We start from the raw sequence: 55,809 nt of genomic DNA, 5'->3' as shown, positions 1-55,809 counted from the left end.
CAACGCGGTTTGGCACCTTCGATCCCGCAGTCGTTTCGACAGCAAATCGACTCTGCGGCCCCGAAATCCGGATCACTGCCATGCCGGCCGGCAGGCGCCCGCTCGACAGCGCCACGATGGAGTCTTTTGAAATCATTTGCCCGCTCTGCCGAAGCGCCCTAGCTATGCTTGTTCAATCCGCCATCGAGTAGCGCCGTGACATTGCCTGCACAAAACCTGCTTGCCGAAGAGGCCAGCCCCTATCTGCAGCAGCACAGCGGCAATCCAGTGCACTGGCGGCCATGGTCGCGCGCCGCTCTGGCCGAAGCAAAGGTGCTGCAGCGTCCGATCCTGCTCTCTGTCGGCTACGCCGCGTGCCATTGGTGCCACGTCATGGCGCATGAGAGCTTCGAGAACGACGACGTCGCCGCCGTCATGAACCGTCTCTTCGTCAATATCAAGGTCGACCGCGAGGAGCGCCCCGACATCGACCAGATATACATGGCGGCGCTGTCGTCGATGGGCGAGCAAGGCGGCTGGCCGCTGACCATGTTCCTGACCCCGGACGGCAAGCCGTTCTGGGGCGGCACTTACTTTCCGCGCGAAGCCCGCTACGGCCGGCCGGGCTTCGTCCAGGTGCTGGAGGCGGTTGACAAGGCTTGGCGGGAGAAGAAAGAAAGCCTCAACCAGAGTGCCGACGGCCTGACCACGCATGTCGAGACGCGGCTGGCGGGCAGCCATGGCAAGGCCGTGCTCGACCGCGGCATGCTGGCGAACCTCGCCAATGGCATTGACGGCATGATCGACCGCGATTTGGGCGGTCTGCGCGGCGCGCCGAAATTCCCCAACGCGCCGTTCATGCAGAGCCTCTGGCTGTCCTGGCTGCGCGACGGCACCGCATCCCACCGCGACACTGTTCTCCTAAGCCTCGAAAAGATGGTGGCCGGCGGCATCTATGACCATATTGGCGGCGGACTCAGCCGCTACTCGACCGACGCCGAATGGCTGGTCCCGCATTTCGAAAAAATGCTCTACGACAATGCCCAGCTCATCCGCTTGTGCAATTGGGCCTGTGCGTCAACCGGCAAGGAATTGTTCCGGCTGCGAATCGAAGAGACGATTGCCTGGCTGTTGCGCGAAATGCGAGTCGAGGGCGATGCCTTTGCCGCCAGCCTTGATGCCGATAGCGAGGGCGAGGAGGGGTTGTTCTACACCTGGAGCAGGGATGAGCTCGAAGCAGCCCTTGGCGACGATTCAGCATTGTTTTTCAAATACTTCACGCTTGCCGGTACGCATGGTTGGGAAGGCAAGCCGATCATTTGCCAGACTGATGCTCAACAGGCGCAGAGCGTCGTCGATCGTGACCTTCTCGTTCCGCTCAAGCAAAGGCTGCTGGCAGCGAGGGAACAGCGCGTGCGGCCCGGGCGTGACGGCAAGGCCCTGACCGACTGGAACGGCTTTATGATCGCAGCCCTTGCCGAGGCCGGACGGTCGCTTGGCCGATCCGACTGGATCGAAGCGGCGGCAGCGGCCTTTGCCGCAATTGCGGCTGCCGGACGTGACGGCCGCCTGCCGCATTCGATGCTCGGCGCAAAGAAGCTGTTTCCGGCTCTGTCGAGCGACTATGCCGCCATGGCCAACGCCGCCATCTCACTGTTCGAGGCGACCGGCAATCCCGACTATATCGATCGCGCCGGGAACTTCATTGAGCAACTCGATCTTTGGCACTGGGACAGCGACAAGACCGGCTACTATCTGACCGCGTCCGACAGCGCGGATGTGCCGATCCGCATCCGCGGCGATGTCGACGAAGCCATTCCTTCCGCTACCGGCCAGATCATCGAAGCCCTGGTCCGATTGTCGTCGCTTTCGGGCGATCTCGATCTCTGGGAAAAAGCCTGGACAGTCGCAGAGCACGCGGGCGGGCGGGCGGAGCACCAGGGCTATGGCCAGGCGGGTATAGTCAATGCCTGTGCCTTGTCGCTTGAACCGCTGAAGCTGGTGATCGTGGATAGACCGGAGAATCCAAGGCTTGTTCCGGTTGCGAATCGAAATCCAGACCCGCGCCGGGTGGACATCGTCGTGCCTGTTGGCTCGGCGACAAATCTGCCGGCCTTGCCAGGCGGCGTCATGCCGCCAACGGCCGAGCCCGGCGCCTGGCTCTGCACGGGGCAGGTCTGCCTGCCGGTGGTGACTAGTGCCGAGGAGCTTGAGCGGCTGTTGCACCGGCAATGAGTCCAACGCGGCTCCACCTTCTCCCCTTGTGGGAGAAGGTGGCCGAGCGAAGCTCGGTCGGATGAGGGGTGTTCCAGCTTGGCGCCGACGGAGTTCCGTCCGGCACCCCTCAACCGGCTTGGCGCTGCGCGCCAATCCACCTTCTCCCACAAGGGAGAAGGGAAGGCCCGCAACCCTTACGTATTCATCGAATCGAAGAAATCCGCGTTGGTCTTGGTCTGCTTGAGCTTGTCGATAAGGAACTCGATGGCGTCGGTCGTTCCCATCGGCGCCAGGATGCGGCGCAGCACGAAGATCTTCTGCAGGTCCTGGCGTGGGACCAGCAGGTCCTCCTTGCGGGTGCCGGATTTGAGGATGTCCATGGCCGGGTAGATGCGCTTGTCCGCCACCTTGCGGTCGAGCACGATTTCCGAATTGCCGGTGCCCTTGAACTCTTCGAAGATGACCTCGTCCATGCGGCTGCCGGTATCGATCAGCGCTGTCGCGATGATGGTCAGCGAGCCGCCTTCCTCGATATTGCGGGCAGCACCGAAGAAGCGCTTCGGCCGTTGCAGCGCATTGGCGTCGACACCGCCGGTCAGCACCTTGCCGGACGACGGCACCACGGTGTTGTAGGCGCGGCCGAGGCGGGTGATCGAGTCCAGCAGGATGACCACGTCACGGCCGTGCTCCACCAGGCGCTTGGCCTTTTCGATGACCATTTCGGCGACCTGGACGTGGCGCACCGCCGGCTCGTCGAAGGTCGAGGACACCACCTCGCCCTTCACCGAGCGCTGCATGTCGGTGACTTCCTCCGGCCGCTCGTCGATCAGAAGCACGATCAAATAGCATTCCGGATGGTTGGTGGTGATCGAATGGGCGATGTTCTGCAGCAGCACCGTCTTGCCGGTGCGCGGCTGCGCCACGATCAACGCGCGCTGGCCCTTGCCGAGCGGCGCCACCAGGTCGATGACGCGCGCCGAAATATCCTTGGAGGTCGGAACCTCCATCTCCATCTTCAGCCGCGAGGTCGGATAAAGCGGCGTCAGATTGTCGAAATGGATCTTGTGGCGGATTTTTTCCGGGTCGTCGAAATTGATCGTGTTGACCTTGAGCAGCGCGAAATAGCGCTCGCCCTCTTTCGGGCTGCGGATCGGCCCTTCGACCGTATCGCCGGTCTTCAGCGAGAACCGCCGGATCTGCGACGGTGAAATATAGATGTCGTCGGGACCTGGCAGATAGTTGGCATTGGCGGAGCGCAGGAAGCCAAAGCCGTCCTGCAGCACTTCGACGACGCCGTCGCCGATGATCTCGATATCCTGGGTCGCCAGCCTCTTCAGGATCGCGAACATCAGCTCCTGCTTGCGCATGACGCTGGCATTCTCGACTTCGAGCGATTCCGCATAAGCGATCAGCTCTGGCGGTTTCTTGTTCTTGAACTCTGTGAGTTTCATTTCTTGCATCATTAGACGGACTCTGAGTAAGCTTTGGGAAAAATATCGGCGGGATGCGACAAATGCCGGGCGCGGCCGAAGCGATAAATGGGCGGCGCATGACGGGAAGGAAGACCCGTCTTTTATCGTCGGTCGGTTGAAAGAGCAAGCCGCCTTTTGCGGGCAACCGAAGACGTCAGAACGGTTTCACGATAACCAGGACGACGATGACGATCATCAGCAATGTAGGGATCTCATTGACGATCCGCCAGTGCCTTGCCGATTTTTCATTGCGGTCTTCGGCAAATTTCCGGACGGCGCCGGCGAGATAGCCATGCACGGCCGACAGGCCAACCACCGCGGCGATCTTGGCATGCAGCCAGCCGCCTTGAAAACCAAAGCCTTTCCAGGCAAGCCACAGGCCGAATGCCCAGGTGATCACCATTGCCGGATTGATGATGCCGCGCAGCAGGCGGCGCTCCATCACCTTGAAAGTCTCCGACTGGACGGAGCCTTTTTCGGCATCGGCATGATAGACCAGCAAGCGCGGCAAATAGAGCATGCCAGCCATCCAGGAGATGACGGCAATCACATGGATCGCCTTTGCCCAGGGATAGAAATCATCGGGCCCGAACAGCAACAGCAGGCCGGCCAGCACCAGGAAAATGGCGATCGCGATTGCCGCGCGGCGCATCGCGCCCTTACCGGTGTTGGTGCCGTTCGCATTGTCCGCGCCCATCATCGTCACGATGCGCTCCGCACCAGCTTGACCATCCGCTCGACATGAGCGAGCGGCGTCTCCGGCGTGATGCCATGGCCGAGATTGAAGATCAGCGGCCCGTCGCCCAGCGCCTTCAGGATCGCCCCCACGCCGTCGTCAAGCGCCTTGCCGCCGGCTACAAGCCTCAGCGGATCGAGATTGCCCTGCACGGCGCCGTCACGCTGCAATTCCTTCGCCGTCGACAATGGCACGGTCCAGTCGAGGCCCAGCCCGGTCACGCCGGTCTTCTGGCGATAGCTTCGATAGTGATCTCCCGCGCCCTTGGGAAAGCCGATGATCGGAACATTGGGATGGGCAGCCTTCACTTGCCGGACGATCGAGGCCACCGGCTCGACGCAGAACAACTCGAAAGACGCTTCGTCGAGTACGCCTGACCACGAATCGAAGATCTGCACCACGTCGGCGCCGGCCTCGATCTGGCGGATCAGATAGGCAGCCGAATGATCGGCGAGCACCTTCAGCAGCCTAAGAAAGGCCGCCGGCTCGCGATAGGCGAACAGCCTGGCCGGCGCCTGGTCGGGCGTACCGTGGCCGGCAATCATGTAGGTCGCCACCGTCCAGGGCGCACCGCAGAAGCCGATCAGCGTCGTTTCATCAGGCAGTCTGGCGCGCAACCGCCGCACCGTCTCGTAGACCGGCTCGAGATTCACGTGAAACGTTTCGCCGTCGAGAGCCGCAATTTCCGCAGCCGTGATCGGCGTCAGCAGCGGGCCGCGTCCTTCCTCGAAGCGCACGTCGCGGCCAAGCGCATGCGGCACGACAAGAATATCGGAAAACAGGATCGATGCATCGAAGCCGAAGCGTTCGATCGGCTGCAGCGTCACTTCGACGGCGAGATCCGGGTCGTAGCAAAGATCGAGGAAGGATCCGGCCCGTCTCCTCGTCTCCCGGTATTCCGGCAGATAGCGGCCGGCCTGGCGCATCATCCAGAGCGGCGGCGGAAACGCCGCTTTGCCTCTCAACACGTCCAGCACGATCCGGTCTTGAGGCATTGAGCGCTCGCCTTTCCAGGCTTCCCTATAATTAAATATTCTATTTTTAGGAATCTTATGATTCTAAGAGTCTGTTGGTTGTGGTGGTTGTCTCCTGTCCCGCTTTGCCCTCGAAAAGACCAGCCAGCATATTGTCGCGCGCTTCTCCAACGGGATTGCAGGACTTTGTGGAAAACCGCGAATTTACGACTGAAGTCAATGCGTTGCCGCCAGGCCAGGGAAATTGCCCCTGTGGATGAAGCGAAGGCAAAAAGCTCCGTCCCCGGACTTGTCCCCAACCGCCCGGAGAAGCCGACAGCACATCGAATTGTGGACAAACCGGCATCTGATACAGTCGCTTTGCGGTGGCCGAGTTTTCCGCCCGGCTTATCCACATCGGCCCACAGCCTGGAATGTATCCTGTGAACAAACCGCAGAGCTTCTTTCATCTTCACCTGATTTCCGACGCCACCGGCGAAACGCTGCTGGCCGCCGGCCGCGCGGCTTCCGCGCAATACAAGGATGCGCGCGCCATCGAACATATCTACCCGCTCATCCGCACCGAAAAGCAGGTGACGAAGGTGTTCGAGGACATCGAGGAGGAGCCGGGCATCATCCTCTACACGGTGGTCGACCAGAAGCTTGCCCGCGGCATCGACGAACGCTGTGCGGCCATGGGCCTGCCTTGCGTCTCGGTGCTGGAGCCGGTGCTGACGGTGTTCCAGTCCTATCTCGGCACGCCTGCCGGCCGACGCGTCGGCGCCCAGCATGTGCTGAACGCCGAATATTTCCGCCGCATCGACGCGCTCAACTTCACCATGGAGCATGACGATGGTCAGCTGCCGGCCAATATGGACGATGCCGACATCGTGCTCGTCGGCATCTCCCGCACCTCGAAGACGCCGACCAGCATCTATCTCGCCAATCGCGGCATCAAGACCGCCAACATCCCGATCGTGCTCGGCGTGCCGGTGCCCGAAATCCTGGTCAATGCCAGGAGGCCGCTGATCGTCGGCCTGGTCGCCACCGCCGAACGCATATCGCAAGTCCGGCAGAACCGCATTCTCGGCACCAGCGCCTATGAGCCGACCGACTATGTCGACCGTGCCGCGATCGCCGAAGAGCTCACCTATGCCCGCCAGATATGCACGCGGCACGGCTGGCCGATGATCGACGTCAGCCGCCGTTCGATCGAGGAGACGGCGGCGGCCATCGTTGCCCTGCGCGGCAAGACGCGCTAGGGTTTGGGCGCTTGTGCTGTGGGTGGTCCTTACCTTCTCCCCTTGTGGGAGAAGGTGGCCGAGCGAAGCTTGGTCGGATGAGGGGTGTTCCAGCTTGGCATCACCTGCACTCCGTCCAGCACCCCTCAACCATCTTGGCGCTGCGCGCCAATCCACCTTCTCCCACAAGGGGAGAAGGAAAGATCAGGCGAAAAAAATGGCTGAAAAAATCATCCTTGCCTCGGGCAGCCCGTTCCGCAAGGCGCTGCTCGTCAATGCCGGCGTCACTGTCGAAGCGGTTCCGGCTTCTGTCGATGAGCGCGCGCTCGAGGCGCCGCTGCAGAATAGTGGCGTGTCGCCGGAGGACGTCGCCCTGGTGCTCGCCGAAGCCAAGGCCACCGACGTCAGCGAGCGCAAGCCCGGCGCCCTAGTGCTCGGCTGCGACCAGACGCTGTCGCTCGGCGACGAGCTGTTCCATAAGCCGGCCGACATGGAAGGAGCGCGCCGTCATCTGCTGGCGCTGTCGGACAAGACGCATCATCTCAACAGCGCCGTCGTGCTCGGCCGTGACGGCCAGGTTCTGTGGCGGCATGTCGGCATCGCCAGCCTGACCATGCGCAAGCTCGATCCGGCCTTCATCGGCCGCCATCTTGCGCGCGTCGGCGCCAAGGCGTTGTCCAGCGTCGGCGCTTACCAGATCGAAGGCGAAGGCATCCAGCTGTTCGAAAAAATCGAAGGCGACTATTTTACTATTGTCGGCCTGCCACTTTTGCCGGTGCTGGCCAAGCTGCGTGAGTTCGGGGCGATCGATGGCTGAGGCCACGAAAAAGGCGTTTGTCACGGGCCACCCGATCGCGCATTCCAGGTCTCCGAAGATCCACGGCTACTGGCTGGCGAAATACGGCATCGGCGGCGTCTACGAGGCCATCGACGTTGCACCAGAGGCGTTTGCCGAATTCCTGCAGACGCTGCAGGCACAAGGCTATCGCGGCGGCAACGTCACCATCCCGCACAAGGAAGCCGCCTTCGCTTTGGCCAAGCGGCGTGACGCCGACGCCGAACAGATCGGTGCGGTCAACACGCTGTGGTTCGAGGATGGCGAATTGTGCGGCGGCAACACCGACGCCCATGGCTTTGCCGCCAATCTGGACGAATATGCACCGGGCTGGGCGGCCAACGGCCGCGCCGTGGTGCTCGGCGCCGGTGGCGCCGCTCGCGCGGTTATTCATGCGCTGAAGCAGCGCGGCATCAGCGACATCCGCATCGTCAATCGGACGCTTGCGAGGGCGCAGGAGCTGCGCGACCGCTTCGGTGCCGGCGTCTCCGCCCATGGCATGGCGGCGACCGGCGAATTGCTCGAAGATGCCGGCCTGCTGGTCAACACGTCAGCGCTCGGCATGCATGGCAATGAAGGCCTGTCCGCCGATCCCCGCAGACTGCCGGACGGCGCCATCGTCACCGACATCGTCTACGTGCCGCTGGAGACGCCGCTGCTTGCCGCGGCCAAAGCGCGCGGCCTGAGAACCGTCGATGGGCTCGGCATGCTGCTGCACCAGGCGGTGCCCGGCTTCGAGCGCTGGTTCGGCATCAGGCCAGAAGTCACCGCCGAACTGCGGCAAATGATCATCGCCGATATCGGCGCGATAAAATGATCGTGCTCGGCCTCACCGGATCGATCGGCATGGGCAAATCGACCACGGCCAAGATGTTTGCCGAAGCCGGCGTGCCGGTCCATGATTCCGACGAGGCTGTGCATCGCCTTTATGCCGGCAAGGCCGCGCCCTTGGTCGAGGCGGCCTTTCCCGGCACCACCAGATCCGGTGCGGTCGACCGCGCGGCACTGGCGGAGCGGGTGCTCGGCGACGCCCCCGCGCTGAAACGGCTGGAAGCGATCATCCACCCGCTGGTCCGTGCCGATGCCGATGCGTTCCTGGCTGAACATCGTGCCGCCGGCGCGCCGCTTGCCGTGCTCGATATACCGCTGCTGTTCGAGACCGGCGGCCGCGATCGCGTCGACAAGGTCGTGGTCGTCACCGCGCCGCCTGAAGTCCAGCGCGCCCGCGTGCTGGCGCGGCCGGGCATGAATGAGGAGAAACTGGCGTCGATCCTGGCCAGGCAGGTTCCCGACGCCGAAAAGCGCCGGCGCGCCGACTTCGTCATCGACACCGGTCAGGGTTTTGACGCCGCTCGCGCGGCCGTCAAGGCCATCATCGCCGAACTAGTCGTGGATAAGGCAGCCAGGCCTGGTTAAGAGGCTTGCAGACTCACATTACTTGTTGCCATTTTGTTCCTGGTGTGATTCGGCTAGAATGATGCCGGAACCAGTGGACTGATTCGATGCGTGAGATCATCTTCGATACGGAAACCACCGGCCTCGACGCGCGCGAGGACCGCGTCATCGAGCTTGGCGGCGTCGAGTTGGTCAACCGCTTCCCGACCGGCCGAACCTTCCACAAATATATCAACCCGCAAGGCCGCCAGATCCATCACGAGGCGCAGGCCGTGCACGGCATCAGCGCCGCCGATCTTCAGGGCAAGCCGACTTTCATGGAGATCGCCGAGGAGTTTCTGGCCTTCATCGACGGCGCCAAGCTGGTCGCGCACAATGCCGGCTTCGACATCGGCTTCCTCAATCTCGAATTCGGCCGGCTTGGTCATCCGGCCATCGATCCGGGACGGATCGTCGACACGCTGGCGCTGGCGCGCCGCAAGCATCCGATGGGCCCCAATTCGCTCGACGCGCTCTGCCGCCGCTACGGCATCGACAACGGCCGCCGCACCAAGCACGGCGCGCTGCTCGATTCGGAATTGCTGGCCGAGGTCTATATCGAGCTCATCGGCGGCAAGCAGGCAAGCCTCATCCTCGACAGCATCCTGACTCCGGCGGGCGGCAGGCAGAATGTCGACGACATCGATATTTCGATCGGCGTGCGGCCGATCGCCTTGCCCGCGCGCCTGACCGACGCCGAGCGCACAGCACACGCAGGCATGGTTGGCACATTGGGCGAAAAGGCGCTGTGGCTGCGGGTCGTCCCGGAAGCGAGTTCCGCGGCATAGTGATTTTGACCGGAGTGATCCTTCGCGCCCCCCTCTGTCCTGCCGGACATCTCCCCCTCAAGGGGGGAGATTGGCAGACCCAGCGCCTCGCTCATTCCTGCGGCGATGAAGGATGGCGAAGGCTGACGTGAAGTCCGATCTCCCCACTTGAGGGGGAGATGGCCGGCAGGCCAGAGGGGGGTACTTGTCCCGCCGGCGTCTCAAACAAAAAACCCGGCGCAAGGCCGGGTTTTCCACACTCAAGCGAGACAACCGCTTTAGCTCACCTTGACCTTGGCGGCAGCCTGGTCCTCGGCCAACTTCTGCTGGAACATCTGCGCGAAATCGATCGGGTCTAGCATCAGCGGCGGGAAGCCGCCATTGCGTGTTGCCTCGGCGATGATCTGCCGGGCGAACGGGAACAGCAGCCGCGGGCATTCGATGAACAGGATCGGCAGCATGTGCTCCTGCGGGAAGCCGCTGATGGAGAAGACGCCGCCATAGACCAGTTCGACATTGAACAGCACTTCCTGGTCGAACGACGCTTTGGCGTTCAGCGTCAAATTGACGTCGAACTGCTTGTCGGAAAGCGGATTGGCGTTGACGTTGACATTGATGGCGATGCCCGGAGCCTTGTCGCGGCCGCGCAGCGAGTTCGGTGCGCCCGGGCTTTCGAAGGACAGGTCCTTCACATATTGCGCAAGCACGTTGAGCGAAGGCTGCGCCGCATTTCCATTACCGTTGGCTGCGCCGGTCGGCGCGTCGTCGTTGCTGGCCATAAGCTGTGGTCCTTTTGCCTGGGCAGCGTTGCTGACCGGATTGAAATTCGGGCGTTCGCTATCATGGCCGGCCCGACAAGACAAGTTTGCAAAAGACGCCGGTTGCCTTGCAGCTACTCGTCCTTGAGGCGGCGCCAGGGAGAACCCGGTCCGCGCGTATGGTCGTCGGCCCGCGAATAGTCGCCGTCGTCGAGATCGATGGTCTTGCCGCGTTGCCTTGCCCGCAAACCACTGCTGAAATCGGTTGCCAGCACGATGCGGCCTTTCAGCATCCGCCAGGCAAGATCGCGCACCGGCGGCAGGAACAGCAGAAGGCCGAAAATATCCGAGATGAAGCCGGGGATGATCAAAAGGATCGCTGCCAGCACGATCATGGCGCCATGCGCAAGCTGGCCGCTCGGATCACGCCCGGCATCCATTTCGGCACGGACCCTGGCCATGACGCCAAAACCCTGGTGTCGAAGGAGCAAGGCGCCGGCGACACTCGAGGCCAGCACCAAGCCGACTGTCGCCAGCGCGCCGACCTGGCGGCCGACAATAACGAAACCGGCTATCTCCAGCAGCGGAAGCGCCAGAATGAACAGGGGAAGCAGCGAGATACGCAAATCTTGACCGATCGTTTTCGATGTTTTGCCGGCCGGCGAGCAATCGCCGCTGGCACCAGAGCTGTTAGATAGGTATGGCTGCCTTTGATTTGAATGATTGCGCCATGCGTTCTATATGCTTTGGATACTGAACGCTATGTGATCGCGGCCCTTGCTTGGCCGCTGGTCCGGCCAAAGCAGGGATTGATCGGCGCAAGATATGGGCTTCTTCGACTTCGGCACGATTTTCTTTCTGATTGCGGCGGTGGTGATCTTCTTCCAGCTGCGCAACGTGCTTGGCCGACGCACGGGCAACGAGCGCCCACCCTTCGATCCATATACGGCAGCGCGCAAAAACGACAAGGATGCCGCCCAGAAACCCGAGAACGTGGTTTCGCTGCCGCGCAAGCGGCTGGCGGGAGAGCCGGCGGCCGACACCTATGCGGCGATCGACGCCTTTGCCAAGCCCGACACCGATCTCAACCGGGGCCTGCGGGCGATCAAGGACAATGATCCGACCTTCGACCCGAAGACCTTCGTCGACGGCGCCAAGATGGCCTACTAGATGATCGTCATGGCCTACGCCGATGGCGACCGTAAAACGCTGAAGAACCTTTTGTCGCGCGAGGTCTATGACGGCTTCGTCGCGGCCATCGGCGACCGTGAGGCGAAAGCCGAAAAGATCCAGTCCTCCTTCGTCGGCATCGACAAGGCCGACATCGTTTCGGCCGAGATGAAGGGCAGCGAGGCGCACATCACGCTGCGCATCGTCAGCGAACTGATTTCGGCGACCCGCGACAAGGCCGGCGCCGTCATCGACGGCGATCCCGAAACCGTCGCCGAGGTCAAGGATGTCTGGACCTTCGCTCGTGACGCGCGCTCGCGCGATCCGAACTGGAAGCTCGTCGCCACCGAAGAAGAAGACTGAACTGGACGGCGGCGGAGGCTGTCGTGTCGCTTTCTCGAGCCTTCAGCGAAAAATCCTTTGGCGAATTGCCGGGCTGGGGCGAGGACGACCATCTCCCTGCCTTTGAGGCCTTTCGCCGCTCGGCCTTTCATGTCCTGACCAAACCCTACCGCTCCGGCGCGCTCGGCGTCGATTACAATGGCTTTGCCGATGCCTATGCCGAAGCGCGCACCGTTTCGCCGGCGAATCGGTTGCAGGCCCGAAGCTTTTTCGAGCGCCATTTCGTGCCGGCCCGTATCGATGCCGAAGATGGTGCTCCCGGCCTGGTCACCGGCTTTTATGAGCCGGAGGTCGAAGCCTCGCCGGTACGCACGCAACGGTTTTCGGTGCCGTTGCTGTCGCGCCCGGCCGATCTTGTCGACGTCGACGACGGCAATCGTCCTTCAGGCTTGGATCCTTATCTCGCCTTTGCTCGTGCGACGCCGAACGGCCCGGTCGAATATTTCGACCGCGGCGAGATCGAGTGCGGCGTGCTTGCCGGAAAAAGGCTGGAAATTGCCTGGCTCGCCGACAAGGTCGACGCCTTCTTCATTCACGTGCAGGGCGCGGCGCGGCTCAAGATGACCGACGGCAGGCTTCGCCGCATCACCTATGCCGCCAAATCCGGCCAGCGCTTTACCGGACCGGGCCAGATCCTGAGCGAGGAAGGCGAGATCCCGCTGGAGAAAGTGACGATGCAGTCGATCCGTGCCTGGTTCAAGGCGCATCCGGAACGCGTCGACGAGATCCTTTGGCGCAACCGCTCCTACATCTTCTTCCGCGAGATGGGCGTCGACGACCCAGAGCTCGGCCCGATCGCTGCCGCCAAGGTGGCGCTGACACCCGGCCGCTCGATCGCCGTCGACCGGCTGCTGCACACGTTCGGCACGCCCTTCCATATCGATGCGCCGTCGCTGACCGCTTTCGACGGAAAACCGTTCCGGCGGCTGATGATCGCGCAGGACACCGGCTCGGCGATCACCGGGCCGGCCCGCGGCGATCTGTTTGCCGGGTCGGGCGATGCGGCCGGCGAGATCGCCGGCGTTATCCGCAACGCCGCCGATTTTTATGCGCTGATCCCCCGGGCGCTGGTTTCAGGAGCAGGCCGATGACCCGGCGCATCGACAGGCTGAGCGAGGACGACCGGGTGCTGTGGAACCTGGTGGCGCGCACGGCAAAGCCGCTGAAGGGCAAAACCGCCGTCGAAATTCCAGACGTCGGGCCGGAGATCGACGAGACCAGGCAGGCGCCGCCGCCGGCACAGGTCGCGGGCAATGCTGCCACGGCCGCAAAGCCGAAGGCGCAGCATGTCTCCCACGCACTCGACGAACCGACGCTGGACAAGCTGTCGAAGGGCCGGCTGCCGATCGAGGGCCGCGTCGACCTGCATGGCCTGACCCAGGACGAAGCCTATTCGCTGCTGTTTTCCTTCCTGTGCCGGGCGCATGCCGGCGGCATCCGCTACGTCCTTGTGATCACCGGCAAGGGTTCCTCGTCGGGCGGTGATGGCGTCTTGCGGCGCGCCGTACCGTCATGGCTGTCGACACCCGCCTTCCGGCCCCTCGTCTCCAGCCACGACCATGCCGCCCGCAAACATGGCGGCTCGGGTGCGCTCTATATCCGCTTGCGGCGGGCGCGCTCATGAGGACACGCCCATGAGGGACGCACCTATGAGGATGCACCCATGAAGGTGCGCTTGTGACCCCGTTCGGCGAAAAGCTTCGCGTGCTGCGAAACGAGCGCGGCGTCAGCCAGAAGGACATGGCCAAGGCGATCGGCGTCAGCGCAGCCTATCTCTCGGCGCTGGAACACGGCCGCCGCGGTGCGCCGAGCTGGACGCTGATCCAGAAGATCATCGGCTATTTCAACATCATTTGGGATGACGCCGAGGAACTGGCGCGGCTGGCCGAAACCTCGCATCCGCGCGTCAAGCTCGACACGTCGGGCCTTAGCCCGGCGGCGACCGAGCTTGCCAATCTCCTGGCCGACAACATTGAAAAGCTCGACGAAGCCGAGCTTCGCCGCATCATTGCGTCGATCCGCGCCGCGCTGGCACGGCCGAAATGAGCTGCCTTGTTACTGGACCGAGCCGACCAGAACCTGCTGGCCGCCGCGGATCGAGACCCAGCGGCCGGTATTGTCAATCGCCTGCCGCTTGAGGAAACGATAGCCGGTCTGGTCCCAGGAACGGACCTGGTCGGTCAGATTGTCAAGGATGTAGTCGCCCTTGTCGGTGCGCACCGTCAGCACGGCGTGGCCTTCGCCATCCGGCTTGCGCACGACGGTCATAAGCAGATCGGAAAACGAGACGCCCAGCCGGTTCAGCTCACGGCGCTTTTCCAGGACATAGTCCTCGCAATCGCCGACGCCCTTGTCGGGATAGGCCCAGACCTCGTCCTTGCCGTAGATGTCGAAGTCGCTCTCCGGCTTGACGGCGGCGTTAACCCTTGCCGTGACGCTGAGCAGCTTGCGCCACAGCGAGCCGGTCAGGCTGGCGGGCGACAGATCCTTCGGGCGGATCGTGCATTCGGACGCGTAGCTCTTGCAGAAATCATAATGGCCGATCGGCTGCGAGGTCGGGCCACCTGTTATCATCGGGCTGGCTGCCGAGGCCGAACCGGCCCAACCTGCCGCCACAGTAAGTCCGGCCAGCGCGCACAGGCGCAGCGTTCTCGCCATTGGTGAGGAAATCATTGTCCCCGCTTGTCCCTTGTTATTAACGAAACGTTAAGGGGTATTTACAGTCCGTGTCAATTATGAGGATGGATTGATTTTGCGGCATGGTTACCCGCGTGGCGCCAACGCGACTATTGTGCAACAGCTCGGATGGACTACACCGGTTCCAACCGGTAATTTTAGCGTTGGCCGACCTGATGCGAGGTCGCGGGCGCGGCATCATCGCTGGTCGCCTATTTCTTGCCGGTCCGGACCAGTTTCGGCTTCACCGCAACGCGGTTCTGACGGCCATAGCTGGTAATGAAATCAACGATGCGCGGCACGATTTCGGAGCGGAAGCGCGAGCCGTTGAACACACCATAATGGCCGACCGCCGGCTGCATGTAATGGGCGTGCCTGTCGGCCGGGATGTTGATGCACAGGTCGTGCGCCGCCTTGGTCTGGCCGAGTCCGGAGATGTCGTCGTTCTCGCCCTCGACCGTGAACAGGGCGACATTGCGGATCGCCGAAGGGTCGACCGCCACGCCGCGATGCGTCATTTTGCCCTTGGGCAAGGCCTGGCGGACAAACACGGTGTCGACGGTCTGCAGGTAGAATTCCGCCGTCAGATCCATCACCGCCAGATATTCGTCGTAGAACTCGCGGTGCTTCTCGGCATTGTCGCCGTCATGCTTCACCAGATGCATGAAGAAGTCCTTGTGGGCGATGATGTGGCGGTCGAGGTTCATGCTCATGAACCCCGAAAGCTGCAGGAAGCCAGGATAGACCTCGCGGCCGAAGCCCGGCACCGGCCAGGGCGCGCGCATAATGACGTTGTCGCGGAACCAGTCGATGCCCTTTTCCTGCGCCAGCAGATTGACCGCCGTCGGATTGCGGCGCGTGTCGATCGGCCCGCCCATCAGCGTCATCGTCGAGGGCACGAACGGATCGCCCTTGGCTTCCATCAGTGCCGCCGCCGCCAGCACCGGCACCGAAGGCTGGCACACCGCCATCACATGGGTGTCGGGGCCCAGCGCATGCAGCATGTCGACGATGTAGTCGATATAGTCGTCAAGATCGAAGCTGCCGTCGGCCAGCGGCACCATGCGGGCGTCGACCCAGTCGGTGATATGCACGTCGGCATAGGGCAGCATCGCCTCCACCGTGCCGCGCAGCAGCGTCGCGTAGTGGCCCGACATCGGCGCGACGATCAACAGCTTCGGATCCGGCCGGCGCCCAGCCGGAACCGCGCGCTCGAAACGGACCAGGTTGCAGAACGGCCGCGACCAGACGGTGCGTTCGCTGACCTCGACGGTTTTCCAGTCGACCACGGTTTTGGTCAGGCCGAATTGCGGCTTGCCGTAGCGGCGCGTCGTGCGCTCGAACAGTTCGGCCGTTGCCGCAACCGAGCGGCCCCAGGACGTGTGTGAGACCGGATTGAGCGGATTGGAGTAGAACAGGCGCACCGCATCGGCATAGAGGCGCGCCGGCTGCAAGGCGGCGTGGTTCAGTTCGTAGAGCTGGTAGAACATCGAGAACCCCGCTGCCGACTGCGATCGAAGGGCCGACGAGCAGCGCCGAGCCTTGAATGCCTTGCGGGGAAGTTAGCAACAATCTGCTGCGATGCAATACGTCAACTTGCGTGATTTATCCTCGTTCTTTCGTCCAAGGCGTTGAGAATCCGCCTGGAACGGCAACAGCCGGCTCAATGTGCACCTGCGAAGGCCTGGCAAGCAGCACGGCTATTGGGGACGAGCGTCGGAGGCGGTGTCCGGCCGTGGCGGCCGTTAGACCCGTGCCATGCAGACAGCGGTGTGGCCCGAGCTGATGAAGCCAAGCTGGCTGGCGGCGCCCTTCGACAGATCGAGCATCCGGCCCCTGATAAACGGGCCGCGGTCGTTGATACGCACGACGACGCTGCGGCCATTGTTGCGGTTGGTCACCTTCAGCTTGGTGCCGAACGGCAGGCTGCGATGCGCTGCGGTCAGCGCCGACGGGTTCATGCGTTCACCGGAAGCGGTTCTGGAATGCAGTGAGTACCAGGAGGCACGGCCGCACTGCGCGGCGGCGCTGGCAGTGGATGCGCCGACCATCAGGCCAGCCGCGATCATGGCCGCGACGAGCGCGGTCCGGTTGCTTTTGTTCATGTGTTGGGGACTGGCTCCGTTGACAGACCCGCGGCGGTTAGGGGCGAATGAGGCAGCAAATGCGGCAATGATCTGTCGGTTCCATGGCAATGTTACACGTTTGGAGTCGGCGCGAAACAATTTGTCAGAGATTTGCCGCAGAGCGGCACAGCTTCCTTGATGATCTTTGCACCGATCTCCGCATGTCTTGCGCAGGATCAGAGGTTAGCATCTAAGTAGAAGTTGGCGTGACCGAACCGCTTCTTTTCGCTCTTCCACCGGTACGAGGGCACGGCTGGCGATCGACTTTGAAAAGGAGTTTGCAACGATGAGATTGATCAAAAATCTGCTGGCCTTGATTGTGCTCGCCATCGGCGTGCTGTGGTCATTGCAAGGCATCGGTTGGGTCCAGGGCAGCTTCATGACCGGCCAGTCGCAATGGCTGTATGCCGGCATCGTCACCGCGCTGGTTGGCTTGGCGGGGCTGGCCTGGGCGAACCGCTCGCGCGTTTGAGCAGGGGTCGATCCTCAGGCATTCGCCGGAGCAGCACACAGCGGACCCGTGGCGGCCGCTCACCGCGACCAGTATTGCCAGCCCCAGTAGAAACTTTCGTCGCGCGGTGGCAGGCGGTTGCGCTCCGCGTCCAGATGCACCGGCGTCGGCGTTTTGCGTTCGCCGTCAGGCGGCTGTTTGTCTCCGGCCTTGATCAGGCGGAGCCAATGGCCGAAATGCGCAAACAGTACAGCGGTGGAATGGGGCATCGTCACGTCTCCGGTCCGGTTACTCCCGCCCCGCCCACGGGACGAGCACCCGCTCGATCCTGCGGATGATGAATTCGAGCACGAAGGCAATGGCCGCGATCACCAGGATGCCCATCACCGCCACGTCGGTGACGAGGAACTGGGCAGCGGACTGGATCATGAAGCCAAGCCCACGCGTCGCGGCCACCAGCTCGGCGGCGACAAGCGTCGACCAGCCGGCGCCAAGCGCGATGCGCAGACCGGTCAGGATCGAGGGCAGCGCGCTGGGTAGGATCACCTGCCTGATCACTTGGCGCCGCGTGGCGCCAAGTGAGCGCGCTGCATTGATGCGGTCCTTCGATACGCCGCGAACACCCGATGCCGTCGACAGCGCAACTGGCGCCAGCATGGCAATGGCAATCACCAGGATCTTGGACGGCTCGCCAATGCCGAACCAGATAATGATCAGCGGCAGATAGGCGAGCGGCGGGATCGGCCGCAGGAATTCGAGCAGCGGATCGAAGATGCCGCGCCCGATCGTGCTGACGCCGATCGCCAGCCCGATGGGAACGCCGACGAAAACGGCCGCGATCAGCGCTGCAAACACCCGCCACAGGCTGGCGGCAATATGCTGGGCGAGCGTCGCGTCGACAAAGCCGTCACGGGCGACGACGACAAATTTGTTCCAGACTGCCACGGGCGACGGCAGGAAAACCGGCGACACCAATTGCAGGCGGGCCGATACCGTCCACGCCGCCAGCACCACCAGAATGGTGATTGCGCTGACCATGCGGGCCGAAACGCGGCTGCGTCTCGGCGGCGGCCGCGACCATGGCACCGACAGTGCGTCGGCTCCGTCGTCGATATTGGAGCGCTGCGGCCGCTCGGTGTAGGAGGAAATGGTCACGCCGCCTCTCCTTCGAAGATCGCGTCGGTCAGTTCGCTGCGCGCCGCCACAAACGCGGGATCGGCCTTGATGCTGCGAATGGCCTCGCCGGCTGCATAGCGCCGGCTGAAGCCGGTCTCGAAGCTCCACACCACCCGGCCAGGGCCGGGAGCGAGCACAATGATACGGGTGGCAAGAACCAGCGCTTCGTCGATGCCGTGCGTGACCATCAGCACGCCGACCTGGCTTGCCGTCCACAGATCGAGCAGCGTCGTCTGCATGCGTTCCCGGGTCAGCGCATCGAGTGCGCCCAGCGGCTCGTCGAGCAGCAGGAATTGCGGTTCGGCCGCCAGCGCCCGGGCCAGGCCGACGCGCTGGCGCATGCCGCCGGAAAGCTCCCAGATGCGCTTGTCGCCGGCGCCGTCGAGTTTCACCAGCGCCAGAAGGTCGTCGGCAGTCCGCGCCCGTTCGGCGGCCCTGACACCGCGCAGCCTGAGCGCAAAGGCGACATTTTCCCGCGCGGTCAGCCACGGAAACAGCGCGTCGTTCTGGAACACGACGGCGCGGTCAGAACCTGGCGCCGTGATCGGCCTGCCGCCAATCGTGGCGCGTCCGCGCACAGGCTCGACCAGGCCCGCAGCGACGTTGAGCAACGAGGTCTTGCCGCAGCCTGAGCGGCCGACCAGGACAACGAAGTCATCCTTGGCGATCTCAATCGACACATTTTCGACCGCCGGCGCCGGCTGACCGTCATAGTGGACCGAGACCTTGTCGAGCACGAGATGCGTCATGGGAACCTCGCCGATATTCCGAATCTGTCTGCCCCGAAGCCGCTCCTCGCAAGCGGTTCGGGGCAGGGAGCACGCGGCGTCAGGGAAGGAGAACCGCGCGCGTTGGCGTCAGTTCGAGGCAAGCGCTTCGCTGACATATTTCGACGACACGTATTTCGAATAATCCGGCAGCACGGCGTCAATCTTGCCCTGCTCCTTGAGGAAGGCCGATGTCGCCTCGACCGCCTTGACCGTGCCGCCACCGAGGAACTTGTCCGAGGCTTGCTCCTCGAGCGTCGGGAAGACATAGCCCCTCAATAGTTGCGGCACGTCCTCCAGCTTGGCCCCGGTGATCGTGGCGATCTTCGCCGCTTGCGGCGACGTCACCGACCAGACGTCCGGCTTGGCCAGGAACTCGGCATAGGCCGCGCCCGTCACTTTGACGAAGTCGCGCACCGCTTCCGGGTTCCTTTCGGCGAAGTCGGTGCGCACGATCCAGGCGTCGAAGGTCGGCGCGCCCCAGGCGGCGACCTGCGAGGAATCCAGCACGACCTTGCCCGAAGTCTTGATCTGGCCGAGTGCCGGATCCCAGACATAGGCGGCGTCGATGTCGCCGCGCGCCCATGCCGCCGCGATCTCCGGCGGCCGCAGATTGAGAATATCGACCGACTTCGGGTCGACACCCTCATGCTTCAGCGCGGCAAGCAGGCTGTAATGCGTCGTCGAAACGAAGGGCACCGCCACCTTCTTGCCGGCAAGGTCGGCGGCCTTCTCGATGCCGGCGCCGTTGCGGGCGACAAGGGCTTCGGATTCGCCGATCAGCCCGACAATGAAGATTGTCTGGATGGGAAGCTCGTGGCTCGCCGCCGCCGCCAGCGGGCTCGAGCCGACATAACCGATGTCGACCGAACCGGAAGCGATCGCCGCGATCACGTCGGCGCCGGAATCGAATTTCCGCCAGTCGATTGTCGCCTTGGTCGCGCTCTCATAGGCGCCGTCGGCCTGCGGCACCTTCGAGGGTTCGACGACCGTCTGGTAGCCGATAGTGATCTTGAGGTCCTGCGCATCGGCTGGGCCGAGAAAGGCCGCACCAGCCAAGGCCGCCGAGGACAAGAGAACGATACGTCGCGAAATGGTGGACATGAAAGGCTCCTTGAAAAACGAGAAAAACCCGGATTGCGTTTCATAGTCACCTAACTCTATCGTCCTTGTAGAGTTAAATCCTTCCAATCGGTTCGGTCTTGTTAGAAAAAGTCATCTGGCTATGGCAGTTCGCGCGCTTCTGGGTGACGGCCCGGGTGAGAACCATCATCCTTGCCCGGGAACCGCTTCCACGTCGTCCATGCGCGCAACAAGGATTTCCCGTTTTCGCCCCTGCATCGGCAAACCCGTGCTGTGAATAGCCAAGAAATTGGAAACAAGTTCCCTGTGTTCGCGGTTAAGTCTAGTATCCTTATCGACATTGAAGGATTGGAGAGGACGATGAGCGACGCCACCCTCCTTGTTGCCGCGCGCGGCATGCTTTGGCCTTCAAATTCAGGGGCAGAAGCTGCTGTCGGTATTCTCGCCAATGGGGACATTCCTGCCGCCGGCCAGTTTGGCGGTGCGCCATTGGCGGCGGCTTCTGTGCTTCCAAGAGCACAAGCCCCGGCCAAAATGGCCATTGCGGCGTGAAAACGAAGCAAAATCAACGTTTCTCGGCTTGTATATCATGTCACTAGAATTTATCTGTAGTGACAGCTTGGACGCGGCGGGGAGGCACGCCAGGCGTTTCGCAACCGGTGGCCTTGCGCCATCGCATGACAGAGAAACGTTCGGGTTATGCTCACGAAAAAAGGTAAATACGGCCTCAAGGCGCTCGTCCATCTGGCGCGCCTGCCGGTTGGACAGCTCGCCTTCGTCAACGACATCGCCACAGGAAACAATATTCCGAAGAAGTTCCTCGATGCCATCCTTGGCGAATTGCGCAATGCCGGTTTCGTTCAGAGCCGCAAGGGCAAGGAGGGCGGCTACCGGCTGGCACGCCCGGCGGACGAGATCAAGGTCGGCCACGTCGTGCGCGTGCTCGACGGACCGCTTGCCCCCATTCCTTGCGCCAGCCGCACCCAGTATCAGCGCTGCGAAGACTGCAACGAGGCGACATGCCAAGTCCGACACCTGATGCTGGAGGTCCGGCAGGCCATCGCCGAGGTGCTGGACCAGCGCAGCCTCGCCGAAATGCGCGACATCGCCGGCGACGAGGATTTTTCGGCGGCGTTGAAAATCCAAGCCTGAACCAATCTCTCCTGAGCCGGCGACGATCGCCAGGACAGCTGGTGTGCGCATGACCGTGCGCGCTACGCCAAGTTCGATCATCATTGTCGGTGGCGGCGCCAGCGGCGTCGTGCTTGCCGCGCATCTGCTGAAGTCGCCCAATCCCGATCTACGTGTCAGCTTGATCGAAAAACGCCCTCATTTTGGGCAAGGCATGGCCTATTCAACGCTGCTGTCGGCACATGTGCTGAATGTCAGCGCGTCGGGCATGAGCGCCTATGCCGACGATCCCGGCAATTTCTCGCGCTGGCTGCTTGAACGCGGCCTGGCAACGCCGGAACAGGCGCCGGTCTATGCGCCGCGCAGCGTCTACGCCCGCTATCTCAAGGAGCTGCTCGACGAGCTCGAGGCGCGTGAGCAGCAGACGGGCCGGCTGCGCCTGATCCGCGAGGAGAGCCTGTCGATCTCGCCGACCGCGTCAGGCGTCGAAGTGGCGCTGGCCAATGGCACCAGCGTGGTCGCGCATCTTGCCGTGCTCGCCACCGGGCATGACGAAGAGCCGGGGGCGGGGCAGGGGCATGCGATCAGGATGGGATCCGAGGCGGACACTGCGCTCGACCCCGAAGCCCGAGTCCTGGTGCTGGGCACGGGCTTGAGCATGGTCGATGCCTTCCTGTCGCTCGAGCAGCGCGGCCACCGCGGCGCGATCGTCGCGGTGTCTCGGCGCGGCCTGCTGCCTTCGCCGCATCGCAAGGGCAATCCGATCAAGCTCGACGTTGCCGACATTCCGCTCGGCACCCAGCTTTCCTATTTCGTCGGCTGGTTCCGCGACCTGATCCGGGAAAACCAGAAGGCCGGCATCGACTGGCGCGACGTCGTCGACGGTCTGAGACCCTTCAACCAGAAGATCTGGCAGAACTGGCCGTCCTCGGCCAAGCGCCGCTTCGTCGAGCACACCAAAGCCTGGTGGGACATCCACCGCCACCGCATGGCGCCTGAAGTCTACGCCCGCGTTGCCGAGGCGGTGCAAGCGGGCCGCATCCGCCTTGTCGCCGGGCGCGTCGTCGAGATCGCCGCCGGCGACGGCTTCAGCGTACAGGTCCAGTCGCGCCACACGCAGCAGCTCGAAAGCTTCGACGTCACCCGCATCTATGATTGCACAGGCATCGCCAGGGACATCTCGACCACCTCGAACAGCGTGGTGCGGTCGCTGGTCGAGCGTGGGCTGGCACGGCCGGATCCGCTGCGCCTCGGCCTCGACGTGACCGCGAACTGCGAGGTCATCGCCGGCGACGGCACGGTATCCGCCAAGATCCTCGCCGTCGGGCCACTGACGCGCGGCACCTTCTTCGAAATCGACGCCATTCCCGATATTCGCGTGCAGTGTGCGCGGCTAAGCAAGCGCTTACTCGGATGAGGCCCTTTGTCTTGACGCAATTCCGGACGCAGGACACCTGCCGCCGGGTGAAAAGATCTCGGCCACATAGCCGCGTTCGGTGAAGGCGAACCAAGGGTGCGGGAGCTCGCTCCACCAGAAGCCGACCGGCCAGCCCGTGGTGGTCGAGACAGCCGGGTTGGCGATGACGCCACACGTTTCGGCCGTCTCGCATTGACCGGATTGGTGTCGCGGGCGCTCATCTTCGTTCTCCTCCATGGATTTTGTAGCCGGCCAGGCCGTGAGCCGCGACCCTGGCCAGATGACCGGGCAAATTCTGCTTCCGTTGTCACCGTGCCTTGCCTAGCATTGGCGCATGACCCAACGCGGAAGACTGTACGGCTGTCCGGTCGAGTTCGCGCTCGACGCGCTCGGCGGCAAATGGAAGACGGTGATCCTGGCGCGGATCAAGGAACAGCCGATGCGCTATTCCGACCTGCGCCGGCTGATCCCCTCACTCTCGGACAAGATGCTGACGCAGCGCCTGGCCGAGCTTGTCGAGATCGGCTTCGTCACGCTCGAGACGTCGCCCGACGGCAAGGGGCGCTATGCCTTGACCGGGCGCGGTGAAGATCTCGCCGCCGCGCTCCAGGCGCTCTACGACTGGGGCAGCGTGCACGGCCGCGCCGAGGGCGTGCGTTTTCGCACCGACAGCGCAGCCACCACCTAGATCAATTCCGGGAAAAGCGCGGAGCGGTTTTCCGTCCGCAATTGCGTGAAGACAAAGCGATGGAGCGGTTCGGCGTTGCCGTGAAACGGTGGGTCGCGCGGCAAGCCGATTGCCCTCAACCCGCGCCGGCAAGCGCGCTGCAGAAGCTTGCGACGTCGGTGACGACGGCTTCGCCGAGGAAGCGTAGCGTCGCCATCGAGCGGTCGCGCGCTTCGCGGTTGCCGAAGCCACAGGCGTCGTCGATTACCACGGCGACAAAGCCATTGTCGGTCGCCTGGCGAACGGTCGGCTCGATGCCGATCTCCATGGCGATGCCAGCGAGCGCTATCGTGCGCACGCCGCAATCGCGCAAGGCAAAGCCGAGCGCGGTGGAATCGAAGGCCGACATCGTGAGCTTGTCGAACACCGCCTCGTCATCGCGGGGTTCCAGCTCGGGCACGATCCGCGTCGCTTCGGCGTCGCGCGGGAACCACGGCTCAACCGTGTCGGGGCTGTCGCGCCGCTGCCAGTTCATGGCGGTGCGCAGCTGCGTCGCGCCCATCCATTTGCGCGGCAGCGACAGATGGCGCGTGAACGCCACCCGCATTCCGGCCATGCGCGCCGCTTCCAGCACCGTGCCGGTGCGCTCGACGATGGTGGCGGCGCCGGCCACCTGCCGGCAGATGCCGACCTGCATGTCGTAGACCACCAGCGCCGTGCGGCGCGGATCGCACCACTCAGCCAGGCTGGCCGGGATTTCGATCCCGTCGCTCGCCCGGATCATGCCGCAGTCCGGTCCCATGGCTTGGCGATATCGACCGTCGGATCGAACAGGAATTCCAGCGGCAATGGCGCGTCGAAGGCGATGAAGTGCCATTCCAGCAGCCCGGCCTTGGACAGCGGGAAGTCCTCGGTGTATCGCCTCGCTTCCGCGACGCTGTCGAGCTCGAAGACGATGATGACGCCGCCAATATCGCCGCGCGCATAGTTCTCGCGCACGATCCCCGCCTTCCAGAGCCGCCAGACATTCGACACTTCGTCGCGCAGATAAGGCCGCAAATCGTCGAGCGTGACGCCGGGCCTGAAATTGTCATAGGCAAGAATCTTCATCGGCCGTTCCTTGCATTGCTGTTCGCCCAGCGCCGGGTAGCATGGCGGAATCGGCAGCCGCAACGAACGAGATGGTGCGTTGAAACGGCCGCACGATTGCCGTTCTGTGCCGCGCGATCCCTATGGGCGGCCGGGCGGCCGCGGGATAATTTTCGCTGAGGAGGAAAAGCGCGGTGACATCGAAAGGCTGAACCCCGAGGGCATGCACAGCAATCCGGCCTATTCGCAAGGCGTGTCGCTGCCGGCATCCGCGCGCATCGTGCTGGTCGGCGGCCAGAATGGCGTCGACGCGCAAGGCCGGATCGTCGCCAGGGACGATCTCCCTGCACAGGCCGCTCAGGCGCTTTCCAACCTGGCAAAGGTGCTCGAAGCCGGTGGGGCAGAGCCTGAAGACCTCGTCAGCCTCTCGGTCTATATCGCCGGCGACCTGGACATAGGGCCGGCCTTCGGCGCCTGGATGGCCTTCTGGGCAAACCGTGGCGCGCCGCCGATCATCAAGGTGCTGCGCGTCGCCGGCCTCGGTAATCCGGATTTTCTGATCGAGACCGAAGCCCAGGCGGCGATCGCCTGAACCCTAAGCGGGTTCTGCAAATCTTTTGCCTGCCTGCAGGCCGGCGAAGCTTTCGCGAAATTCCATTCCCCTGCTGGCGGCCGGATTGGCACGATCTATCTTCTTTCCAACTGCAAACGGCTGGAAAAGACGGTAGGTTGCCGTCTTCCAGGGCGGTTGCTCATTCTGGCAACGGAGCATCTGACATGAGCAAGCACAAGATCGTGGCACCAGACGATGCATCGTCCCGCCTGCGCCCGCCCTATGCCTCGGTTCTCGACCTGATCGGGCAGACACCGGTCGTCGAGCTGACCAAATTCGACATCGGCAAGTGCCGGCTGTTCATCAAGCTCGAAAGCCAGAATCCCGGTGGCTCGATCAAGGACCGCATCGCGCTGTCGATGATTGCCGCCGCCGAAAAACAGGGCAAACTGAAACGCGGCGGGACGATCGTGGAGGCGACCGCCGGCAATACCGGTCTTGGTCTCGCCCAGGTCGGCATCCCCAAGGGCTACCGCATCATCCTCGTCGTGCCCGACAAGATGTCGCGCGAAAAAATCCAGCATCTGAGGGCGCTCGGCGCGGAAGTGCGCATGACGCGTTCCGATGTCGGCAAGGGCCATGCCGAATATTATCAGGACATGGCCGAAAAGATCGCCGCCGAGTTGCCCGGCGCCTTCTACGCCAACCAGTTTGCCAACCCGGCCAATCCGCTGGCCCACGAAACCACGACCGGGCCGGAAATCTTTCAACAGCTCGGAGGCGATGTCGATGCGGTGGTCGTCGGCGTCGGCTCCGGCGGCACGCTGACCGGGCTTGGCCGCTATTTTGCGAAAGTCTCGCCGAAGACCGAGATGATTTTGGCCGATCCGGTCGGCTCGGTGCTGGCACCGTTGATCAAGACCGGCAAGATGGTAGAGGCCGGAAGCTGGACCGTCGAAGGCATCGGCGAGGATTTCGTGCCGCCCAATGCCGATCTGTCGCTGGTCAGGAAGGCCTATTCCATCCCCGACAAGCAGAGCATGCTTGCGGTGCGCGACCTGCTTTCGAAGGAAGGCATTCTCGCCGGCTCGTCGTCCGGTACGCTGCTTTCGGCAGCGCTTCGCTATTGCCGCGAGCAGACCGTGCCGAAGCGCGTCGGTACCTTCGTCTGCGACAGCGGCAACAAGTACCTGTCGAAAGTCTTCGACGATTTCTGGCTGGTCGAGCAGGGCCTGGCCGAGCAGGAGCAGCATGGCGATCTGCGGGACCTGGTCATGCGCACGCTCCGCACCGGCGATGTCGTGTCCGTCGGCCCGGACGAAAGCCTGCTCAACGCCTATGGCCGCATGCGCCGATCGGATGTCTCGCAGCTGCCGGTGCTGGACGAGGGCAAGCTCGTCGGCATCATCGACGAAAGCGATATCCTCGCCAAGGTCGAAGGCCCCTATGACAGCCGCTGGGACCGCTTCAAGGCCCCGGTCAGTACGGCTATGACCTCTACCCTGCACACGCTGGAAGCCAGCCAGACGCTGGACGCGTTGCTGCCGGTCTTCGATCGCAACGAGGTCGCCATCGTCTTCGATGGCGACGAATTCATCGGCCTGATAACACGCATCGACCTGATCAACCATCTGAGGCGCGCCCGATGACCGTCAAAGCCACCGTATCGGGCAAAAACCGCCTCGCCTTTTCGACGCGCACCATCCATGGCGGCCAGAGCCACGACCCGACGACGGGCGCGGTGATGGTACCGATCTATGCCACTTCGACCTACGGTCAGCAGAGCCCGGGCGTGCACAAGGGCTTTGAATATGCCCGCAGCCAGAACCCGACCCGCTTCGCCTTCGAGCGCGCGGTGGCCGACCTCGAAAGCGGCACAGCCGCCTTCGCCTTCGCTTCGGGGCTGGCGGCGATCGCAACCATTTTCGAATTGCTCGATTCAGGCGCGCATATCGTCGCCACCGACGACATCTATGGCGGCACGTTCCGGCTGCTGGAACGGGTGCGCAAGCGCTCGGCCAATTTGCAGGTCGACTTCGTCGACTTCACCGACCTTGCCGCGGTCGAGGCGGCGATCCGCCCGGAAACCAAACTGCTCTGGGTCGAGACGCCGACCAACCCGCTGCTGCGTGTCGTCGACCTCGAAGGCGTCGCGGCACTTGCCAGGCGCAAAGGCGTGCTCTCAGTCGCCGACAACACTTTCTGCAGCCCCTATCTGCAGCGGCCGCTGGAGCTCGGCATCGACATCGTGGTCCATTCGACGACGAAATACCTCAACGGCCATTCCGACATGGTCGGCGGCGTCGCCGTGGTCGGCGACAACAAGGATCTCGCCGACCGGCTGAAATTCCTGCAGAACGCCATCGGCGCCATTTCAGGGCCGTTCGACAGTTTCCTGGCGCTGCGCGGACTGAAGACGCTGGCGCTGAGGATGGAGCGTCATTCGTCGAACGGGCAGAAGATCGCGCACTGGCTGGAAAGCCGTCCCGACATCCGCCGTGTCATCTATCCCGGCCTGCCCAGCCACCCGCAGCACGCCATCGCCAGGCGGCAGATGCACGCCTTCGGCGGCATGATCACGGTCGAGCTCGACCGCGACCTCGCCGGCACCAAACGCTTCCTCGAACATACGCAACTGTTCACGCTGGCCGAAAGCCTCGGCGGCGTCGAAAGCCTGATCGAGCACCCGGCGCTGATGACGCACGGCTCGATCCCGGCGAAAAAACGCGCCGAGATCGGGATTTCGGATTCGCTGGTGCGGTTGTCGGCCGGGATCGAGGACGGCGACGATCTGATCGCGGATCTGGATCAGGCGCTGGCCAGTTGAGCCGGATAGCGAGACGTCGGCGGGACGGCGCCCCCTCTGCCCTACCGGGAATCTCCCCACGAGGGGGGAGATTGGCCATTATCTTGCGCTTTCGCCAATCTCCAACGCTGAAACGGACGGGACGGCGAAGGGGAGACGTCCGGCAGGACAGAGGGGGGCGTGAGGGATCGCCGACAAGCGGCAATTGTTCTGCGTCGCACCCCCAAGCTTGCACGCTATTCCGTTGACCCAGGGCGCATCTGCCTGAATTGTAGCGTCCCGATCCTTTTGGCTCCATAAGCTATGAACAACCGACAACGCAACCAACCGACGGCAAGCGACACCCCCCTAACCTTTGCCATCCTGGTCTTCCCAGGCTTTCCGATGATGGCGTTCAGCTCGGTGATCGAGCCGCTCCGCGCCGCCAACGTGCTGGCCAAGCGGGACTGCTATCGCTGGATCATCGTCGGCGCCGCCGAAGGCCCGGTGGAGGCCTCGAACGGCGTCGTCATCCAGCCCGGCTTTGCCGCCCATGACGCGCCGAAGGTCGATCGCGTCGTCGTCTGCTCGGGCGGCGATGCCGATCATCTCGTCGCGCACGATGCGGTGAGCTGGATCCGCAGGAGCCTGCGCGACGGCGCCCATATCGGTGCGGTGGCGGATGCCGCCTTCTTCCTGGCTCGGGCCGGCCTGCTCGACGGTCATGCCTGCACCTTGCACTGGACCAGCCAGGCTGCCTTCACCGAAGCGTTTCCGGATATCGAGCTGAGGCGCGATCTCTATGTCATCGACCGCAAGCTCTTCACTTCGGCCGGTGGCGTCGGCAGCCTCGACATGATGCTGGAGATCATCACCAGCGATTATGGCGCCGAACTGGCCGCCGGCGTCGCCGAATGGTTTGTGCACAGCCCGCTACGCTCCAGCGTCGACCGCAAGCTGATGCCGCTCAGGCTGCGGACCGGCGTGCAGAACGAACTGGTGCTGTCGGCCATCGCCATCATGGAGGATGCGGTGGAGGAGCGGCTCGGCATGGCGGAACTGGCGGGGCGACTTGGTGTCTCCTCCGATAAGCTCGAACGCAATTTCCGCTCCGAACTCAGTATCTCGCCCAACAGCTATTACCGCCGCCTGCGGCTGAAGCGTGCCGCCGACCTCTTGGCGCATTCGACGCTGATGGTGCGCGACGTCGCGCTGGCCTGCGGCTTTGCCTCGATGTCGAGCTTTGCGCGGGCGTTTCGGGAGGAGCATGGCCATGCGCCGAAGGTGATGCGGCGGTCTTAGGTGTTTTAACTGCGCCGAGTTCCCGCCCACTCTCCCCCACAAAGGGGGGAGATTGGCCGTCGCCTCCGCTTTCGCCAATTGCCAACATCGCGAGAGTAGCGCCATCGGCGAAGCTGCCGATCTCCCCCCTCGTGGGGGGAGATGTCCGGCAGGACAGAGAGGGGCGCGAAGGATCGCCGGCGCGTCGGGGCTGCGGCATCCGGCACAACATATGCGGCATCTCGCACAGCCTCTACGCGGCGCATAGCCCATCCTCGCCGCTTCCAGGAGGCACCCATGAGCATCGTCGTTTTTGACCCCGACAGCACCGAGGATGTCGACTTCAAGGACCGCATGCGCCATCCGGCGGCGGCGGATCCGGCCGGCGGCATGTGGCTGTCGGACACCGAGCCGTCCTTCATCGACGCCGACGCGCTGCGCAAGGGCCGGCTGGCCAGGCTGCGCGCCTGGATGCGCGAGGCCGGCTATGGCGGCGTCGTTTTGTTCGACCCCAACAACCAGCGCTACGCCACCGGCTCGCGCAACATGTTCGGCTATTTCCTGCGCAACTCGACGCGCTACTTCTTCATCCCCACCGAAGGGCCGATCGTGTTGTTCGAATATCCGCAGAGCTACCATGTCTCGATGGTGCTCGACACGATCGACGAGGCGCGTCCGTCCAAGCTGGTCTGGTCATCGGTGTCAGGCCGCGACGACGAGACCGCCGGCCCGTTCGCCGATGAGATCGCCGAATTGCTCAAGGCGCATGGCGGCGGCTCGATGAAGCTCGGCCTTGACCGCTGCAGCCATCTGCAGGCACTGGCGCTGGAAAAGCGCGGCTGCGAGGTGCGGGATTGCCAGGGCGAGATTTTGGCGGTGCGCGCGGTCAAGACGCCCGAGGAAGTAAAATGCCTGCAGGTGTCGATGGCTGGTGCCGAGGCTGCGGTCTATGCGGTGCGCGAGGCGATCAAGCCTGGCGTTTCCGAAAACGAGCTGTTCGCCATCATGTATGGTGAGGTGATCCGGCAAGGCGGCGAGTTCATCGAGACCCGGCTGCTGACCTCGGGCCAGCGCACCAATCCGTGGTTCAACGAGGCGAGCGGCCGCAAGATCAGGCCGGGCGAACTCTTGGCGCTCGATACCGATACGATCGGCTGCTACGGCTATTATTCGGACTTTTCGCGCACCTTCCGTTGCGGACCGGGCAAGCCGACGGACTATCAGAAGTCGCTCTACCGCATGGCGCACGACCAGGTTCAGCACAATATCGGGGTCGTCAAGCCGGGCATGGCGTTTCGCGCGATTGCCGAAAGGGCCTGGAAGATACCGGACCGCTTCGTCGACCAGCGTTATACCTCGGTCATGCACGGCGTCGGCATGCATGGCGAAACGCCGTTCATAGCGCACGCCATGGACTACGAGACCTATGGCCGCGACGGTGACATCGTGCCCGGCATGGTGGTCAGCGTCGAAAGCTATATCGGCGAGAAGGGCGGCCGCGAGGGCGTCAAGCTGGAAGACGAGATCCTGATCACCGAGACCGGCACCGAGCTCCTGTCGCGCTTCCCCTATGAGGATGATTTCCTTGACAGGCATGTTTGAGTGTTGACAGGCAGTTTTGCATGAAAAGCCCGATCTCGATCAAGCGCGGCAAGGTGGCGGCGGTGTTCATCGATCTCCAGGAGGAGCATCGGCGGGACAAGCGCTATCTGGTCGAAGGCTATGGCGACATCCTCGCCAACGTCCAGCGGCTGCAGGAGGCGGCGCGGGCCAACAATGTGCCCCTTTACCACTGGGCCTATATCGTCGATCTCGCCACGGCGCGGCCGTTCCACCCGGTCGAGGCCAGCGGCAAGTCGGCGTTTTCCGACAAGGACGATCCGCTGACTGCGATCTGCGCGGAAGTGGGCCCGGCGACAGGCGAGATGATGCTGGTCAAGACCGATGCCAGCGCCTTCCGCGCGGGGCCTGCCGCCGAGCGGCTGAAGGCCGACGGCATCGAGTGGCTGGTCGTTGCCGGCGTCTGGACCGAGGCCTGCATCGATGCCACCGTCAAGGATGCGGTGGCGCTTGGGTTTCGAGTGCTGCTGGTCAAGGATGCCTGCGGCAGCGGCAGCACGGCGATGCACCAGACGGCCATCCTCAACCTTGCCAACCGGCTCTATGGCGGTGCCGTCACCACCACCGACGGCGCCTGCCTGCTGCTGGCAGGCGAGACGGTCGAAGCCTGGCAGGTCGAGGGCTCGGTGCCGCTGCGCTTCAGCTATGAAAATGCTGCCCGGCTCTACGCCGAGCTCTGAGCGGGATCGCGCAGCGATGATCACCGAGGCCGAGCGACCCGGAACGAGAGGGCGCGGAAAATACCAAACGCTGCTCGATCCGGAGCTGTGGGCCTATATCGATCGGGTCAACGAGTGGTATCCGCCCGAAATCGTCTACATGCCGATCGACAGGCAGCGGGCGGTCTATGATGCCACGTGCCGGGCGTTTCGCGAGCCCTATCCACCCGGCGTCAAGGCCAGCGACAGCGCGGTTCCTGCCGGCGACCGTGCGATCTCGGTCCGGCGTTACCAGATGGCGGGCACGGCGCCGCAAGCGATGGTTGTCTATTATCACGGCGGCGGCTTCGTCCTTGGCGGGCTCGACAGCCATGACGACATCTGCGCCGAGATATGCGCCGGCACCGGCTTTGCCGTGCTGTCCGCCGATTACCGGCTGGCGCCCGAGCATCTGCATCCGGCCGCCTTCGACGATGCGCTGGCCGTATTCGAATGGGCGACGGCGACGGCCGGCCTGCCGATAGTGCTCTGCGGCGAAAGCGCCGGCGGCAATCTGGCCGCTGCGGTGGCACAGGCGACACGCCGCCATCCTCGCCATGCGATCGGCCAGGTGCTGATCTATCCCGAGCTCGGCGGCCCGGAACCAGTTGGCAAAGAGAGCGCCGGGTCCTGTGTCGAGCACGCCGAAGCGCCGCTGCTGACGTTGCGCGACATCGAGTTCTATCGCCAGATCCGGTCGGCGAAGGGACAGTCGCAGGACGACCCGACCTTTTCGCCGCTCAGCGACACCGACTTCTCCGGGCTGCCGCCGACGGTCATCGTCACCGCGCAATGCGACCCGCTGTCCTCGGAAGGCGAGGCCTATCGCGACCGCATCCTCGCCGCCGCCGGTCGCGCCTGGTGGCATGAGGAGCCGCGCCTCGTGCATAGCTTTCTACGCGCCCGCAAGACCGTGCCGCGAGCCGGCGAAGCCTTCGGGCGCATCATTGCGGCCATCGCCGCGCTCGGCAAAGGCGACTGGCCTTACTGAGGTTGCGAAGGCCCCCTCATCCGGCCGCTTCGCGTCCACCTTCTCCCCGCTGGGGAGAAGAGGCTGGCATCAACGCTGGCGACCTCGTCTCCCCCCGGGGGAGAGGTCGGATTGCCCCGAATTGCCCTTCGCAATTCGGTTGGCAATCCGGGTGAGGGGGACCTTCCGTTTGCGGAACAGCGCACAAGAACTGCGGAAGTCCGAACACTCCCCCACGGGAGCTCGCCCTATCATCCCCGAGGCAATGGCGCTCCGGCGATCGCATCCGTCCCCCGCGTTTGGCGATCGGCAGAGGTGCCCAACAACAGGGGAATGACGACAATGAAGTTCATGCTGACCGATCGAAAACTGCATCCGCAGGCCGAGCCCGTCGCCGATGGCTTCAAGAAAGGCCAGATGAACCGGCGCGAATATCTCGCCACCATGGCTGCGCTCGGCGTCAGCGCTACCGGCGCGCTGGCGCTCGGCGGGCTTGCGCCGTCACCGGCCAGGGCCGAGGAGCCGAAGCGCGGCGGCATCTTGCGCGTCGCCATGAACGTCAAGGGCTGGAAGGATCCGCGCACCTTCGACGGCGTCGAGATGTCCAACGTCGCCCGCCAGTGCAACGAATATTTGGTGCGCTGGAAGCGCGACTTCACCTTCGAGCCATGGCTGCTCGAGAGCTGGGAAACCAGCGACGACGCCCGCGTGCTGACGCTGCATGTCCGCAAGGGCATCACCTGGTCGAACGGCGACACCTTCAACGCCGACGACGTGATCCACAATCTGACGCGCTGGTGCGATGCGTCCGTCGCCGGCAATTCGGTGGCCGCGCGCATGGGCGCACTGGTCAACGCCGATACCAAGAAGGCCGTCGACGGCGGCATCGAGCGCGTCGACGATTTCACCGTCCGGCTCAATTTGCCCAAGCCCGACATTTCGCTGATCGCCGGCATGGCCGACTATCCGGCGCTGATCATGCACCGCAGCTATGAAGGCGACGGCGATCCGCTGAAGGCATTGGCGATCACCACCGGGCCTTGCGAACTCGTGGCATGGGACGCCGAGGTCGGCGCCGAAGTCCGCCGCAAGGACAAGCCATGGTGGAAGGGCGAGTTCTACCTCGACGGCATCAAATGGGTCGACTACGGCTCCGACCCCAACGCCATGCTGTCGGCCTTCGAATCGGGCGAGATCGACACCGACCACGAAACCGCCTCCGATACGGTTGCGCAGACCGAGTCCATGGGCCTGAGCAATTCCGAGATCGCCACCGGTTCGACCATCGTGGCGCGTTTCAACGTCGGCAACCCGCCCTATGACGACATCAAGGTGCGGCGCGCCGCCCAACTTGCCGTCGACAATGCCGCCGTGCTGAAGATCGGCATGGACAACCGCGGCAAGCCTGCCGAGAACCATCATGTCGGGCCGATGCATCCCGAATATGCCGATATCGGCCCGGCCCTCCGCAACATTGATCAAGCCAAGGCCCTGCTCGCCGAGGCCAGCAAGGCCGACCACGAATACGAACTCATCTCGGTCGACGTCGACTGGCAGAAGAGCACCGGCGACGCCATCGCCGCGCAGATGCGCGAGGCCGGGCTGAAGATCAAGCGCACCGTGCTGCCGGCCGCGACCTTCTGGAACGACTGGAGCAAATATCCTTTCTCCTGCACGGAATGGCTCGGCCGGCCGCTCGGCGTCCAGGTGCTGGCGCTCGCTTATAAGTCTGGCGCCGCGTGGAACGAGAGCGCCTACGCCGATCCGGAATTCGACAGTCTGCTCGACAAGGCGCTGGCGATGCCCGATCCCGGCGCCCGCAAGGAGCTCATGGCCAAGATCGAACAGAATCTGCGCGATTCCGGCGTCATCATCCAGCCCTACTGGCGCTCGGTCTACCGCACCTACCGCAAGGGCGTGCATGGCTGCGAGCAGCACCAGTCGCTCGAGCAGCATTTCGAGAAGGTTTGGCTCGAGGCGTAGCCTTGCAGACGACCAATTGTCGGGGCCAGCGCCGCTCCTTCCACCTTCTCCCCTTGTGGGAGAAGGTGGATTGGCGCGCAGCGCCAAGACGGTTGAGGGGTGCGGACGGAGTGCCGTCAGTATCAAGCTGGAACACCCCTCATCCGGCCGCTTCGCGTCCACCTTCTCCCACAAGGCGAGAAGGAAGAGCCACGCCAGGCCTTGAAATCTCCAGTCCAAGCCGCACGGTCTCCCGCACCAGCAGGTCCAGATCGTCGCGCCGGGTGCGGTGGTTGTTGATCGCCACCCTGAGGCTATGCTGGCCATGCACCGTCGTGTCGGAAATGGCGGCGATGCCTTCTTCCTGCAGCCTCAGCATGATCTCGGTATTGAGCGCTTTCAGGCGCTCCCCGCCCAGTCCGTCCGCGCGGTAGCGAAAGCAGACGATGTTGATGCTCACCGGCGCTACCAGTTCGAGTGCCGGTTCGGCCGCGATCAGCGCGCCGAGATAATGCCCTTGCGCGATGTTCTGGTCGATCAGCCGGCCGAACTTTTCGATGCCGTGCTCTCGCAACGCCATCCACACCTTCAGAGCGCGAAAGCCGCGCGTCGTCTGCAGGCCGTAATCGTGCAGCCATTGGCCGGAGGCCAGGCCGCGCGGCGTCGATTCCAGATATTCCGGCGTCACCGCGAACGTGCCGCGATGCACGGAGGCATCCCGGATCAGCGCGCAGCCGACCTCGAATGGCGCGTGCAGCCATTTATGCGGATCGAGCGCGATCGAGTGGGCGTGCTCGATGCCGGCAACGCGATGCGAATTGTCTGGCGCAATCGCAAGCAAGGCGCCGATGCAGCCATCGACGTGAAACCACAGATCCTCTTTTGCCGCCAGGTCAGCCAGCGCTTGCAGATCGTCGATTGCGCCGGTGTTCACCGTGCCGGCCGTACCGATTACGCAGGCCGGCTTGAAGCCGGCGTCGCGGTCCTCGGCGATCGCCGCCCGCAACGCAGCGATGTCGATCCGCAGCCCGGCATCGCTCGGGATGCGACGCAGCGCCCGGTTGCCGAGGCCGAGCACTTCCATCGCCTTGCGGTGACAGGAGTGAAGCTGGTCGGAGCCGTAGAAACGCAGCGGCTTGTCGATGCCGGCAACGCCGTGCTCGCGTATGTCGATGCCGGCCTTGGCGTTGCGCGCCACGGTCAGCCCGATGATGTTGGCCATCGAGCCGCCGCTGACCAGCGTGCCGCTGGCCGATTGCGGAAAGCCCAGCATCTGCTTCAGCCAATCGACGACCTGGCCGTCCATCAAGGCGGCGGCGTGGTTGCCGCCGCCGAGGTTGGAGCCCTGGATCGCCGCCAGGAAATCACCGAGCGCCCCGGTGAAATTGCTCGACCCCATGTACCAGGCCCAGAAGCGCGGATGGATATTGCCCATTGGATAGGCCATCAGCTTCTTGACAACGTCGCCATAGACATCGGCCAGCGGCGTTGGCGATTGCGGCAGGGACGCGGTGAAGAACTCCCTCACATCTCCAGGCATCTCCTGCCACACCGGCCGCTCTCTGACATCGCGCAGGTAGGCGACGGCATCGTCGACGACCCGATGCGACAGGACCTGCACATCTCCCCAGTCCGAGGGGTCAAGCGTTTCCTCGGCGGTCGTGGCGGGCAATCCAGACGGCGTGTCCATGCAGGTCGCTCCCGATATGCCGCCGTCACGCCGGAAACTGGCAGCCGGGCGTCGACTGCGAAAGCGCAGTCTCCTCGGCGTCCATCTCCGCCTCGATGCCGTCGAACAGCGGTGTCGTCATGTAGCGTTCGCCAGTATCGGGCAGCATGCACAGGATCACCGAGCCGGGCGCCGCCTTTTCCGCGATCTGCCGCGCCACCGCGAAGGTCGCTCCGCCGGAGATGCCGGTGAAAATCCCTTCCTTCTGCGCCAGCGCCTTGGCCCATTTCATGCCCTCGGGCCCGGCAATCGGCACCACCTCGTCATAGAGGCTTGCGTCTATCGCCTCCTGCAGCACGTCCGGAATGAAGTCGGGCGTCCAGCCCTGGATCGGATGCGGCTCGAACGCCGGATGGCTGGCGGCAGGCGCGCCGCCGGTGCCGCGCTGCTGCGGCTTGCCGCTGCCGATAAGCTGCGCATTGGCCGGTTCGGCGAGCACGATCCGGGTCTCCGGCCGCTCGCGGCGCAGCACGCGTCCGACGCCGGCGACGGTGCCGCCCGTGCCGTAGCCGGTGACGAAGCAGTCGAGCCGCGAGCCGGCGAAATCGTTGATGATCTCGCGCGCCGTCGTCGCTTCGTGAATGGCGGCGTTGGCCTTGGTTTCGAACTGGCGGGCCAGGAACCAGCCATTGGCTTCGGCGAGCTCCACCGCCTTCTTGTACATGCCGAAACCCTTCTGGGCGCGCGGCGTCAGCACCACCTTGGCGCCCAGCATGCGCATCAGCTTGCGGCGTTCGATGGAAAAACTGTCGGCCATCGTCACCACCAGCGGATAGCCCTTCTGGGCGCAGACCATGGCAAGGCCGATGCCGGTGTTGCCGCTGGTCGCCTCGACCACGGTCTGGCCAGGCTTTAGAGCGCCGCTGAGCTCGCCTTCCTCGATGATGTTGAGCGCCAGCCGGTCCTTCACCGAGGCGGCGGGATTGAAGAACTCGGCCTTCACATAGATCGTGGCATGGTCCGGTCCGAGATTATTGATGCGGATCACCGGCGTATCGCCGACCGTGTCGAGAATGCTGTCGAACAGACGGCCGCGCCCGGCGGTGGTTCTGATTTTCTGTTGATGCAACATGTCGATCTCCTCGCCTTGTCGTTGTCTCTTGTCGTCACGGGCCGGTTACAGACCGGTGGCTTGGGCGGCGAGGTTTCGAGACCTTGCCGCGCTACATTTGCCTCCGGCAATGCCAGCATCCGGAGCGGGAATTCGTTGCCGGATGCACCGTGTCGCGTTTGGTGATAAAACAAAGGCCGACTGGCCAGCGTGGGAGCAGGCGTGGAAACGCTCGTGGAATCCGCCCGATCGAGCCTCCACGGCGAGGTGGCCGGCTTTTCCGTGCGTCTGCTCGGACCGCTGACGATCGCACGCAACGGCATCATCATCCAGCTCCCAAAATCGCGCAAGCTGTGTGCGCTGCTCGCCTATCTGGCGCTGGCGCCGCATCCGGTCGGCCGCAGCCGCCTCTGCGAGCTTTTGTGGGATGTGCCGAACGACCCGCGCGGCGAGCTTCGCTGGTGCCTGAGCAAGCTTAGAGGCATCCTCGATGAACCGCATCATCGCAGGGTCGAGACACCAGGCGACACGATCGCGCTTGATCTGAGAGGTGCTTCCGTCGACGCTGTCGACATAGCCTCGGCCGCCGCCAAGGGCGTTGAGACGCTCGGTCTAGAGCGGCTGCAGGCTCTTTCCGGAATGTTCGCCGGCGACTTTCTCGATGGGCTGGAGATCGACCGCAGCCCGCATTTCAACAGCTGGCTGATCGCCCAGCGCCGCCGCTTCGGCTCTTGGCACGCCGCAATCCTGGAACATCTCGTCAACAAGCTTCCGGTGGATGCCGACAGATTGTCTTCGCATCTGGACAAATGGCTGGAACTCGCTCCGTTCGACGGGCGCGCGCATGTGGCTCTTCTGAAAGGGCTGGCGCAGCGCGGCCAGTTTGACGCCTGCGAGGAACATCTCGCTTCCGCAGCGCAGCTGTTTGCTTCGGAGGATCTGGATTTCGGACCCGTTCGTGAGGCATGGCGCACGATCCGCAACGAACGACCTGCCGCTACGCTCTGGGCGCGACCGTCACTCGTACCCGCGGCCCCTCACGCGTCAATTGTGCTTCCCAATTCCGACACTGCTGCATCGCAGAAGGCTTCGCTTGCGGTGATGCCGTTTGCCGAAGAGACGGCTGACGGCGGCCCACGCGGAGGCATCGCCGATGGCCTGACCCACGATATCATCACCCGCCTGGCCAAGCTCAGGGATTTCTTCGTCATCGCGCGCGGTTCGGTGTTTGCGCTCGCCGAAAAAAACATTGGGCCGGAGGATGCCGGCCGTCGGCTCAATGTCGATTATGTCGCCACCGGCACGGTACGCAGCCAGGCCGGCCGCGTCACCGTCGCGGTCGAGCTGGTCGAAGTGCGCACGGCCAGGATCGTCTGGGCCGAGACGTTCGAGCGCAAGCCGAACGACATCTTTGCCGTGCTCGACGACATCGGCAACAGCATCGTCTCGTCGATCTCGGCCGAGATCGAGACGGTCGAGCGCAACCGCGCCATGTTGAAGGCGCCCAATTCGCTCAACGCCTGGGAAGCCTACCACCGCGGTCTCTGGCACATGTATCGCTTCACCCGCGCGGAAAACGAGCAGGCCCGGCATTTCTTCGACATAGCCTTGAAGCTCGATCCGACGTTCGCCCGCACCTATGCCGGCCTCTCCTTCACCCATTGGCAAAATGCCTTCCAGCGCTGGGGCGACCGCGACCACGAAAGCGCCCTGGCCTTCGAGGCAGCCGGCCAGAGCCTGCTCGTCGACGATCACAATCCGGCCGCTCACTGGGCCATGGGGCGGGCGCTGTGGCTGCGCGGCGAGCAGGACGGCTCCCTCATCGAGCTGGAACGCGCCGTAGACCTCAGCCCGAATTTCGCGCTCGGCCACTATGCGCTATCTTTCGTCCATTCGCAGTCCGGCGACCCGCAGGCTGCGATCGGCTCATCCGACCATTCCAGGCATCTGAGCCCCTTCGATCCGCTGCTGTTCGGTATGCTGGGCGCCAGGGCGATGTCGCATGTCCGGCTCGGCCAGTTCGACGAAGCCGCCGAATGGGCGCTGAAAGCAGCCGCGCGTCCCAACGCCCACGCCATCATCCTCGCGATTGCCGCGCATTGCCTTGCGCTGGCGGGGCGGCTGGACGAGGCACGAAGTTTCGCCGCTGCGCTGCGCAAGATGCTGCCGAACTACTGCGCCGACGATTTCATCGGCACGTTCCGCTTCGAGCCGGACGCCGAGGCGCTGTTCCGGCAAGGCGCCAAGCGGATCGGGCTGGGGTGAGGCAGGCGCGCGGTTTGCCAGGCTCTCCAAACCGCTCATCGCGGCTGGCCGCCCCAAACATCGTCATGTCTGCAGCCAGGGCGCATCGTCAGGTTGGTTGCGAATTCGTCAACCAGAGCGGATCAGACGGGCTCAACCGATTTGACGTTGCCGTCGGTATCCACGAGGCAGCTTGTCTTCTTGCCACTGGCATCGAGTTCGACCTGATAGGTCTTGGAATCGAGCTTGCTCGATGAAACCGGAAGTATCTTCGTGCTGTCGACACCGCTCGCCTTGGCGACCGCATTGGCGCAAAGCAGTTGAAGGTCCGCCGGGGCCGTCTCGACCTTGGTCCTGGACATCTGGTCCTGAGGCGGCGGCGGTGGCGTGCTGACACAAGCGCTAACGGCTCCAGCCAGGAATCCGATTGCTGTCCCCCGGATCGAAGTTCTCACTGCATTTTTTCCCGACATTGCTTGTCCCTCTCCGAATGCCGCTTCATACACCTTTGTAGAGGGCGGCCCCCTGCATGAGAACGATGACCTTGGCCCCAACCTTGACGCGGGATGCGAGATCGACGATGTCGTCGTTCCTCATACGGATGCACCCCGATGACACGTCGAGCCCGATCGTCCAAGGCTCCGGGGTACCGTGGATCCGGTAGATCGTGTCCTGGTCGCGCTCATAGAGATAGAGCGCCCTTGCGCCGAGCGGGTTGTCGGGCCCTCCCTCCATGCCTCCAGCGTATTTCACCGCCTTCGGATCGCGAGCGACCATTTCGGCCGGAGGTGTCCAGGTCGGCCACTCCGCCATGCGGCCGACGCGCACGATGCCGGCCCATCCAAACCCTTCCCGGCCCACGCCGATGCCGTAGCGCATGGCCCGCTGACCCGGCTGCACAAGATAGAGAAAGTGCTGATTGCCATCGATGATGATCGTGCCTGGCACTTCCGCGGTGCGGAATTTGACCATCTGCGGACGAAATGCCTCGGGCACCTCATTATGCGCGGCGTAGTATTTGCGCGCCTTGGTGCGATCGTAGTCCACCCATTTGTGGCTTTTCGGGTCGAAAACCTGTGTTCCCGCAGCCAGCGCCGCCACCGCGACAAGACCGAACGCCGCGGCGACGATTGCCGTGAGGGAGCGCCGCCGGACGGTGCCGCGTTCCGCGAACATAGGATTTCCGCTCATGGATTTGCCCACCCGTGCACCCGTGCGCCTTGTGCGGCAACCCATTGTTTGGCGTATTCGTAAGGATCCTGACGCTCTACCTGGAGCGCATAACTCATCTTGGTGATTTCCTCGGGCTTCAGCTCGAACCGTTCCAGGAACGCCACCACCTTCGGATATTTTTTGCGCAGCGAGGTGGCGTAGGCGATATGGAAATGTGCGGTATCCCATGATACCGGCGCGCTGGACTTCGAGACCCAGAGCGGGTCCTCTGACGGCAGTACGATCTTCCACTTTGCCGGATCAAAGGGCGGCTCGGTAAGCCGGACAATGTCGTGCAGCTCAAATACATAGTGCGGCGCGTAGCAGGCAAACACCATTGGATGATCCGTGGCGACCGCGGCATCGACAGCCGCCATTCCGGCATCCTCGGGCGTCTCCAGCAAGGTCATTGTCTTGGCATAACCATAGCTGTTGGCGCGGACGCGCTCGATAGCGGTCGAGGACCAACCCTCAGCGCCGATCCAGAGTTCGCCACGTCCGTCGCCGTCAGTATCCAACGCGGCGGTTTTCTTCGTATCGCTGAGGTCGGAAACGTCGTGAATTCCAAATTTGTCGGCTGCCTCACGCGTCGCGCAAATGCCTTGCCAGGCCGGCACTCCAATGGGGCTGATGGCCACCGTGCCGGCCCCGTCCACATACTTCTTCACCAGATTGTCCAGATTGGGCAGCCAGATTTCGGGATGAATATCCACCTCACCCGAATTGAGACCGGCAAAGGCAATCAGCGTCCCCATCTCGCGCACATCGGCATCGAGCCCGAAATTTTCTTTCAGGCTGACCTTGAGGATGTTTGCCGTCGCCTGGCCCGACGGCCAGTTCGGCATTGCAATGACGAGATCAGCCGCGTGGACCGGGATGTTTAGCGCCAGCATCGTCAATGCCGCCAGCGACACTTTCCGCAGGCACTGCCGAAATCGGTTGTGCATCTCTTCCCCTCGCTTCGGTGCTGAAATGAACCGGGACGGGAACAATCTGTCGCGGCAAGCACCGGACCCATCTTCTGACGGGCAACTGCTGAAGCTGCAGCAGTGCATTCGCCAAAGAGAGCGCCTTCACGTGCCGCCCCTGCACGCTACCCGATGACAATCCGACTGGGAAGATGCTCACAACGCGGCCGCGGCGCCCCCGCTGCGCCCCTATTTGGCACGCCGCAGCGTTGAAAAGTCGGGCAAAGGGGCGCGTTTCTTTCGGCCCTCGCAATGGTTGGCTGGGTTCGAAAAAATACCACAATAGATCGCGATTAGGGCGATCGTATAAGATGTGGTATCGTCGCGCCGTTTTTGTAGAGCTGGCGCAAAATTCACAACAACATAGAATATTACTTGTACTAACTCGGCTTAATGAGAACAAAACTAAGGAAGCATTCCGGAATCTTGCTACCGGTCACATTTCAGTATCTGCTAAGATAGCCCGTGCTGATTCCGAATTATTAAGCATTTGCAAAATTCAATCCTGCGATATTGGGATTTGTCCTTGTCATAGGCTGACTCGGATGCATTTCTTGGAAGCACAGCCGCGTCAGCGGATCGTTGAAACATGCTTGGGCGGACGGGGCACTAAGCATGGAGAGGAATATTGACACTCGCTAATGCGGCGGCCCCCGCTGGGAGCGTTCCCTCCCACGTAAGAGATTACGGCAACCGTCGGCTAAGTCGTCGAATGCATCGACCACAGCCTGGCTCTCGTTTGATGGCCGGCGAAGCTTTGCCCTCCTCCGATTGGCGCCAGCCTTCGCGGCAAAAGCGAGGATCGCCGCCTGCAATGGCCTTCCGATATGGACGATGTCCGCCGCCAGCCAGTCGGAGGAATGAATCATGGAAACTCGTAATCTGTGCGGCCTTGGCCACTGCTTTGATGGCGATCGTCGGTTGTACCACCGACGACTACGATGGTTGTCGCGGAAAGGGCTGCCTGGTTGATCGGTCCCATAAAGGGAGCCGGAAGATAGACGACCGGCCGCAGTTCGAGAGGAACGGCAATCCCAACTTCGATACCAGGGGCCGTTACATCGGCTGCCATGGGCTCGGATGTAAAGTCGACGATCCTGATGACGGGGATCAAAGCATCGACGACAGACCGCAGTACGACAAAGAAGGCAATCCGAACTTCGATACGCAAGGCAACTACCAAGGCTGCCGCGGCATCGGCTGCGAGGTCGATACACCGGACGATGACAATTCATCAGACGACGACGATTCCGATTAATGGCCCCTGCAGCGAACAACGAAGAGGATAGCCACTCATGTCTGAATTGAACGGTCTCATCCGTCGACGTGTCAAAATCGTCATGGTCGGCCTTGCGGGGTTGGGAATGGCGCTGACGTCCGCTTTCGCTGCGAATAACGCCTGTGACGGTATAAAGGTCGAAGTGACGAAGGCGCGCAAGCAGGAATATGCCCCTCTCGTCGTCTCGGCGATGACCAATAAGTTCAAGCCCGCTCAGGCAAAGTTCTTCTCGATCATGGAGAGCGGCAGCTGGAGCGCCGCCTACGTCTCCACGCCGGTGAGCGACGACGGCGTGATGTTCTTCCAGACAGTCGACGGAAAGAAGCAGTTTCGCGACGTGTGGGGCGGCTATGCCGAGCCGTCGGAAAAACCTGAACTGGTATCCTGGGCGAAGAAGCTCGGAGCGCCGCAAGACCTGGCAAAGTGTTTTGCCGAGGAAGTTACGGAACGACGGTGATGATCGCTGGAAATTGCCGCTGACCGTTGGTGCAGGGGGAGAATGATTGGTGAGCGCTCCGGGGCGCCGGGGCTCTGAGATCGACTCCAATCATCAGCTGCAGGATGTGCAAAATGCAAAGTCTTCGAAAATCCAGACTGATCGTGCAGTTCGCCCGTGCATTGGCAACGTCAGTGAAAATGACGGCCGTCGTAAGCGTAACCGTCCCGCAAACGATCAATATTGCGCATGCCAGCAAGTATGATCTGCCGAAACCCTACGTCTCCCGGGCTCTTGATGCGGTTCTGATACCGATCAATCACGCCTCTCGGCACCGCTACCAGATCCCGCCAAAACTTCGCGGGGTGTATGTCCTGGCTGTTGCACCCCATGGCATTGCCGCGCGGCAAGGTATCCGACCGGGTGACGTGCTTGCCACAGTGCGGCATCAACCGATTTCGACGCCGGTTGATGTCGACAGACTCGTTTGGGCCGCCCTTGCCGTGAGTGCCACCAGTTTCCTGTTTGGCGTGAACCGCGGGACAGAAGTCGCAGATGTCGTCGAGGTCAACACCAACATCACCGTCAACAACTTCAACACCAACATCTCGGTCGACAATATTTCGCAATGGACGAGCGTCGACAATCGAGAGGAGTGGACGCAGATCGTCGATGAGTATGACGACGAGATGGAGACGGGCCTCAATGATACGAGCTATCGCGAGGACGACTCGCAGCCTGGCGACGCCAATCCGGACGCAAATGTGTCTTCTCCCGATGCTGACGACGACGATACCAGCACCGATACTGACGACAATAGCCCGGCCGACAGTACCGACGACAACAGTTCCGATCAGGACGATTCGAGCGATCAGAACGACGATGAAAACTCAACGGACGGTGATGATGACAAGAACAGCACCGACACCGACGACGATAGCACGGATGACGATGCGTCGGATGACAGCACTGACAACAATGATTCCGACGATCAGGACGATTCCAGCGATCAGAATGACGATGACGACCCGTCGGCAGATGGTGAAGACGAAAACAGCACCGACAGTAATGACGATGCGTCGGATGACAGTAACGACGCTGACGGATCGGACGATGACGATGCCAACTAGCGGCGACCATGCCGGCAGTTCTAGACCGAGGACAATCGATGAAAACCGCGATGCTGACCGCTGCCATCGTTCTGGCCATGCCGGCTTTCGCATTTGCCCAGGACAAGTGCAACGACGCCGCCAAGGATCAGGCCGGCCCGAACGAGTGCGCCGATGCCGCGTCCAAGAAATCCGACAAGAAGCTCAACGAGCTTTACCAGCAGATCGAAACCCGCCTGAACGACGACGCGGATACCAGGACGCTTCTCGTTCAAGCACAGCGGGATTGGGTCAAATTTCGCGACGCCGAGTGCAGTTTCCAGACCGCGGGAGCGGCTGGAGGAAGCGTGATGCCAATGCTCATCGCGGAGTGCATGGACAGCCTGACGCAATCCCGTGTCAAAGATTTCGAGGGTTACCTGAAATGCAGGGAAGGCGATGCGAGTTGCCCCGTTCCGGCAGCGAACACATCACATGCCGTACCTGCCGTGGCCGATGAGAACGGCCAGGCCGGCCTTGCCCAGGCTGCCGACCCGATAACTATTCCATTGCAACATGTTAGGGGCCACGGAAGCGCTGACGTCGTTTATCACAATCTCGGGATTGCGTTGGGCATCAATGGTGCCAAGCCTCGTCTGTTCGAATTCGACACGGGGTCGGATGAGTTCAACGCCGAGATCGATTCGAGTGTCCCTGGCGTAGAGCCGGTGCACGGCAGCAAGCCCGAAATGTACGCCTATGGAGACGGCACCTATGGAGATTGGGTACAGCAGGTCCGGTTCGACAGCCTGTCCTATTACGATCCGGATGATCCCTCGCAGCCTGTCGTAACCTTCGACGGTGGCTATGGCGCCGGTCGGGTGGTGGATTACGTCTTCACCAAGGGTTTCGGCTATCTCAAGGATATGAAATTGACGCAAAAGCCCGTTGGCCACCGCGGCGATACGCCGGTCTATGCGGATCTTAATGCGCGCAAGAGCATGCAGAATGGCGAACCCGGTGGTTCGACGACGTTTTACGGTGTCTTTGGAGCCGGCGATTTTCTCGATGAGGGGGACGAGGCCGCCGCTCCCGCCAGTCAGACACAAAGCGGCTATGTGGTCTCGGCCAATGCAAATCTTGGAAAGAAGACGACACGGGGCTGCGCTCCCTGCCTGACGCTGAATTTGTCCCCCAGTCTGAGATCCCAGTTTACGGCCCTGATGCCCTGGGGCGAACTGGATTATGAATTCCGCCAGAGACGATTCCCGCGATCAGGCGCGAACGCATCCAATCACTACGAAGGGTCTTACCATTATACAATTTCTTTTGACTATAAGGGAAAGAAGCAGGCGGTTGATTTCAGTGGACCTGTTTTATTGGATACTGGATCGTCGACCTTTCTCGGTATCACCACAGAAGGCTTTTTTAATAAGCTTCGCTCGAAAGGATTTAAGCTTGATGAATATGATTATACGGTAGTCGATTTTAAGATTTTGGGATTTGAAGATAGTTTCAACAACAAGGAATACAGCGATGTCGTTATGGATCGACAAAGCGATGAGGAGGGGGGCAATGGAGTTGTTGTCGGGCTACCCTTCTTCCAGTCAAATTCCGTAATGTATGATCTGGAGAACAAGACGACCGCATATTCACCCTATTTTGTCAGCGCTGCTAACTTTACCACAGACGCGGCTGCCGAGGATCAAGTGCAGCTGAATCGCGCGACCAGCGATGCTGGAAGCAAAGGATGGCTCGGACTGGCCGGCATCATCTCCGGCGCCGGCGACTTCACGATCGAGAAGGATGCGGACGTGCGTATGACCGGGGCCAATACCTACACCGGCACAACCCATATCGCGGCCGATGGGTATCTTACTCTGGCCGGGCCGGGCAGCATCGAGCATTCCTCGCGCGTCATGGTCGACGGTGTGCTCAACATTGATCAGAAAGGAAACTACCTGAAGCCCTGGGGAGTGGCGCACTCCATGAACGATACGGCCATTCGCACCCTTAGCGGTAAAGGCGAGGTCTATCTGGGTGCGGGCAGACTGATCCTGACAGAAGCCGACGGGCAATTTGATGGAACCATCGCGAACTATGATGACGCCGGCGACAGCGGCGGCCTCGTGGTCGCCGGTGGCAAGCTGACGCTGAGCGGCAAGAACAAATATTCGGGCATGACGGAAGTGGCGGCGGGAGCGGAGTTGCACGTGACCGGCTCTTTGACCGGTGACGTTTCCGTCTCGGGACTGCTTGTCGTTGACGGAGAGGTCTCCGGCGAAGTCATGGTCAAGGAGGGCGGCACGCTGACCGGCTCAGGAAAGGTCGGCAACGTCACGGTCGCCGAAGGTGGCAAAGCTGATCCAATGAAAACCAGATAATCAGGCCATGGGCCGATCGTGGCAATAACGGACAGCTGACGAGAACATAGGGCGGGGCTGAGCAACTTAAGAGCTTGACTGCAACCGGAAAGGGAAATCGATGAAAATCGCGATACTGACTGCTGCCGTGGTTCTGGCTGCGCCGACATTCGCCCTTGCCAAGGACAAGTGCGCCGATGCCAAGGATCAGGCCACCATGAACCAGTGCTTCGGTGCCGAGTTCCAAAAATCCGACAAGAAGCTCAATGAGCTTTACAAGCAGATCGAAGCCCGCCTGAAGGACGATGCGGATACCAAGAAGCTTCTTGTTCAGGCACAGCGGGATTGGGGCAAGTTTCGCGACGCGGAGTGCAGTTTCCAGACCGCAGGCGCGGCCGGAGGAAGCATGATGCCAATGCTCATCGCGCAGTGCATGGACGGCCTGACGCAATCCCGTGTCAAAGGTTTCGAAGGCTATCTGAAATGCCAGGAAGGCGACATGAGCTGCCCTGTTCCGGCCGCGAACTGACACGTGCCACAGCTGATCTGATCACGATGATGTCGGCGGCGAGCGTGATGTCGCCGCCAGACATGAAAGGATGCGAGGGGCATCATCATTGCGTGAGGGACTTGAGGGAGGTGGATTATGAAACGCTATGGATCGTCGCTCGCATTGACAATTGCGGCATCTGTACTGTTGGCATGTGTCGTGCCGGCAACAGCCCAGACTGACATGAGCTTCGACATCAACGTCACGCTTTCCAAAAAGGCAGCCGCCAAGCTCGCGGCTGAAAAGGAGCGGATCGTTGTCTTCGCCTCCTATTACGGCGACCCGAAGAGGAGCGCCGAGAAGCGTGTAAACGAAATCGGCCAGATCGATCTCACGCCGCAGGACGAAGAGGTGGAGATACCGGGTACAGCGGGCCACGCTCACATCAGCGGCACAAAGGTCGACACGAAGCGTCTCGATTGGCTTGCCGGCCCTCCCGAGGTCAACGTCAACGTTGCGTCGGCGCGCAAGAGCAGTCCGGACAATCTGCTCAGCTGCGACTTCATCGACGGTCCACTAGGCGATGCCCAAAGGAAGACTGTGACGCTTCATTGCGGATTGATCGAAGAACATGTGGACACGAAGTTGAAGCCATAAGGCTTACAAATCATGCGCCTCGCCACCGGCGCCAACGTACATTACTCGCGGCATGACCTGCTTACTTCAGGGAGACAAAGATTCTCATGCGCCCGCTGTTCGCTATCTGTTTCGGCCTGGTCATCATGTCCTTGCCTGCGACCGCCCATGCCGAGCGCCGTTGTGGTTGGTACTCCAGCCCGACACCCGGCAACCTCGTCCTGACCGACAGTGACGGGGATTGGTGGATCCAGATGCAGGGACGACCGGATCCCAAAGGCATCGACAATGTGCCGGCCTTTGACGAGCGGCAATTCGTCGAGACCAATGTGCCTGGTTCGGGTCACGGCTACGGATGTGCGTGCATGAACGTCGTAACCAACGCCAAGCAACAGAAGATCACCAGAGTGATCTCGGGCCAAATCCTTCCGCTGCTGCGCTGTCGCAACGACAGATTGCTGCCTAACCCGGACGGATAGTTATTAGATATCTTGTGGATGCCATGGCTGACGGTAGGGCAGCCTAGAGCATTGGATCAAGAAAAAGCCCGGCAAACCGGGCTTTTTCTTGGGTCTCTGAAACCGCATCAATCGGTTCGAAACGGGAATTTGGTGCCCAGAAGAGGACTCGAACCTCCACTCCTTGCGGAACACGGACCTGAACCGTGCGCGTCTACCAATTCCGCCATCTGGGCTGGTGCGCGCTCATTAAGCGGGCGAGGGATGAGTGTCAACGCGCTTTTTTGAAAGCCGCGTTCCTTCTCCGGCTCAATGCTCCAGCACTTCTTTCGACGCCACCGTGGAATCGGCGTTGAGCGTGTAGATGATCGGCACACCGGTGCCGAGCTCGAGCTTGACGATCTCCTCGCCCGATTTGCCGTCCAGCGCCATGATCAGCGCGCGCAGCGAATTGCCGTGCGCCGCCACCAGCACGGTGCCGCCGCGCAGCACATGCGGTTGCAGATCGTGCAGGTAATAGGGCCAGACGCGCGCGCCGGTGTCCTTCAGGCTTTCACCGCCGGGCGGCGGCACGTCATAGGAGCGGCGCCATATATGCACCTGCTCCTCGCCCCATTTCTTGCGCGCATCATCCTTGTTGAGGCCGGAGAGATCGCCATAGTCGCGCTCGTTCAGCGCCTGGTCGCGAACGGTCTCGAGATCGCTCTGGCCAACGGCGTCGAGAATATGCTGGCAGGTCTTCTGCGCCCGGATCAGCGACGACGTGAAGGCGATGTCGAACTTCATGCCGCGCGCCCTGAGCTTGGCGCCGGCCGCCTTGGCTTCGGCATGGCCCAGTTCGGTCAGGTCGACGTCGCGCCAGCCGGTAAATAGGTTCTTCAGGTTCCATTCGCTCTGGCCATGGCGCACGAGCACGAGAGTTCTCGACATATTTGCTCCTTCAAATTTTGTGAATCAGCCAAATCTTGTGGATCAGCCAAGTCTGTGGATCAGCCAAGTCTGTGGATCAGCTTGTCAGGCCGAGCACGTCCCGCATCGAATAGAGGCCCGGCTTGCGGCCGCGCGCCCACAGGGCTGCCTTGACCGCGCCACGGGCAAAGATCGCCCGGTCCTCGGCATGATGGGCAAGCGTGATGCGCTCGCCGGTACCGGCCAGCACCACACTGTGGTCGCCGACCACCGAGCCGCCACGCAAGCTGGCGAAACCGATCGAGCCTGCCTTGCGCACGCCGGTATGGCCGTCGCGCACGCGAACATCGTTGCCGGCAAGTGCTACGCCGCGCCCGGCAGCGGCGGCCTCGCCGAGCAGCAGCGCCGTGCCCGACGGCGCATCGACCTTGTGCCGGTGGTGCATTTCCAGGATCTCGATGTCGAAATCGTCGGCATCGAGCGCGCGCGCCGCCTGCTCAACCAGCACCGCCAGCAGATTGACGCCGAGGCTCATATTGCCTGACTTGACCACCGTCGCGTGCCGCGCCGCCGCCGCGATCCTGGCATTGTCTTCAGCCGAGCAGCCGGTGGTGCCGATGATATGGGCGATGCGCGCCTGCGCCGCGTAGCCGGCGAATTCGACGGTCGCCGCCGGCGTGGTGAAATCGAGCACGCCGTCGGCCTTGGCGAAGGCCGGCAGCGGATCGTCGCCGATCGCCACCTCGAGCCTGCCGACGCCGGCCAGCTCGCCGGCATCCTTGCCGATATGGGGCGAACCGGCCCGCTCGATGGCGCCGGCGACACGGGCGCCCGGTATCGTGTGGATGGCGCGGATCAGCGCCTGGCCCATCCGGCCGGCCGCGCCCACCACCACCAGGCCCATTTCACTAACGGTCGGCGTGTCACTCATGAATGTCTCCCGGCCGCCTTTTTCGCGCGACCATTTTCCGCCGCACTCTGGATTGGCTCGCCGTCATCGACAAGCCCCAGCCCTTTCCTGCCTTGCACCCGGTGGAACCGGGCATAGACGCTGTGCGGGTCGGCCATCAGCGAGGCATGCGTGCCCTGTTCGACCAGCCGGCCCTGCTCCAGCACGATGATATGATCGGCATTGACCACCGTCGACAGCCGGTGCGCGATGACAATGGTGGTGCGCCCTTCCATGACATGGGTCAGCGCTTCCTGGACGCGGGCCTCGGCCTCGTTGTCGAGCGCCGAGGTGGCTTCATCGAGCAGCAGGATCGGCGCCTGCCGAACGATAGCGCGTGCAATCGATACACGCTGGCGCTGGCCGCCCGACAGCGTCACGCCGTTCTCGCCGACCGGCGTGTCGTAGCCTTGCGGCTGCTGGCGGATGAAATCGTGTGCCGCGGCCTGTTGGGCGGCGCGTTCAATCTCTGCGTCGGTGGCGCTCAGCCTGCCGTACCGGATGTTGTCGCGGATGGTGCCTTCGAACAGATAGGGCTGCTGCGATACATAGGCGATCGAGCCGCGCAGCGAATGCTTGGTGACCTTTGAAATGTCCTGGCGGTCGATTTCGATGCTGCCCGACTCGACGTCGTGGAAGCGCTGCAGCAGCGCAACCAGCGTCGTCTTGCCGGCGCCCGAGGCGCCGACGATGGCGGTCACCTTGCCGGCGGCGGCGACAAAGCTCAGGTCCTGCAGGACCGGCGCCTCTTCGACATAGCGGAAGGACACGTTGTTGAAGCGCACTTCGCCAGAGGTGAATTTCGCCTCGGCGGCTCCCGGCACGTCACCCTGCTGCGGCTCGAGGTCGAGAAGCTCGTAGATCATGCGCGCATTGACCAGCGACTTTTCCATGCCGACCTGCATACGCGCCAGCCGCCTGGCCGGGTCATAGGCAAGCAGCAGGGCGGTGATGAAGGCAAACACCGCGCCCGGCGGCTGGCCGCCGACGGTCGCCCGGTAGCCGGAATAGGCGATGACACCGGCGACGGCGAAGCCGGCCAGCATTTCGGAGATCGGCGTCAGCCGTTCCGAGACGCGGGCGATCTTGTTTGCCCGCTGCTCGGCGCCCGCGACGAGGCCGCCGATGCGGCGCGACAGCTCGTCTTCCAGGGTGAAGGCCTTGACGATAGCGATGCCTTGCGTCGCTTCCTGCATGGCGCCGATCAGCCGCGAGTTGATCTGCACCGATTCACGGGTGATGCAACGCACCCGGCGCATCAGATAGGTGACACTGTAGATCAAGGGCGGCCCGACCAGCAGCGACATCGCCGAGAGCATCGGGTCCTGCCAGATCATGACGCCAACCAGCGCGACAAGCGATACGGCATCGCGCGCCAGCGATGTCAGCGTCATCGACAGGAGATCGCGGATGCCGTTGACGTTCTCGTTGATCTGCGCGGCGAGCCGGCCCGAGCGGGTGTCGTTGAAGAAGCTGACGCCGAGCTTCATCAGGTGGTCGAAGATGCGGCGTTGATAGCGCGCCACCAGATTGTTGCCGATTTTGGCCAGCGTCACTGCCTGGCCGTAGCTGGCCAGCCCGCGCAGCATGAAGGCGGCCAGGATCGACACGCTGATCAGCGCGATAAGATCGCCGCGCTGTTGGTAGAAGATCTGATCGATGACATCCTTCATGATCCAGGCTGTGAAGGCGGTTGTCGCCGCGATCGTCACCAGGCAAAGCACGGCAAGAGCATAGTACCAGCGATAATCGCGGCTGTTCTCGGCGACGATGCGGCGAATCACCGCCACGATCTCGCTGGGACGGACTTTCCCTTTAGTTGGTCCTGGAAGTGTCAAGTTGGAGCGCTTTGTGGTTTCGGTCCGGCCGGGCTGCAATTCGGCAACCTCTTAACGCTCCAATGGCGGCTTGCCTATGGCCGAGGACGGCGAAACTTCGTCGCGGCGCAGCTTGTATTCTAGACCCGCCAGCGCCGCCCCGCCGTCTGCACGCCGAACAGCGACGGATTTCTGGCATAGGCGGCCAGCCCTAAAAGCGCCGCCAGCGGATGGGTGATGACATAGACCGGCATGCTGCGCATCAGGGCGCTGTGCGGCGCCTTGTCCTCGAAGGCGGCGCGGAAATTGCCGATGCGCAGCGCCGGCAGGATTTTTTGCGCGATGCCGCCGGTGAGGAAAACACCGCCGCGGCTCATGAACACCAGAGCGAGGTCGCCGGCGGTGCGTCCCAGGCAGGTGACGAAGATCGACAGCGCCTCTTCGGCCACCGGATCGTTCTTTGCCAGCGCCGCGGCGGTGACCTCGGCCGGCGTGGTGAAGGGCGACGGCTTGCCGTCCGCCTTGGCTACCGCCCGGTAGGCATTGACCAGGCCGCGCCCGGACAGGATCTGTTCGCCGGAGATGCGGCCCTCGAGCTTCTCGATATGCGGAAACACCTGGAAATCGCGCGGCGAGCGCGGCCCGATATCCATATGGCCGCCCTCGCCGGGCACCGGTATCCAGTGATGCAGCGCATAGACCAGTCCGGCGACGCCGAGCCCGGTTCCCGGGCCGAGCACCACCCGCCCGGAATTCGGTTCCGGCTCGTCGCCGCCGATCTTTTCCATATGCTCTTCGCCGAGCGCGACGACAGCCAGCGCCTGTGCCTCGAAGTCGTTGAGCACCACGACGTCGCTGAGACCGAGACTGGCGAACATCTGTCTCGGCTTGACGATCCATGGGCAATTGGTAAGCGGGATCTCGTCGCTCTCGACAGGGCCTGCTACCGCCAGCACAGCTGAATTCGGCCGGACCGACGAGCGGTCGAGCACGGCCGCCTGGATCGCCTCGTCTATCGTATTGAAGTTGGCGGTCTGGACGATCGTCGGCTCGCCGGCCTCGGAATTCGCGTCGAGCACAATCGAGAAGCGCGCATTGGTGCCGCCTATGTCACCGATCAGGATCGGAAATCGCAACAGAGTGTCGTCGTCGCTTACGCCTGGCATGCTCTCGTCCGTTCCCGACGCGTATCGCCGTTCTCTCGTTGACTAGCGCATGACCGCAAAAAGGGAAATCGGTTTTCGAAGTGGAGATGCACGGATGCAGACAGCAAACACGCTGCCCGCATCAGTGCCCCGGTCGTGGCCGCGGCAGCGGAATGCCGATCTCGGGGGTCGCCACAAAGGCGTTCGCCGAGGCCGGAAGCGCTGCCGCGCCGGCTGCGACCGTCGGCGGCGGCGAAGGTTCTGCCGCGAGAGCGGGTTCTGCCGCGATCGGTACGCCGTCGCCATAGTAGGTGACTGCTTCGGCCGTGGCCGGAGCCGGCGCGTCGAGCACGAACTGGCATTGCCTGGGCAGGTTCGCCATCGTCATCACGTCGCGTGCCTTCGGCTTGTCCGGGTTCTTGTTGGGGCGCCACGGCCCCTCGGTGAACCACCAGGCCAGCGCCTGGTCGCAGCCATCGCCCGGCGCCGTCGCTTCCTGCGCCTTGCAGTCGGGTGATCCAGCCTGGCAGCCGATGCGAATGTGGAAGTGGTAGTCGTGGCCCCAGAACGGCCTGACCTTGCGCAACCAGCTGCGGTCGCCTTTGACCGTGTCGCAGAGCTTCTTCTTGATCCCTGGATTGACCAGGATGCGCTCGACTTCGGGATAGCTCGCGGCGCGCTTCAACAGCCGCGTGTGCATCGGCGTCCACAGGCCGTCCTTCACCAGATGGGTTTTTTCATCGACCATCAAGGTAGCGCTGATGTTTTCGCGCTCTTCGGCCGAGAGCTTGCGGTCGGGCATCGGCGTCAGCCAGATGTCGGCGTCGAGGCCGATCTGGTGCGAGGCATGGCCGGTCAGCATCGGCCCGCCGCGCGGCTGCGAAATGTCGCCGATCAACAGGCCCGGCCAGCCGTCGGCAGCGGCGTCGCGCGACAGTTTCTCGATCAGCGCGATCATTGCCGGATGGCCCCAGCGGCGATTGCGCGACGGTCGCATCACCTCCCAGTGCCGGCCGTCCATGGGCAGGGCGACGCCGCCGGAAAAACAGCCTTTGGAATAAAAGCCGATCGATTGCGCTGTTGCGATTGCCGGCAGCTCTTTGGCGCCAAACAGGTCTTTTGCCCGTTGCTCGGCGCTCGCCGTCTGCGCTGCAAGCGTCAGGCCGGCGACGGCCAGAGCTGCCGTCAGCAGCAGTGTTTTGCCCGGCAAGGCTCGCTTTAACGTCTTTCCCAAGCTGGACCCCTCCGCGATTTGAACCGCATCATACCACGCCCCGCGCAGCGTATCGATCATGACCGTTTCATCGGGCTGCGCGCCTCGCCGTCGCGCCAGTCGCCGCTCGCCCACATGGCATCGAGCGCCGAGCGATAGTCGGGGAAGCGAAACCCATAGCCGGCCGCCTTGATCGCCGCGTTGGCGACACGCTTGTTCTCGCCGTAGAAGGACCGCGCCATGGGCGAAAGTTGGGCGGTCTCGAACGGAATTTCGGGCGGCGGCTCGATGCCCATCAATTGGGCGGCATAGGCGACGACGTCCTGCGGCGGCGCCGGCAGGTCGTCGGTGACGTTGAAGATGCCGCCGCGATTGCCTTCGGCCAGATGCCAGAGCGCGCCGGCAATGTCGTCGCAATGGATGCGGTTGAACACCTGGCCAGGCTTGACCAACCGCCGGGCGGTGCCGTTTTCCAGATTGACCAAGGCGTTGCGGCCTGGCCCATAAATGCCGGAAAGCCGCAGGATCGCCGCCGGCCGGCCGACGTCGTGGCCCAGTTTCAGCCAATCCTGCTCGGCGGCAACCCTCATCGCTGATCGCTTCGATACTGGCCGGCATTCGGCGGCCTCGTCCACCCAATTGCCGCCATGGTCGCCATAGACGCCGACGGTGGAGAGATAGGCGATCCATTCGAGCTCCGGCATGTTGGCCGCGATCTCCTCGCGTGCCGCGCCCAGCACCGGGTCGCCGGCCTCGTCCGGCGCGACCGAGACGACGAGATGGGTTGTCTTCCCAAGCGCATCGCCGATTTCGGAGGTCAGCGTGCCATCGAAACGCAGCGGCACGATACCGGCTTGCCGCAGCGCCGCGAATTTTTCCAGCAACCGTGTTGTACCGAAGATCGCTATGTCGGCATCCCTGTTGGCGCGGGCGAAGGCCTTGCCCGAATAACCGGCGCCGAAGATGAAAATCTGCTTTTTTGTCATGTATGCGCCTCGATCGGCTTTGGCAGGGCCAGAAGCCATTCGCCTCTCACCGCCTCGTCATCTTCTGCTTGCAAAGCGGCTGCGGCACGTTCGGCAAATTCCCGACCCGGCACCAGCCGCGACAGCGCCCATACCGCAGGTCCGCGAACCAGGGGCGAGGCGTCGTCGAGCAGCGCGCGAACGGCGCCGGCCAGCGACAAGTCCTGGGAATTGCCGGCCGCTATCAGCACGTTGCGGATAAAACGGGCGCGGCCGATACGCTTGACCGGCGAGCCCGAAAAAAGCACGCGGAAGGCAGCGTCGTCGAGGCGCAGCAGCTCGGCGATCGGCGGTTCGCGCAAGTCCGCGCGGGCGGCAAGCTTTGCCTCCGAAGCGGCTTGGGCGAACTTGTTCCACGGGCAGGCGGCCAGGCAGTCGTCG

General features: G+C 62.9%; 57 protein-coding genes, 1 tRNA gene and 1 pseudogene (2 of these 59 running past the window's edge). 31 read left to right on the top strand and 28 right to left on the bottom strand.

Annotated elements, in window-relative coordinates; translation table 11 throughout:
- Positions 1-136: the 5' portion of a tRNA uridine-5-carboxymethylaminomethyl(34) synthesis GTPase MnmE gene (mnmE, locus tag NKI67_RS07695; protein WP_023675927.1), read on the bottom strand. It extends 1,193 nt beyond the left edge of the window; the window shows 136 of its 1,329 coding nt (coding positions 1-136); it begins with the start codon at positions 134-136; the stop codon falls past the left edge of the window.
- A gap of 59 nt (positions 137-195) precedes the next feature.
- Between mnmE and NKI67_RS07690 the strand changes: the two genes are divergently transcribed.
- Positions 196-2,214, top strand: a complete 2,019-nt coding sequence (locus tag NKI67_RS07690) for a thioredoxin domain-containing protein (protein WP_352644924.1) — start codon at positions 196-198, stop codon at positions 2,212-2,214.
- A gap of 176 nt (positions 2,215-2,390) precedes the next feature.
- Here NKI67_RS07690 and rho read toward each other — a convergent pair whose 3' ends face one another.
- The 3 genes from rho to hemE form a co-directional block, all read right to left on the bottom strand.
- Positions 2,391-3,656, bottom strand: coding sequence for a transcription termination factor Rho (gene rho, locus NKI67_RS07685; protein WP_023675925.1), 1,266 nt, complete (start codon positions 3,654-3,656; stop codon positions 2,391-2,393).
- Positions 3,657-3,822: 166 nt separating this feature from the next.
- Positions 3,823-4,368, bottom strand: a complete 546-nt coding sequence (gene hemJ / locus NKI67_RS07680) for a protoporphyrinogen oxidase HemJ (protein WP_031211566.1) — start codon at positions 4,366-4,368, stop codon at positions 3,823-3,825.
- Between the two features lie 2 nt (positions 4,369-4,370).
- Positions 4,371-5,399 (bottom strand): uroporphyrinogen decarboxylase, encoded by a 1,029-nt coding sequence (hemE, locus tag NKI67_RS07675; RefSeq protein WP_023675923.1) that lies wholly within the window; start codon positions 5,397-5,399, stop codon positions 4,371-4,373.
- 401 nt (positions 5,400-5,800) lie between these two features.
- Here hemE and NKI67_RS07670 point away from each other — a divergent pair, with 401 nt between their 5' ends.
- From NKI67_RS07670 to dnaQ, 5 genes are all read left to right on the top strand, one after another.
- Entirely contained in the window at positions 5,801-6,619 is an 819-nt protein-coding gene (locus NKI67_RS07670) for a pyruvate, water dikinase regulatory protein (protein WP_023675922.1), read from the top strand.
- Between the two features lie 196 nt (positions 6,620-6,815).
- Complete coding sequence (locus tag NKI67_RS07665; protein ID WP_023675921.1) at positions 6,816-7,415, top strand: Maf-like protein; 600 nt, start codon at positions 6,816-6,818, stop codon at positions 7,413-7,415.
- Entirely contained in the window at positions 7,408-8,250 is an 843-nt protein-coding gene (locus tag NKI67_RS07660) for a shikimate dehydrogenase (protein WP_023675920.1), read from the top strand. Before NKI67_RS07665 ends, NKI67_RS07660 begins: the two co-directional genes overlap by 8 nt.
- Positions 8,247-8,849 carry a dephospho-CoA kinase gene (gene coaE, locus NKI67_RS07655; RefSeq protein ID WP_023675919.1) on the top strand — a complete coding sequence of 201 codons (603 nt, stop codon included), beginning with the start codon at positions 8,247-8,249 and terminating at the stop codon, positions 8,847-8,849. The genes NKI67_RS07660 and coaE overlap by 4 nt, the downstream gene beginning before the upstream one ends.
- An 86-nt stretch (positions 8,850-8,935) precedes the next feature.
- Entirely contained in the window at positions 8,936-9,655 is a 720-nt protein-coding gene (gene dnaQ, locus NKI67_RS07650; protein WP_023675918.1) for a DNA polymerase III subunit epsilon, read from the top strand.
- Positions 9,656-9,912: 257 nt separating this feature from the next.
- Here dnaQ and secB read toward each other — a convergent pair whose 3' ends face one another.
- Positions 9,913-10,413: a protein-export chaperone SecB gene (secB, locus tag NKI67_RS07645; protein WP_023675917.1), complete on the bottom strand. Its 501-nt coding sequence runs from the start codon at positions 10,411-10,413 to the stop codon at positions 9,913-9,915.
- A 113-nt stretch (positions 10,414-10,526) separates the two neighbouring features.
- A complete protein-coding gene (locus NKI67_RS07640; protein ID WP_023675916.1) occupies positions 10,527-11,018 on the bottom strand; it encodes an FxsA family protein in 492 nt (163 codons plus the stop codon).
- A gap of 199 nt (positions 11,019-11,217) precedes the next feature.
- Here NKI67_RS07640 and NKI67_RS07635 point away from each other — a divergent pair.
- The 4 genes and pseudogenes from NKI67_RS07635 to NKI67_RS07620 all read left to right on the top strand — a co-directional run bounded on the left by NKI67_RS07635 (position 11,218) and on the right by NKI67_RS07620 (position 14,010).
- A pseudogene (locus tag NKI67_RS07635) lies at positions 11,218-11,925 on the top strand (Tim44/TimA family putative adaptor protein).
- A 23-nt stretch (positions 11,926-11,948) separates the two neighbouring features.
- Entirely contained in the window at positions 11,949-13,055 is a 1,107-nt protein-coding gene (mltA, locus tag NKI67_RS07630; protein ID WP_023675914.1) for a murein transglycosylase A, read from the top strand.
- Positions 13,052-13,588 carry a Smr/MutS family protein gene (locus NKI67_RS07625; RefSeq protein ID WP_023675913.1) on the top strand — a complete coding sequence of 179 codons (537 nt, stop codon included), beginning with the start codon at positions 13,052-13,054 and terminating at the stop codon, positions 13,586-13,588. Before mltA ends, NKI67_RS07625 begins: the two co-directional genes overlap by 4 nt.
- Positions 13,589-13,641: 53 nt before the next feature.
- Positions 13,642-14,010: a helix-turn-helix domain-containing protein gene (locus tag NKI67_RS07620; protein WP_023675912.1), complete on the top strand. Its 369-nt coding sequence runs from the start codon at positions 13,642-13,644 to the stop codon at positions 14,008-14,010.
- Positions 14,011-14,019: 9 nt separating this feature from the next.
- Here NKI67_RS07620 and NKI67_RS07615 read toward each other — a convergent pair whose 3' ends face one another.
- The 3 genes from NKI67_RS07615 to NKI67_RS07605 all read right to left on the bottom strand — a co-directional run bounded on the left by NKI67_RS07615 (position 14,020) and on the right by NKI67_RS07605 (position 16,745).
- Positions 14,020-14,637 (bottom strand): transglutaminase-like cysteine peptidase, encoded by a 618-nt coding sequence (locus tag NKI67_RS07615; protein WP_023675911.1) that lies wholly within the window; start codon positions 14,635-14,637, stop codon positions 14,020-14,022.
- A gap of 215 nt (positions 14,638-14,852) precedes the next feature.
- Positions 14,853-16,130 carry a polyhydroxyalkanoate depolymerase gene (locus NKI67_RS07610; RefSeq protein ID WP_023675910.1) on the bottom strand — a complete coding sequence of 426 codons (1,278 nt, stop codon included), beginning with the start codon at positions 16,128-16,130 and terminating at the stop codon, positions 14,853-14,855.
- A 255-nt stretch (positions 16,131-16,385) separates the two neighbouring features.
- Complete coding sequence (locus tag NKI67_RS07605; protein ID WP_023675909.1) at positions 16,386-16,745, bottom strand: septal ring lytic transglycosylase RlpA family protein; 360 nt, start codon at positions 16,743-16,745, stop codon at positions 16,386-16,388.
- Positions 16,746-17,052: 307 nt separating this feature from the next.
- Here NKI67_RS07605 and NKI67_RS07600 point away from each other — a divergent pair, with 307 nt between their 5' ends.
- Positions 17,053-17,238, top strand: coding sequence for a hypothetical protein (locus tag NKI67_RS07600; RefSeq protein ID WP_023675908.1), 186 nt, complete (start codon positions 17,053-17,055; stop codon positions 17,236-17,238).
- A gap of 59 nt (positions 17,239-17,297) precedes the next feature.
- Here NKI67_RS07600 and NKI67_RS07595 read toward each other — a convergent pair whose 3' ends face one another.
- The 4 genes from NKI67_RS07595 to tauA form a co-directional block, all read right to left on the bottom strand.
- Positions 17,298-17,486 carry a hypothetical protein gene (locus tag NKI67_RS07595; protein ID WP_023675907.1) on the bottom strand — a complete coding sequence of 63 codons (189 nt, stop codon included), beginning with the start codon at positions 17,484-17,486 and terminating at the stop codon, positions 17,298-17,300.
- A gap of 19 nt (positions 17,487-17,505) precedes the next feature.
- Positions 17,506-18,372: an ABC transporter permease subunit gene (locus NKI67_RS07590; protein ID WP_023675906.1), complete on the bottom strand. Its 867-nt coding sequence runs from the start codon at positions 18,370-18,372 to the stop codon at positions 17,506-17,508.
- Positions 18,369-19,142, bottom strand: a complete 774-nt coding sequence (locus tag NKI67_RS07585; protein WP_352591888.1) for a taurine ABC transporter ATP-binding protein — start codon at positions 19,140-19,142, stop codon at positions 18,369-18,371. Before NKI67_RS07585 ends, NKI67_RS07590 begins: the two co-directional genes overlap by 4 nt.
- Positions 19,143-19,250: 108 nt before the next feature.
- Positions 19,251-20,264, bottom strand: a complete 1,014-nt coding sequence (gene tauA / locus NKI67_RS07580) for a taurine ABC transporter substrate-binding protein (protein ID WP_023675904.1) — start codon at positions 20,262-20,264, stop codon at positions 19,251-19,253.
- Positions 20,265-20,603: 339 nt separating this feature from the next.
- Between tauA and NKI67_RS07575 the strand changes: the two genes are divergently transcribed.
- The 4 genes from NKI67_RS07575 to NKI67_RS07560 all read left to right on the top strand — a co-directional run bounded on the left by NKI67_RS07575 (position 20,604) and on the right by NKI67_RS07560 (position 23,479).
- Positions 20,604-20,795, top strand: a complete 192-nt coding sequence (locus NKI67_RS07575) for a hypothetical protein (protein ID WP_156937312.1) — start codon at positions 20,604-20,606, stop codon at positions 20,793-20,795.
- Between the two features lie 147 nt (positions 20,796-20,942).
- Positions 20,943-21,395, top strand: a complete 453-nt coding sequence (locus tag NKI67_RS07570) for an RrF2 family transcriptional regulator (RefSeq protein WP_023675902.1) — start codon at positions 20,943-20,945, stop codon at positions 21,393-21,395.
- A gap of 49 nt (positions 21,396-21,444) precedes the next feature.
- Positions 21,445-22,791, top strand: coding sequence for an FAD/NAD(P)-binding protein (locus NKI67_RS07565; RefSeq protein ID WP_023675901.1), 1,347 nt, complete (start codon positions 21,445-21,447; stop codon positions 22,789-22,791).
- A gap of 334 nt (positions 22,792-23,125) precedes the next feature.
- Positions 23,126-23,479, top strand: a complete 354-nt coding sequence (locus NKI67_RS07560; RefSeq protein WP_023675899.1) for a winged helix-turn-helix transcriptional regulator — start codon at positions 23,126-23,128, stop codon at positions 23,477-23,479.
- Between the two features lie 115 nt (positions 23,480-23,594).
- Here the strand turns inward: NKI67_RS07560 and NKI67_RS07555 are convergent, their stop codons facing one another.
- Together NKI67_RS07555 and NKI67_RS07550 are read right to left on the bottom strand one after the other, a co-directional pair.
- On the bottom strand, positions 23,595-24,242 hold the full coding sequence (locus tag NKI67_RS07555) for a cysteine hydrolase family protein (RefSeq protein ID WP_031211561.1): 648 nt from the start codon (positions 24,240-24,242) through the stop codon (positions 23,595-23,597).
- Entirely contained in the window at positions 24,239-24,568 is a 330-nt protein-coding gene (locus tag NKI67_RS07550) for a hypothetical protein (RefSeq protein ID WP_023675896.1), read from the bottom strand. The genes NKI67_RS07555 and NKI67_RS07550 overlap by 4 nt, the downstream gene beginning before the upstream one ends.
- Before the next feature lie 79 nt (positions 24,569-24,647).
- Here NKI67_RS07550 and NKI67_RS07545 point away from each other — a divergent pair, with 79 nt between their 5' ends.
- From NKI67_RS07545 to NKI67_RS07510, 8 genes are all read left to right on the top strand, one after another.
- On the top strand, positions 24,648-25,139 hold the full coding sequence (locus tag NKI67_RS07545) for a RidA family protein (RefSeq protein ID WP_245274665.1): 492 nt from the start codon (positions 24,648-24,650) through the stop codon (positions 25,137-25,139).
- A 185-nt stretch (positions 25,140-25,324) separates the two neighbouring features.
- A complete protein-coding gene (locus NKI67_RS07540; protein ID WP_023675893.1) occupies positions 25,325-26,749 on the top strand; it encodes a pyridoxal-phosphate dependent enzyme in 1,425 nt (474 codons plus the stop codon).
- Complete coding sequence (locus NKI67_RS07535) at positions 26,746-27,927, top strand: cystathionine gamma-synthase (RefSeq protein ID WP_023675892.1); 1,182 nt, start codon at positions 26,746-26,748, stop codon at positions 27,925-27,927. Before NKI67_RS07540 ends, NKI67_RS07535 begins: the two co-directional genes overlap by 4 nt.
- 282 nt (positions 27,928-28,209) lie before the next feature.
- The gene (locus NKI67_RS07530; protein WP_023675891.1) at positions 28,210-29,187 is read left to right on the top strand and encodes a GlxA family transcriptional regulator; all 978 of its coding nucleotides are present in this window, start codon (positions 28,210-28,212) and stop codon (positions 29,185-29,187) included.
- A gap of 276 nt (positions 29,188-29,463) precedes the next feature.
- Positions 29,464-30,768 carry a M24 family metallopeptidase gene (locus NKI67_RS07525; RefSeq protein ID WP_023678942.1) on the top strand — a complete coding sequence of 435 codons (1,305 nt, stop codon included), beginning with the start codon at positions 29,464-29,466 and terminating at the stop codon, positions 30,766-30,768.
- 20 nt (positions 30,769-30,788) lie between these two features.
- Positions 30,789-31,466 (top strand): isochorismatase family protein, encoded by a 678-nt coding sequence (locus NKI67_RS07520; protein WP_352644919.1) that lies wholly within the window; start codon positions 30,789-30,791, stop codon positions 31,464-31,466.
- 16 nt (positions 31,467-31,482) lie between these two features.
- The gene (locus NKI67_RS07515) at positions 31,483-32,475 is read left to right on the top strand and encodes an alpha/beta hydrolase (protein ID WP_051406197.1); all 993 of its coding nucleotides are present in this window, start codon (positions 31,483-31,485) and stop codon (positions 32,473-32,475) included.
- Positions 32,476-32,796: 321 nt separating this feature from the next.
- Positions 32,797-34,437, top strand: a complete 1,641-nt coding sequence (locus tag NKI67_RS07510) for an ABC transporter substrate-binding protein (RefSeq protein ID WP_352644918.1) — start codon at positions 32,797-32,799, stop codon at positions 34,435-34,437.
- A 139-nt stretch (positions 34,438-34,576) separates the two neighbouring features.
- Here the strand turns inward: NKI67_RS07510 and NKI67_RS07505 are convergent, their stop codons facing one another.
- Positions 34,577-36,106, bottom strand: a complete 1,530-nt coding sequence (locus NKI67_RS07505) for a pyridoxal phosphate-dependent decarboxylase family protein (RefSeq protein WP_023678946.1) — start codon at positions 36,104-36,106, stop codon at positions 34,577-34,579.
- Between the two features lie 25 nt (positions 36,107-36,131).
- On the bottom strand, positions 36,132-37,217 hold the full coding sequence (locus tag NKI67_RS07500; protein WP_023678947.1) for a PLP-dependent cysteine synthase family protein: 1,086 nt from the start codon (positions 37,215-37,217) through the stop codon (positions 36,132-36,134).
- A gap of 201 nt (positions 37,218-37,418) precedes the next feature.
- On the opposite strand from NKI67_RS07500, the gene NKI67_RS07495 reads away from it, so the two are divergent.
- Entirely contained in the window at positions 37,419-39,461 is a 2,043-nt protein-coding gene (locus NKI67_RS07495; protein WP_352644916.1) for a transcriptional regulator, read from the top strand.
- 122 nt (positions 39,462-39,583) lie between these two features.
- Here NKI67_RS07495 and NKI67_RS07490 read toward each other — a convergent pair whose 3' ends face one another.
- The 3 genes from NKI67_RS07490 to NKI67_RS07480 form a co-directional block, all read right to left on the bottom strand.
- The gene (locus NKI67_RS07490; protein WP_031212349.1) at positions 39,584-39,802 is read right to left on the bottom strand and encodes a hypothetical protein; all 219 of its coding nucleotides are present in this window, start codon (positions 39,800-39,802) and stop codon (positions 39,584-39,586) included.
- Between the two features lie 136 nt (positions 39,803-39,938).
- Positions 39,939-40,631: a L,D-transpeptidase gene (locus NKI67_RS07485; protein ID WP_023678950.1), complete on the bottom strand. Its 693-nt coding sequence runs from the start codon at positions 40,629-40,631 to the stop codon at positions 39,939-39,941.
- Complete coding sequence (locus NKI67_RS07480; protein ID WP_023678951.1) at positions 40,628-41,599, bottom strand: ABC transporter substrate-binding protein; 972 nt, start codon at positions 41,597-41,599, stop codon at positions 40,628-40,630. Before NKI67_RS07480 ends, NKI67_RS07485 begins: the two co-directional genes overlap by 4 nt.
- Positions 41,600-42,527: 928 nt before the next feature.
- Here NKI67_RS07480 and NKI67_RS07475 point away from each other — a divergent pair.
- From NKI67_RS07475 to NKI67_RS07445, 7 genes are all read left to right on the top strand, one after another.
- Positions 42,528-42,878: a hypothetical protein gene (locus NKI67_RS07475; protein WP_023678953.1), complete on the top strand. Its 351-nt coding sequence runs from the start codon at positions 42,528-42,530 to the stop codon at positions 42,876-42,878.
- A 37-nt stretch (positions 42,879-42,915) separates the two neighbouring features.
- Positions 42,916-43,356: a hypothetical protein gene (locus NKI67_RS07470; protein WP_031212356.1), complete on the top strand. Its 441-nt coding sequence runs from the start codon at positions 42,916-42,918 to the stop codon at positions 43,354-43,356.
- A gap of 113 nt (positions 43,357-43,469) precedes the next feature.
- Positions 43,470-44,465 (top strand): PDZ domain-containing protein, encoded by a 996-nt coding sequence (locus NKI67_RS07465; protein ID WP_156937405.1) that lies wholly within the window; start codon positions 43,470-43,472, stop codon positions 44,463-44,465.
- A gap of 38 nt (positions 44,466-44,503) precedes the next feature.
- Positions 44,504-46,807 (top strand): lysozyme inhibitor LprI family protein, encoded by a 2,304-nt coding sequence (locus tag NKI67_RS07460; protein WP_352644913.1) that lies wholly within the window; start codon positions 44,504-44,506, stop codon positions 46,805-46,807.
- A gap of 100 nt (positions 46,808-46,907) precedes the next feature.
- Complete coding sequence (locus NKI67_RS07455; RefSeq protein WP_023678958.1) at positions 46,908-47,315, top strand: lysozyme inhibitor LprI family protein; 408 nt, start codon at positions 46,908-46,910, stop codon at positions 47,313-47,315.
- A gap of 117 nt (positions 47,316-47,432) precedes the next feature.
- Positions 47,433-47,933 carry a hypothetical protein gene (locus NKI67_RS07450; RefSeq protein WP_156937407.1) on the top strand — a complete coding sequence of 167 codons (501 nt, stop codon included), beginning with the start codon at positions 47,433-47,435 and terminating at the stop codon, positions 47,931-47,933.
- Positions 47,934-48,019: 86 nt separating this feature from the next.
- Positions 48,020-48,391, top strand: a complete 372-nt coding sequence (locus tag NKI67_RS07445) for a DUF4087 domain-containing protein (RefSeq protein WP_023678960.1) — start codon at positions 48,020-48,022, stop codon at positions 48,389-48,391.
- A 130-nt stretch (positions 48,392-48,521) separates the two neighbouring features.
- On the opposite strand, the gene NKI67_RS07440 is transcribed toward NKI67_RS07445, so the two are convergent.
- From NKI67_RS07440 to queG, 8 genes are all read right to left on the bottom strand, one after another.
- A tRNA-Leu gene (locus tag NKI67_RS07440) sits at positions 48,522-48,606 on the bottom strand.
- A 73-nt stretch (positions 48,607-48,679) separates the two neighbouring features.
- Positions 48,680-49,300 carry a 2,3-bisphosphoglycerate-dependent phosphoglycerate mutase gene (locus NKI67_RS07435; protein WP_023678961.1) on the bottom strand — a complete coding sequence of 207 codons (621 nt, stop codon included), beginning with the start codon at positions 49,298-49,300 and terminating at the stop codon, positions 48,680-48,682.
- Between the two features lie 76 nt (positions 49,301-49,376).
- Positions 49,377-50,210 carry a 4-hydroxy-tetrahydrodipicolinate reductase gene (gene dapB, locus NKI67_RS07430; RefSeq protein WP_023678962.1) on the bottom strand — a complete coding sequence of 278 codons (834 nt, stop codon included), beginning with the start codon at positions 50,208-50,210 and terminating at the stop codon, positions 49,377-49,379.
- On the bottom strand, positions 50,207-52,066 hold the full coding sequence (locus NKI67_RS07425; RefSeq protein ID WP_023678963.1) for an ABC transporter ATP-binding protein: 1,860 nt from the start codon (positions 52,064-52,066) through the stop codon (positions 50,207-50,209). The genes dapB and NKI67_RS07425 overlap by 4 nt, the downstream gene beginning before the upstream one ends.
- A 119-nt stretch (positions 52,067-52,185) precedes the next feature.
- Positions 52,186-53,211: a glucokinase gene (locus NKI67_RS07420; protein WP_023678964.1), complete on the bottom strand. Its 1,026-nt coding sequence runs from the start codon at positions 53,209-53,211 to the stop codon at positions 52,186-52,188.
- Positions 53,212-53,332: 121 nt separating this feature from the next.
- Positions 53,333-54,424, bottom strand: coding sequence for a penicillin-insensitive murein endopeptidase (gene mepA, locus NKI67_RS07415; protein ID WP_031212369.1), 1,092 nt, complete (start codon positions 54,422-54,424; stop codon positions 53,333-53,335).
- A gap of 56 nt (positions 54,425-54,480) precedes the next feature.
- Positions 54,481-55,389: an SDR family oxidoreductase gene (locus tag NKI67_RS07410; RefSeq protein ID WP_023678966.1), complete on the bottom strand. Its 909-nt coding sequence runs from the start codon at positions 55,387-55,389 to the stop codon at positions 54,481-54,483.
- Positions 55,386-55,809, bottom strand: the 3' end of a protein-coding gene (gene queG, locus NKI67_RS07405) for a tRNA epoxyqueuosine(34) reductase QueG (protein ID WP_023678967.1). Its footprint extends 737 nt past the window's final position; only the last 424 of its 1,161 coding nucleotides appear in the window; the start codon falls outside the window, past its right edge; the stop codon is at positions 55,386-55,388. The genes NKI67_RS07410 and queG overlap by 4 nt, the downstream gene beginning before the upstream one ends.

It is taken from the genome of Mesorhizobium sp. M0408, from assembly GCF_040321495.1.
Taxonomy (GTDB): domain Bacteria; phylum Pseudomonadota; class Alphaproteobacteria; order Rhizobiales; family Rhizobiaceae; genus Mesorhizobium.
Note: the sequence above shows the minus strand (reverse complement) of the source record. Positions and strands in the feature narration are given on the sequence as shown.

What these genes read in the sequence shown, in the direction of transcription:
- rho (WP_023675925.1), bottom strand. Translation starts at nt 3,656, where the DNA reads ATGCAAGAAATGAAACTCACAGAGTTCAAGAACAAGAAACCGCCAGAG.
- hemJ (WP_031211566.1), bottom strand. Translation starts at nt 4,368, where the DNA reads ATGATGGGCGCGGACAATGCGAACGGCACCAACACCGGTAAGGGCGCG.
- hemE (WP_023675923.1), bottom strand. Translation starts at nt 5,399, where the DNA reads ATGCCTCAAGACCGGATCGTGCTGGACGTGTTGAGAGGCAAAGCGGCG.
- NKI67_RS07665 (WP_023675921.1), top strand. Translation starts at nt 6,816, where the DNA reads ATGGCTGAAAAAATCATCCTTGCCTCGGGCAGCCCGTTCCGCAAGGCG.
- NKI67_RS07660 (WP_023675920.1), top strand. Translation starts at nt 7,408, where the DNA reads ATGGCTGAGGCCACGAAAAAGGCGTTTGTCACGGGCCACCCGATCGCG.
- coaE (WP_023675919.1), top strand. Translation starts at nt 8,247, where the DNA reads ATGATCGTGCTCGGCCTCACCGGATCGATCGGCATGGGCAAATCGACC.
- dnaQ (WP_023675918.1), top strand. Translation starts at nt 8,936, where the DNA reads ATGCGTGAGATCATCTTCGATACGGAAACCACCGGCCTCGACGCGCGC.
- secB (WP_023675917.1), bottom strand. Translation starts at nt 10,413, where the DNA reads ATGGCCAGCAACGACGACGCGCCGACCGGCGCAGCCAACGGTAATGGA.
- NKI67_RS07625 (WP_023675913.1), top strand. Translation starts at nt 13,052, where the DNA reads ATGACCCGGCGCATCGACAGGCTGAGCGAGGACGACCGGGTGCTGTGG.
- NKI67_RS07615 (WP_023675911.1), bottom strand. Translation starts at nt 14,637, where the DNA reads ATGATTTCCTCACCAATGGCGAGAACGCTGCGCCTGTGCGCGCTGGCC.
- NKI67_RS07610 (WP_023675910.1), bottom strand. Translation starts at nt 16,130, where the DNA reads ATGTTCTACCAGCTCTACGAACTGAACCACGCCGCCTTGCAGCCGGCG.
- NKI67_RS07605 (WP_023675909.1), bottom strand. Translation starts at nt 16,745, where the DNA reads ATGAACAAAAGCAACCGGACCGCGCTCGTCGCGGCCATGATCGCGGCT.
- NKI67_RS07600 (WP_023675908.1), top strand. Translation starts at nt 17,053, where the DNA reads ATGAGATTGATCAAAAATCTGCTGGCCTTGATTGTGCTCGCCATCGGC.
- NKI67_RS07595 (WP_023675907.1), bottom strand. Translation starts at nt 17,486, where the DNA reads ATGCCCCATTCCACCGCTGTACTGTTTGCGCATTTCGGCCATTGGCTC.
- NKI67_RS07585 (WP_352591888.1), bottom strand. Translation starts at nt 19,142, where the DNA reads ATGACGCATCTCGTGCTCGACAAGGTCTCGGTCCACTATGACGGTCAG.
- tauA (WP_023675904.1), bottom strand. Translation starts at nt 20,264, where the DNA reads ATGTCCACCATTTCGCGACGTATCGTTCTCTTGTCCTCGGCGGCCTTG.
- NKI67_RS07575 (WP_156937312.1), top strand. Translation starts at nt 20,604, where the DNA reads ATGAGCGACGCCACCCTCCTTGTTGCCGCGCGCGGCATGCTTTGGCCT.
- NKI67_RS07570 (WP_023675902.1), top strand. Translation starts at nt 20,943, where the DNA reads ATGCTCACGAAAAAAGGTAAATACGGCCTCAAGGCGCTCGTCCATCTG.
- NKI67_RS07565 (WP_023675901.1), top strand. Translation starts at nt 21,445, where the DNA reads ATGACCGTGCGCGCTACGCCAAGTTCGATCATCATTGTCGGTGGCGGC.
- NKI67_RS07560 (WP_023675899.1), top strand. Translation starts at nt 23,126, where the DNA reads ATGACCCAACGCGGAAGACTGTACGGCTGTCCGGTCGAGTTCGCGCTC.
- NKI67_RS07555 (WP_031211561.1), bottom strand. Translation starts at nt 24,242, where the DNA reads ATGATCCGGGCGAGCGACGGGATCGAAATCCCGGCCAGCCTGGCTGAG.
- NKI67_RS07550 (WP_023675896.1), bottom strand. Translation starts at nt 24,568, where the DNA reads ATGAAGATTCTTGCCTATGACAATTTCAGGCCCGGCGTCACGCTCGAC.
- NKI67_RS07540 (WP_023675893.1), top strand. Translation starts at nt 25,325, where the DNA reads ATGAGCAAGCACAAGATCGTGGCACCAGACGATGCATCGTCCCGCCTG.
- NKI67_RS07535 (WP_023675892.1), top strand. Translation starts at nt 26,746, where the DNA reads ATGACCGTCAAAGCCACCGTATCGGGCAAAAACCGCCTCGCCTTTTCG.
- NKI67_RS07530 (WP_023675891.1), top strand. Translation starts at nt 28,210, where the DNA reads ATGAACAACCGACAACGCAACCAACCGACGGCAAGCGACACCCCCCTA.
- NKI67_RS07525 (WP_023678942.1), top strand. Translation starts at nt 29,464, where the DNA reads ATGAGCATCGTCGTTTTTGACCCCGACAGCACCGAGGATGTCGACTTC.
- NKI67_RS07520 (WP_352644919.1), top strand. Translation starts at nt 30,789, where the DNA reads ATGAAAAGCCCGATCTCGATCAAGCGCGGCAAGGTGGCGGCGGTGTTC.
- NKI67_RS07515 (WP_051406197.1), top strand. Translation starts at nt 31,483, where the DNA reads ATGATCACCGAGGCCGAGCGACCCGGAACGAGAGGGCGCGGAAAATAC.
- NKI67_RS07510 (WP_352644918.1), top strand. Translation starts at nt 32,797, where the DNA reads ATGAAGTTCATGCTGACCGATCGAAAACTGCATCCGCAGGCCGAGCCC.
- NKI67_RS07505 (WP_023678946.1), bottom strand. Translation starts at nt 36,106, where the DNA reads ATGGACACGCCGTCTGGATTGCCCGCCACGACCGCCGAGGAAACGCTT.
- NKI67_RS07500 (WP_023678947.1), bottom strand. Translation starts at nt 37,217, where the DNA reads ATGTTGCATCAACAGAAAATCAGAACCACCGCCGGGCGCGGCCGTCTG.
- NKI67_RS07490 (WP_031212349.1), bottom strand. Translation starts at nt 39,802, where the DNA reads ATGTCCAGGACCAAGGTCGAGACGGCCCCGGCGGACCTTCAACTGCTT.
- NKI67_RS07485 (WP_023678950.1), bottom strand. Translation starts at nt 40,631, where the DNA reads ATGAGCGGAAATCCTATGTTCGCGGAACGCGGCACCGTCCGGCGGCGC.
- NKI67_RS07480 (WP_023678951.1), bottom strand. Translation starts at nt 41,599, where the DNA reads ATGCACAACCGATTTCGGCAGTGCCTGCGGAAAGTGTCGCTGGCGGCA.
- NKI67_RS07475 (WP_023678953.1), top strand. Translation starts at nt 42,528, where the DNA reads ATGGCGATCGTCGGTTGTACCACCGACGACTACGATGGTTGTCGCGGA.
- NKI67_RS07470 (WP_031212356.1), top strand. Translation starts at nt 42,916, where the DNA reads ATGTCTGAATTGAACGGTCTCATCCGTCGACGTGTCAAAATCGTCATG.
- NKI67_RS07465 (WP_156937405.1), top strand. Translation starts at nt 43,470, where the DNA reads ATGCAAAGTCTTCGAAAATCCAGACTGATCGTGCAGTTCGCCCGTGCA.
- NKI67_RS07460 (WP_352644913.1), top strand. Translation starts at nt 44,504, where the DNA reads ATGAAAACCGCGATGCTGACCGCTGCCATCGTTCTGGCCATGCCGGCT.
- NKI67_RS07455 (WP_023678958.1), top strand. Translation starts at nt 46,908, where the DNA reads ATGAAAATCGCGATACTGACTGCTGCCGTGGTTCTGGCTGCGCCGACA.
- NKI67_RS07450 (WP_156937407.1), top strand. Translation starts at nt 47,433, where the DNA reads ATGAAACGCTATGGATCGTCGCTCGCATTGACAATTGCGGCATCTGTA.
- NKI67_RS07445 (WP_023678960.1), top strand. Translation starts at nt 48,020, where the DNA reads ATGCGCCCGCTGTTCGCTATCTGTTTCGGCCTGGTCATCATGTCCTTG.
- NKI67_RS07435 (WP_023678961.1), bottom strand. Translation starts at nt 49,300, where the DNA reads ATGTCGAGAACTCTCGTGCTCGTGCGCCATGGCCAGAGCGAATGGAAC.
- dapB (WP_023678962.1), bottom strand. Translation starts at nt 50,210, where the DNA reads ATGAGTGACACGCCGACCGTTAGTGAAATGGGCCTGGTGGTGGTGGGC.
- NKI67_RS07420 (WP_023678964.1), bottom strand. Translation starts at nt 53,211, where the DNA reads ATGCCAGGCGTAAGCGACGACGACACTCTGTTGCGATTTCCGATCCTG.
- NKI67_RS07410 (WP_023678966.1), bottom strand. Translation starts at nt 55,389, where the DNA reads ATGACAAAAAAGCAGATTTTCATCTTCGGCGCCGGTTATTCGGGCAAG.